Source organism: Vreelandella arcis (genome assembly GCF_900103865.1).
Taxonomy (GTDB): domain Bacteria; phylum Pseudomonadota; class Gammaproteobacteria; order Pseudomonadales; family Halomonadaceae; genus Vreelandella; species Vreelandella arcis.
In genome coordinates this window covers 1-56,820 of record NZ_FNII01000012.1, presented here as the reverse complement: position 1 = coordinate 56,820, position 56,820 = coordinate 1, and the positions used below count along the sequence as shown (strand labels likewise).

Sequence of the window (56,820 nt, the reverse complement as noted above, 5' to 3'; positions counted from 1 at the left end):
ATGGTGTAGCTTAGAATCAGCCCGGCCGGGTTGTTGTAAAGGTTTAGCGTGCGAATGACCTCAAACAGCCCGGAAAGCACCGCAACCTGGGGGAACATCGACACCCCAAGAATCACCAGCAACACCGTCGAGCGGCCACGAAAGCGCACGCGCCCCAGTGCGTAAGACGCGGTAATGCCCAACAGTAGAGCGATGAACACCACGCTAACCGCGACTACAATGGAGTTGAAGATTGCCCGCAAGAAGCTTGCCTGGGTCAAAATCTGCGCGTAGTTGCTCAAATCCCAAGTAGACGGCCATAGCTCCACGCGGAATAGGTCACTGGAGGGCTTGAGCGAGGTGATGACGGCGTAATAAAACGGGAACACCGCATACACCATGATCAAAACGATTAGCGCCCAGAAGCCTACTCGCTTGGCTATTTTGCTCAACTGACGTGCGGTCATGCGTCACCTCCCAATTGAAGCTGCTTGCGCCCGGCGTAAAGGTAGGCAACCGTCGCCAAGGCAATAATCAAAAAGAGTAGGGTGGAGGCTGCGCTGCCATAGCCAACGTCCTGGAATTCAACAAGTTGCTGGCGCGCGTATACCGACATCGACATCGTGCTGGTGGAGTTTGAGGTCAACACGTAGATAACATCGAAGACGCGCAGCGCATCGAGCAGGCGGAAAATGACCGCTACCAAGAGGGCGGGGGTGATCAGCGGCAGGGTTACTTTGAAAAACACCCGCACCGGGTGAATGCCGTCGACCTCGGCGGCTTCATAGCAATCCTTGGGCAGCATTTGCAGGGCGGCGAGTACCAGAAGCGCGACAAAGGGAATGGTCTTCCACACGTCGACCATTATGACCGCCCACATTGAATAGGTGGCGCTGGCGGTCCAGGCAATGGGGTTGTCGATCACCCCGATCCCCATGAGCATGTGGTTAATAATGCCGAACTGGTCGTTGAGCATCCACGCCCACATCTGCGCCGAAACAATAGTGGGTATGGCCCAGGGAATAAGCACCGCAGCGCGGACAATCGTGCGGCCTTTAAATTCCGCGTTAAGAATCAGCGCCACGATCACCCCGAAAATCACCTCAAGCGATACCGATACCACCGAGAAATACACGGTGTTCCAGACCGATTGCCACCAGGTGGGGTCGGCCATGATGCCGAACCAGCGGCCGTTCTCCTGAACAAGGTAATTTTCGAAGCCGATGAAATTCGCCGCTCCAAGATCGGACAGCGAAGCATCGGTAAAACTTAAAAAAAACGTTCGAAATAAAGGCCAACCGGCTACTAACGTCAGTGCCACCAGCATAGGGGCTAAAAACAACCAAGCCGCTTTTACCCGTTGGCGACGCACCTTGGTGCCGCGAGAGCGTCGCGCCGGTAAAGGGTTGGCACGCGCCCCTTCGGGCGCGCTGTGGTGAGAGGAAGTCGTCATGAAACTCTCCAGTGTTACCAGTTACGACGCTTCAAACGAATAAGCTCGTTTTCAAGGTCTTCAACAGCCTGCGCGCCCTCTAGGGTGCCCGACAGCACATCGTGGGTGGCGCTGAAGAAGGCGTTGCTTACCCGGCCATAGGCATCGCCGGTCGGCGCAGAGGGGCGTGCCACCGCGTTGGTGAAGGTGTCATAAAGCGTGCCGAAGAACGGTACGGCGTCTAACACCTCTTCATCCTGGTAGAGCGCGTCGAGGGTGGGATTGTAAGAGGCCTCAATCGCGCGACGCTTTTGCTCTTCTTCGCCGGTGAGGAAGGCCACCAGGTCAGCCGCCAGTTCAGGTTTTTCGCTATAGCGTGATACGGCCAGGTTCCAGCCCCCTAGCCCGGCGGCGCTTTGTCCTTCGTCGCCGCCCGCCGGCAACTGAGTCACGCCGACTTTGTCGCGGACATCGCTATTGTCGCTCTGTGCCAGCGCCCAGGCGTAAGGCCAGTTGCGCATGAAGACCGCGTTACCGCCTTGGAAAACGCCGCGTGCTTCTTCCTCGGTATAGTTCAGCACGCCTTTGGGCGATATATCGCCAATCCACGAGGCGGCTAGGTCAAGCGCTTCGGCGGCCTGTTCGTTGTTAATGGTGATTTCGCCGTTAGCCTCGACGATGTTGCCGCCACCGTGGCTCGCCACCCATTCGAGGGCATTTACCGTCAAGCCTTCGTAGGCACGCCCCTGGAAGACATAACCTTGCATGCGATCGTTACCTGCGTCGCGCTCGGCCTGTTTGATCTTCCGGGCGGTCTCGGTCAGTGCTTGCCAGGTGGTCGGCACGTCAAAGCCGTGTTTTTCGAGCAGGTCTTCGCGGTAATACAGCACGCCCGCGTCGGTAAACCACGGCATGGCCACCAGGCGGTCGTCGATAGTGTTGTTGGTCACGATGGTCTCGAAATGGCCCTCGGCGACGTCTTCCCCCAGCACTTCACGCAGGTCGAGTAGGTGATTGGCGAGAAGCCCCGGCCAGACGACGTCAATTTGCATGACGTCGATATCGCCTGAGTTGGCAGACAAAATTTGCTGGTAGAGCGAGAGCCGCTCGGTAGACGAATTAGGTGTCGATACCACATCGACGTCGTGGCCGGTTTTGTCCTCCCACGCGGCGACACCTTCTTCGCAAAGCGTTAGCTCGGCACCCACGGCACCGCATGAAATGGTTAATTCAGCCGCTTGGGCTTGGCTTATGCCACCGGCAGCGCTGGCGAGGGCGATTGCAGTTGTCAGCAGTGTCTTTTTCATGGTGATTCCTCGGTGTTTGTTGTTGTCGGATGTTGCTTCGTTGCGTAGCAATGCTTGTTAACTTAAACGATTAAGTTGGTGCGCTCAGTTAGCCGCCTCAAGCACTCAAGTTCAATAGAGACTTTTGTCTAATGGTTCATTCAGTTTGTGCGAAAGCATCCCGCCCTATTTAGACATTGGTCGATAATTCGCAATTGGTTGTTGGTTTACATAGGCTTAATCGATTAAGTTTTGGTCGTCCTTTTAAATAATTAAGCAAGGTTGGTTGCTTTACTAATTTTTAAGGATCAACGCATTCAACAACAATCGAGACAAGCTCTACCGCTTCAACGGGCATCCGCAATGGCGCAAATACGCGGACGATGCGGGCGTTTATTCAGGTAACGGCCTATCCATAAGCGGTGATAGCAGGGCGTCGAACAACAACAGGGTATAAAACAATGGATAAGATGACTTTTAAAACGCCGCTGGCAATTGCCATTGCCGCCGTCAGCTTGGGCGTTAGCGGTGCGGCTATGGCCGATGCAACGATGGAAGAACGACTCGCGGAATTGGAAGCGCGGATTATCGCCGCTGAGCAACGGGCCGATGCCGCCGAGCAGCGCGCCGCTCAAGCCGAACAACAGCATCGTGAAGTGGTCGAGGTTGAAAGCGATGCTGAGATTGAAGAACGCTTGGCCCGCGTAGAGCGCCATACAAATGGGGAAGAAGGCTTCTCCTTCAACGTCTATGCGCGTTCGGGGTTGTTGATCGGCGAGGATGGAAAAAGCGAAAACGGAGGCCCTTATCTGACACCGGCAGGTGGCGAAGGTGGAGCCGTCGGCCGTTTGGGTAATGAACCCGATACCTACGCGGAAGCGATCTTCAACTACCGTATGCGCTTTGATAACGGCGCCAAAGCGCTATATCGCACTATGATTGCTGATGGCACGACATCCAGCAACGATTGGACGGGCGGCGAATCCGATATTAACGTCCGTCAGGTGTTTGCTGAATTCAGTGACTTACCGAGCTTTACCGGCGCGTTTGAAAACGCCTCTATCTGGGCCGGTAAGCGCTTTGACCGAGATAACTTCGATATCCACTGGCTGGATAGCGATGTGGTTTTCCTCGCCGGTACCGGTGGTGGTATCTATGACATGCAGTTGGCCGATAACTGGAAGTCGAACCTTTCGGTTTATGGCCGTAGCTTTGCCGACTTTGACGTCGTCAACAGTGAAGACCCTGGTCTTGAGGGCGATACCGACAACCTGATCCTGACCTCCAATAACTACTTCGGTAACTGGCAGTGGATGGTGAACGGCCTGTCCGCCGCCGATAACGACACCCGCGATATCGGTGCTGGGCAAGAAGCTGCCGAAAATGGTTTCCACACCATGGTGGCCTATCACGGCGACAGCTTCTTTGGAATGGGCGAGGGCAACTATAAAGCGGCGGTCATTCACGGCCAAGGCCTGGGTGCCGAGACCAAAAATATCGGGGCTAACGGGGATTTAACCGACGATGCTGCCTCAACACGTTTAGCGCTTTACGGCACCACCTATCTCGCCCCCAAATGGCGTGTGGCGCCTGCTGTATTGGCTGAAACCAGCGAAGATCGTTACGCGCAAGGAGACGCATACGACTGGGCAACGCTTAACGTTCGCTTAGCCAATGAGTTAACGCAAAACTTTGAAATGCAGTACGAAGCTAGCTATCAATGGATGGATCTTGATCCTCAAGGCTACAGCGGGCGCAACGCGGTAGACGGTGGGTTTAGCAAATTCACCGTCGCACCCACCTTTAAGCCCGAGGTGGGTGGCTTCTGGAAGCGTCCGGAAATTCGTCTGTTCACCACCTTTAGCGATTGGGACGAAGAGCTCAACGACTACGGCGCTAGCTCGCTGGGAAGCGACGGCTTTACCGGTGGCCAGTGGAGCTTCGGCTTACAAAGTGAAGTGTGGTTCTAAGCTAGCAGGCCTAGCATGAACGCTAGGCCGCTTATTGTTTCTCCGTTTCTGTTTGCCCGCGATGCCTCGCGGGCTTTTTTGTGGTGCGCCAGGCATGGCGCGCAGCGCCTTGACTGGCGCTGTTCCTGGGGGTGGTGCCCCAGGATGACTTGGGGGTGAAAGTCCCCTGCACGCCCGGCAAGGGGAAGTGCTAGCTGACGGCAAGGGTGTCCCTCGCGAGAGGGAATCCGAAGGCAGCCCGAGGCAAAACGCTGGCCTGACGAACAGGAAGCGGATATGAGGCGTCATGGCGGGGTAAGGTGGCACGAATCACCAAAGCCCAATACTTGCACGGAACGCCATGACGTATATCCGACAGGCATAAGCGGGAAGGTCGCGCGTCTTACCCTGGGAGGTCTGGTGGTCTGCCACAGTGCTACCGGCGTCGAGAGGCGACGGGAGGGATCACCAGACGTCAGCAGAGGCCATAGTAAGTGCCGGTTCACCACGGCACCAAGGGCCGAACACGAAGAACCGCGAGTAGGCGATAACGTCTCGAGGATCGATCATGAAGACAGAAGCTGACGCTAATACCGTCACTCACCCAGAGGGTCAGGGGCAGTACCCTGAGTCCCAGCCGGTGAGCGTCGAGACGACCCCGGCGTCGTTATCGTGGACGAAAGCGGAGTCAGCCTCGCTCATGGAGCGGGTCATTGACCCGGAGAACATGCAGCGGGCTTACCGTAAGGTGGTTGCCAACAAAGGGGTACCGGGTGTCGACGGCATGACGGTGCATCAGTTAGCGGGCCACCTAAAACAGTACTGGCCAACGCTGCGCGAGCGGCTATTGGCCGACGAGTATCACCCCAGCCCGATCCGAGCCGCCACGATCCCCAAGCCTAAAGGCGGCGTGCGGCAGCTCGGAATACCCACGGTCACCGACCGACTGCTCCAGCAGGCGCTGTCACAAGTGCTCATGCCGATCTTCGACCCGACCTTCTCCGAGTCGAGTTACGGTTACCGCCCTAAGCGCAGCGCTAAGCAGGCCGTCTCGGCCATGAAGGCCCACGTCACCGCCGGCCACCGTTGGGTGGTCGACCTTGATCTGGAAGCCTTCTTCGACCGAGTGAACCACGACCTGCTGATGGCCCGGGTCGCGCGGCGCGTTGACGACAAGCGCGTGTTGCGTCTGATCCGCCGCTATCTGGAGGCGGGCATGTTCCAGCACGGCTTGCCCATGGCGAGGCGGCAGGGGACGCCCCAAGGCGGGCCGCTCAGCCCGCTACTGGCGAACATCCTGCTGGACGACATGGACAAGGAGCTGGAACGCCGAGGCCATCGGTTCTGCCGCTACGCCGATGACGTACAGGTGTATGTCAAAAGTCAGCGAGCAGGCGAGCGTGTCATGGAAAGCCTGAGTGAGTATCTCGAGAGCTCACTTCGGCTGACGGTCAACCGCACGAAAAGTGCGGTGGATCGGCCATGGAAACGCGACTATTTAGGCTACCGTCTTACTTGGCACAAGCAACTGAAGCTGACACTGGCCAAGACAAGTCTGAAGCGCATGATGCAGCGTGTTCGTCAGGTGCTAGCGCGTGGCAGAGGACGTCACCTCCAGCAAGTGATCAAAGAGTTAAAGCCCATCCTGCGGGGTTGGGCCAACTACTTCGACCACGTTGACGTGAAGCGTCCGCTGGCAGCCTTGGATCAGTGGATACGTCGTCGCTTACGCGGCCTGGTCTGGCGGCAATGGAAGCGTTCAAAGACTCGGCACCGGAAACTTCGAGGGCTGGGTCTAGACGCATACCGTGCTTGGAAATCGGCGGGTAATGGGCGAGGCCCCTGGTGGAACGCCGGGGCCTCGCACATGAACCAAGCCCTGTCGAGAAAGTGGTTTTACGACCAGGGTCTGATCTCGGTACTTGATACGGTAAGACGGCTTAAACGTTCTTCATGAACCGCCGTGGTACGGAACCGTATGCCCGGTGGTGTGAGAGGACAGGGGAGGCAACTCCCCTTCCTACTCGATGATGAGTCGCTGCCTGCTGAAAGTATACGGTGAGGCTGTTGTGAATTACTGCGTCAACCCACTGTATTGTTGTTGGTAATCGGCTTGGCGTGCCTGCTTGACGTTGGTGTTTGTCCATTCAGATCGTAAATGATCGCCTTGAAAACCAGTACTGGCCTTGTAACCTTCGCGTGGAGGGCAGAAGTTAATTAAGGCGTGAACCCGTGTCGATGTATTGCATCATAGTGGATGCCCCGGTTGTGGTTACCGACGCGACGGCGATACAGGTAACGTCTGGGGAGTTTTTGTAGTAAAATTACACGCAATATTGCGTATAATGGCCTTTTTCAGATAGATTTTAGGTAATCTAACTACTAATGGGAGCTGAGATGAGCCCGTCACCTGCTTCACAAGGTGCCCCGTTGGGCGACCTTCAAAACGCCATCGACCTCGCTCTATTTGGTGCGCTGGGCGACCTGGCCATGCGCAAGCTATTCCCGGCGCTCTACCATCTAGACCGCGAAGGGCTAATGCCGGAAAGCACGCGTATTTTGGGGCTGGCACGCCATGAGCACGACGTAGCGGAATTCCGTCAGTTAGTTAACAGCGCGCTGCAGAAGCGTCTTAAAAAAGATGAGCAAGATAAAGAAAGCTTAACGCGCTTTTTAAACCGACTTGATTATCTAAAGCTTGATTTTACCAGCTTTGAAGGTTTTGATGCTGTTCGCCAATGGCGCGAGGGCTCACCGCGGCCCATGGTGGTTTATTTATCCGTCGGTGCAAAAATTTACGGCGATATTTGCCGCAACCTGCAGGCCAGCGGCAGCTTGGATGACGCCACGCGGGTGGTGGTTGAAAAGCCCATTGGATTTGATCTAGCGTCATCTGAAGAAATTAATGATGCCATAGGTGATGTCTTCCCCGAGTCGCGGATATACCGTATTGACCACTACCTTGGTAAAGAAACCGTTCAGAACCTGATTGCGCTGCGCTTTGCCAATCCGTTGTTCGGCACGCAGTGGAATCAAAATCATATCTCCCACGTGGAAATCACCGTGGCGGAAAAAGTCGGGATAGAAGGGCGCTGGGGCTACTTCGACGAGGCCGGCCAGCTACGCGATATGGTGCAAAACCACCTGCTGCAGTTGCTTTGCCTGATTGCCATGGATCCGCCTTCCAACTTAGATGCCGATGCCATTCGCGATGAAAAGGTAAAAGTGCTGAAAGCCTTGAAGCCTTTTACCGGCGAGGCCTTGGGCAGAGACGTGGTGCGCGGCCAGTATATGGCGGGCACCAGCGATGGCCAGCAAGTGCCCGGATATTTGGAAGAAGAGGGCGCGAACACTGAGAGCCAGACCGAAACCTTCGTGGCCATGAAAACGGAAGTCGCCAATTGGCGCTGGGCAGGGGTGCCGTTCTACCTGCGTACCGGCAAGCGGATGCCGGAGAAACTGTCGCAAATCGTCATTCACTTCCGTCAGCAGCCGCACTATATCTTTGACCCCGACCAGCGCGGCATCGCCGCCAACAAGCTGATTATTCGCTTGCAGCCGGAAGAAGGGATCGCACTTCAGGTATTGACCAAGGATAGCGGCCTAGACAAAGGCATGCGCCTGCGCCCTGGCCCGCTGCATTTGGATTTCAACAATGCGTTTCCTAAATCGCGTATTCCCGATGCTTATGAGCGCCTGTTATTGGAAGTCATGAAAGGCCAGCAGTATTTGTTCGTGCGCCGCGATGAGGTGGAGCACGCCTGGCGCTGGTGCGACCAGTTGATCGACGGCTGGAACGCGCGGGAAACGCCGCCGCGTCGCTATCCGGCGGGTTCCTGGGGGCCGGTTGCCTCAATTGCTATGATTACCCAAGACGGTCGCAGCTGGTACGAGGATTATTAATATGAGTGAAGCACGTAAGCAACTCGCCGAGCAGCTTGCCGAAGCGGTCTTCCAGGCATTGAGCGAAGACCTAAGCCGCCAAGCGCGTGCCTTGCTAGTGGTCTCCGGTGGCTCAACACCCGTGCCGTTTTTTGAAGCGCTGGCGGCCAAGGCGCTACCCTGGGAACGGGTGGATATTACCCTGGCAGACGAACGCTGGGTGGACGAGCAGAGCAGCGACAGCAACGCTAAGCTGGTACGTGAACACTTGCTAATAGACAAGGCGGTAGACGCCAATTTTATACCGTTAACTTGTGAGGCCACTACCCCTGAAGAGGGTGTCGACGAAGTGGCAAAACGAGCGGAATCACTGGCATGGCCAGCAAGTGTGGTGATTTTGGGCATGGGTGGCGATGGCCATACGGCGTCGCTATTTCCCGACAGCCAAGAACTTGGTTTGGCGCTTGCCACCGACGAGCCGCTAGTCGCCGTGCGAACCCCCAGCCAGCCGCAGCCACGTATCACCTTCTCGGCGGATCGCTTGCACCAGGCACACCGCCATATTCTACATATCACCGGCGACGATAAGCGTGCGGTATTGGCCAACGCACTGAATGGGGATGATGTGCGTCAACTGCCCATCCGCGCCTTTTTATCCTGTCCTTTGGCGATTTACTGGGCGCCATAAGCGTTTTTCGCCGATAATAATTAGCTTGGAGACTCACTCATGACCATTGATAAACAGTTGCCGTCAACGCGCACCGCAGAGCTAGACAGTATTTGCCTTAAAGCCGAAGTGATTCCGGTGATCACCATTGACCGCCTGGAAGACGCTGTACCGCTTGGCCGCGCGTTGGTTGAAGGCGGCCTAACAGTGCTGGAAATTACCCTGCGTACAGACTGCGCGCTGGAAGCCATCAAGCGCATGCGTGAAGCACTGCCGGGGGCGAGCATCGGTGTGGGCACCGTGTTAACCCCAGCGCAGTATCGCCAAGCCGAGCAGGTAGGCGCTGATTTCGTGGTGACGCCCGGTGCCACCGAGGCGCTTTACCGCTACGGGGTAGAAAGCCCGGTACCGATGCTGCCTGGCGTATCGACCATTTCGGAACTGATGACCGGTTGGCAGTACGGCTACCGCCGGTTTAAGTTCTTCCCGGCGGAATCCAGCGGCGGGGCGAAGGCACTCAAAGCGTTTGGCGCACCCATTCCAGAAGCGCGTTTCTGCCCTACGGGTGGTATCACCGTCGACAACGCTGAAGACTACCTTTCACTGCCCAACGTGATGTGTGTGGGCGGTTCATGGGTGACCCCGAAGGCAATGGTCGAGGCGGAAGATTGGGATGGCATCCGAGAACTGGCCCGCCAAGCCGCCGAGCGCTTTCATCACTAACGCGTGGAGTAAGCGGTAATGAGCACGCTCGCCACTTACCACTCAGATACCCGATTGTTTGAGTAAGTGAGTTGTCCCGGACATTGTCCGGGGCTTTTTTATATTGCTCGCGCTATTCAAGGCGTAACAGCGGATCGGCCAGACCACGAACGCCGCAGTCGGCGACGAACAAGCCCCCCGCCTGAGGCTGTTCGCGGCGTTGTTCAGCACTAAATCCCTCTTGCGCGGTAGTGATGTAAAGCTGCGCCAAGTTATCGCCGGCAAACACCGGGCAGGAGGGTTGGCTTACTGGCAGCTTTACTTCGTCGGTTACTTGGCCGTCGTGGTTTAGCCGTACCACTTGACCCGCGCCCCAGAGGGCGAGCCACAAGCAGCCTTCACTGTCGACTACCGCGCCGTCCGGGTTGCCGGGCGCTTTCGAAAAATCTGCCCAGGGCTGCGGCTCACCTTGCGGCCATCCTTGGCTATCCAGCGGCCAGCGCATCACAATGCCGGTTGGCGTATCGGTAAAATAAGCCGCGTCGCCTGCGGGTGAGAAGCAAATCGCGTTAGGGATGGTTAGCCCGCTGCGCAGTTGGGTGAGCTCGCCGTTATGCAGGCGGTATAGGCTGCCTGCGCCGGGCTCGGCGCGTTTGCCCATGGTCGAAAGCCATAAACTACCGTGACGATCCACGCGGGCATCGTTACTGCGGGTGATCGGGTTGTCGACCTCGAAATCGGCAAAATGCGCCTGGCTCTGGGTGGTTGGGTCGAAGATGCTCAGGCTGCGTTCGCCCACCAGCAGTAAACGGCCATCCACCAGCGGCGTAGCGAGTGACACCATTTGATCAAGCGTGTACTGGCCTTGCTCGCCGTTAGCAGGGGACAGCCAGTGTAGGCGTTTGCTTAAAATATCGCACCAGTAAAGGCGTTGGCTTTTGGCTTGCCACTGGGGGCCTTCGCCTAGCTCGCAGCGGCAGTCGACGGCGAGCGTCGCGATGTGTCCAGCCTTCATGATTGACCTCCGGCTTTCTGCCAAGCGTCAACCAGCGCTCGGGCCTGGTCACCCACTTGCTCAGGGGTTTGGCCTGGCTGGTAAAGTGCGCTACCCAAGCCCGCACCATCGATCCCAGCGGCTCGCCAAGCGCCAAAGTTATCTATCCCTATGCCGCCTACCGCGTAGAGTAACGTGCCCTTGGGCAGAACGGTGCGAACCGCCTTCATGCCTGCAATGCCCACCTGAACCGCGGGAAATAGCTTAAGTCCCGTGGCGCCCGCGTCCAGGGCGTCAAATGCCTCAGAAGGGGTCACGATGCCGGGCCAGCTTTGCATGGCTAAACGGTGTGTTTCTTCAATCACCGCCGTACGGCAGTTGGGCGAGACAATTAAGCGCCCGCCGGCGGCGTGGACATCGCGCACTTGGTTGATAGTCAACACCGTTCCCGCGCCAATCACAGCCCGCTCGCCAAAGGTCTCCGCCAACCGCTGAATGCTGGTGAGCGGGTCGGGAGAGTTGAGCGGCACCTCAATGTGCGTGATGCCCGCGTCCAGCAAGGTCTCGGCCACGGCCACCACGTCATCGGGGGTGACCCCGCGTAAAATGCCAATTAAAGGTAGCGTCATATCCCTCTCCTTAAAATAGGGGCCTTAAAGCGTCGTATGTTGGTAAGCGAGCGTTAGTCCGGCCAAGACGGCCGTGTCGCCATCAACGCGATGGGAATCAATTCCCAGGGTGTGCAAGGCGAGAGCGTAGCGGGCGCTGAGCAATTCATTGCCAATTAGCGTAACAGCTTCCCCACGCGACAGGTCGCGGCATGCGTCGGCCAGCTCCAGGCCAATCGTCATGCCGGAAAGGTGCGCGGCAAGAACTGCACTGCGCGCACTACCGCTGGGTAAGGTGTTATCCAGCAAGTCCTGGGCGCGCACGCCGAATAGTCGTTGGCTGAAGTGTTCGGGAGCCTGGTAAGTGGTCGTCACCGCATCGGTAAAGGCCTGACGACAAGCGTCGTGTTGCAAATCATCCTGACCCACGGAGTGTTTTAGTACCGACTGCTGGGCGAGTAGTTGATACAGCTCGCCGGTTAAGTAGGTCGAAAACTCAGTGACGGTTCCATCAGTTAACCGGGCCCACTTGGCGTGGGTGCCGGGCAAGCAAACCAGACCGCTAAAGCCTGGCGCATCGGCCAGCAGCCCCGCCAGTTGGGTTTCTTCGCCGCGCATCACATCAAAGTGCGTCGCCGTGCTGCTGGTCTGGCTTAAACCGGGCAACAGATAGACTTTCAGTCGCGCGTCACTAACCGGCGGCAAAACCGCTCCGCGCGAAAGCTGATCGAGACGCGTGGGCGTTGTCAGGTAGGCGGCTTCCTGCCAGCCCTGGCGTGCCCCAGCCATGCCGCATATTAATACGGGAATCTGGCCTGTCGAGGGCAGCCAGTCGTCAATCACCTGCTGCAGTTCGGCCTCGTACTCGGCGGGCGCGAGCGACAGCATGCCGCGCTGGCTCGACGCGCTGGCCAGCACCTTGCCTTGATCATCCATCGCCCAGGCACGCAGGTTGCTGGAGCCCCAGTCCACTGCAATCCAGGCTAGCTTGCTTGTTACTTCACTTACACCCGCACTCATAGGGAGGTCTCCCGGTTGATGGTATGGCTCACCATTCGGCAATCGAACCATCTTCGTGGGTCCAAACGGGGTTGCGCCAGCGGTGGCCGATTTTGGCGCGCTCTTCAACATAGGCTTCGTCGATCTCGACGCCAAGTCCTGGTCCCTGTGGGATGGCGCAGAACCCGTCCTCAATCGAGAGCGCTGATTTATCGACTAAGTAGTCCAGCACATCGTTGCCCTGGTTATAGTGAATGCCCATGCTCTGCTCTTGGATAAACGCATTGTGGCTTACCGCGTCCAACTGGAGGGAGGCGGCTAACGTCAGCGGGCCTAGCGGGCAGTGGGGCGCAAGGGCGACATCATAAGCTGAAGCCAGCGCGGCGATTTTGAGGCCTTCGCTGATGCCGCCGCAGTGGGAAATATCAGGTTGAATAATGTCGATCATGCCGTCGGCCAGCAGGTCGCGGAACTCAAACCGGGTGTGCAAACGCTCGCCGGTGGCTAATGGGTAGCCAAGGCCGCCGGCGATGTCTTTCAGACAGGGCAGGTGTTCGGGGGCGACGGGCTCCTCCACGAACATCGGGTGGAAGGGTTCCAGCTCACGCAGCAGCGCTTTGGCCATAGGCCGGTGAACACGGCCGTGAAAATCGATGCCGATCCCCACGTCTGGGCCAACCGCGTCGCGGGCTTCGGCCACGCGGGCAACCGCTTCGTCAATTTTGCGGTGGGAGTCGACGATTTGCAGCTCCGGGGTGCCGTTCATTTTGAACGCGGTAAAGCCTTCGTCGACCAGGGCTTTAGCGCCTGCGCCCACGTCGCTTGGCCGGTCGCCGCCGGTCCAGGCGTACATGCGCATTTTGTCGCGTACCGCGCCGCCCAATAGCTGGTGCACGGGCACGCCCAAATCGCGTCCTTTTAAATCCCACAGGGCCTGATCAATACCGGCAATGGCGCTCATCAGAATTGGCCCGCCACGATAGAATCCGGCGCGATACAGGGTGTTCCAGAGATGCTCGATACGGTGCGGATCCTGGCCAATCAAATAGTCCGAAAGCTCGTGAACGGCGGCCTCGACGGTCGCTGCGCGGCCTTCGATAACCGGCTCGCCCCAGCCGTAGCAGCCCTCGTCGGTTTCAATTTTGAGAAACAGCCAACGGGGTGGTACCTGCCAGGTTTTTAGTCGGGTAATTTTCATAGGTAGCATCCTTAATAAGACGAAAAAGTTGCGAATCAATTTAACCGACAATGCCCAGGTCAACAGCGGTACGCCGAAGCACTTCTCGCGCCGCATACGCGGCTGCTTCGGAGTCTCGGCGCACAATGGCATCCAGTACAAGGCGGTGTCGCGTCAGGCTGTCATCAAACGTATCGGTGCGGTGCTGTGAGCCGTGGATTAGAGCCATGATCGAAGGGCGTAACAAGTGGCCCATTTGCCGCCAGACCAAATTGTGGCTGGCTTGGTAAGTCGCGTCGTGAAACATCACGTCGTACTCAGCGTGTTGGCCTCGGGCGGTGGGCGGTTTCGCGGTTTTCTGCATACCCCCAAAGGCCGCTTCTAGCCGGGCGATATCGTCCTCGTCGGCGGCCTGGGCTGCCAGGCCTGCGACGACTGGTTCGGCAGAAAATCGAAACGCATAGATGGCGCGAATCAACTGCGGGTCGAGGTTGGTAAGCCCGGTCATCCATTGGCTCATCAGCGGATCCAGCAAGTGCCAGTCGCTCATTTTACGGACGTACGTGCCGCGCCCTGCGGTGCGGTCTAAAAGCCCCGTCGACGTTAAGCTGGTTAATGCGTTGCGCACCTGGTTACGGCTGACGTCGAAATGCTTGCCAATGTCCAGTTCTTTGGGAAAGGCGTCACCCGGCTGCCAGTGGCCCGCGAGTAGCGCTCGTGCAAGCAAGCGGGCTAATTCATCGGCGCCGCCCTTGTGGCGCGGTAGGGTCTCCAGCGTCATACAGGTCACTTATCGAATGTTATGCGCTCTATACTAGTAAATGTCTGACATTTAGACAAGCGAGCCATTCTAGACATAAGTACGATTTAAAAGAGTAGAGATACTACAGAGTAGAGGGCTGCTGCTTAAAACGATGTGCTTTGTGTAAGCAAAATGACGATACCAACCACAGCAAACAGGATCCCGGAAATCCGGCTAATCTTTTCTGCCTGAGGAAGCAGCTTCTCTGCGAGGAAATAAACAGCTAGCCCCGCCATCCAGACCAAGCTCATAACGCCGCCAACGAACATCAGCAGCATCAAGGCCCAGCAACAGCCGGTGCAGTAGGCGCCATGGCGAATACCCATGATCAACGCTCCGCTTTTCCCCTCACGCCACTCGGTCATCAGAAAGCTTAGCGGTGAACGGCATTTGCTCAGGCAGGCCTGTTTAAGACCGCTGAACTGGAAAGCGCCTGCGGTCATTAGCAAGGCGCCTCCCAGCAGTGGCGTTACGTGTCCCATGGATGAACTGAGCAGAGCACCCTGCTGCAAAGCCCACTGTATGACGGCGGCTATCACCGCAAACGTGAGCCAAACGGCAAGGTAACCTGCCACGAAGAGCCAAGTGTTCCGGCTTGCGCTTAGCTTGCGATCGCGCTGCTGATGAATCTTAAGAAAGCTAAGTATCATGGGGCTCGCGCTGGGTAGCATCATGGCCACCATCATCACGCTCCACATCAGGGTGGCCGTGACCAGTAAGCTCAGGCTGCCGTCGCTGGGCTCTGCCATATTGCCATTCATCGACATTGGCTCGTGCATGCCGTGCATAATCAGGTAGCCCCACGCCAGTATCGCCAAGCTCATCAGCGCCAACCAGGTTAGTAAGCGCTCCCGTGCATGCAGGGTGCTCATCGTCAGTTCCATAGCCGATACCCTCTCAAGACCCGCTATAAGCAAAGGGTGAGTAATAAGCGGTGCGTTCGCTGAGATCAAAGTCGATGCCGTAAGAACGGTATAGCAACGACTGCGACTTTGCCACCACCAAGGTCTCGCCCGGCGCCACCGCGAACGGATGATTGCGGATAGTCACCTCCGTTCCGTTCTGGCCTTCCAAGGCGTTGATTTCCGTTTCGGCGGATTGGCCAAGTTTCAGGTGTCGACGCCCCTGTTCCATTTCAAACTGGATGGGCAGGTACTCTACCGCGAGCACCTCACCAATGAATGATGCCAACAGCGCCGGGTGACCGCCGGCCTGGCCGCCGAATATGCTGCTGAGTGCTTCCTGTTGGGGCTCGTCTGCCCGCTGGTCGATATAAAGCACGACTTTCCAGTTGCCCTCGGCCATGGGGCCGGGGGAGTGAAGGGCGACAGCCACATTTCTATCGCTGAGATCCACGTCTTCGAACTGGCCCTTTGTGATGTGCCAGCCTACCAGGGCGGTGCATTCGCCCTCGGTAGGATTGCCGAGGTAGATGCAGGGGCAAGCACCTTTGCAATTGCAGCTTTCGAGATATTCACCCTGCATGCTCCATTGATGACTCATGTCGAGTTCCTCCTTACGTCATTGGATGTCTGTTGTCGTATCCCTCGTCGGGTCGCTTTTGTTATAGCTCTGAATCGCCTGCCAAGTGTGAGGAACTGATGAGAATTACATGAGAATTGCGCCTGAATGTCTTTGCCTAGAGTGCGGGCACTGTCTCGGGTGGTGTTTGAAGCTATGCTGAACACAGGTATCAGCTAGGCCTGAACACTTAGAGAGACCAGCGATGTGGCAATGGATGTCGGATTTGTCGACCAGCCGGGCCTATCAGACTTTTGTTGGTCGCAATAGTGAGCTTGATATCCTTCGTGGCTTGCTTGCGAGAGCAGGGCCCCAAGTGGCGCATGTCTACGGTATTGCCGGCATCGGTAAAACGGCATTGATGGACATGTTGGCGGTCGAGGCAAGGGACGCAGGAGCTAGCGTCATCCGGCTGGATTGCCGCCACATAGAACCCACGGAGACAGGGTTTCTTCATGCGCTGGGAGGCGCCGTAGGAGGTGGTGGTTCGGGTGTGGATACGCTCGTGGAGCGATTGAGCCAGCTTGGCCCCACGGTTCTGCTCGCTCTTGACACCTACGAAGTGTTCAGGCTACTCGATACCTGGCTGCGGCAGGTATTTGTCCCGTTGTTGCCGGACAATGTGCGCATCGTTTTTTTCAGTCGTCAGCGGCCTCTGGATGTTTGGTTTTCGGCGCCTGGTTGGGGCCGCTTAGTCCAGTGCGTGCCGGTACAGCCTTTAAGCCCGACGGAGTCACAATCGCTGCTCAGCTTGCATGGCATACCAGAAGAGGAGTCGGAATCCCTTGCCAGGGCCGCCCATGGCCATCCGTTGGCGCTGAAGCTGGCGGCCACGGCCAGTCGGGAAAATCACGCCCGTTGCTGGCCGCAAGAAACGGTGCTTCAGCATGCGGTTGATGAACTCAGCCGTATGTTTCTTGCCGATGTGGACGACCCGGTGAGCCGACATGTGCTGCAGGGAGCCGTGGTGCTGCGCCGGGTGACGGTTTCACTGTTGCAATCACTGTTTCCAGAACTTGCTCCTCAAGATGCCTACGAGCGACTGCGCAGATTGCCATTTGTGGATGGCGTTCATGACGGGCTGATTATCCACGAGGCCGTTCGTGATCCGCTCGCCCGCTCCTTGCATGCAAGCGACCCTAGCCGCTATCTGGACTACCGCCGGTCGGCCTGGCGACAGTTGGTCAGCGAGTCGCAATCCGCCGCCAGCGACGATCTATGGCGCTACACAGCGGACATGCTCTACCTGATTGAGAACCCGGTGGTTCGTGAGGCGTTTTTTCCAACCGTTACAGCGCTTCATACGGTGGAAGCAGCACAGCCTCAAGACGGTGAAGCACTTACCGGGATTGTGCGCGCCCATGATGGACGTCAGGCCGGCGATTTGTTGTTGCAATGGTGGCGGTGCTTGCCGCAGGCCTTTTCCATCGTGCGAGGGCGGACGGGGCAGGTGGAAGGACTGTACTGCAAACTGCGTTCCGATCAGGTTGAGTCCAGTTGGTTGCGCAGTGACCCCGTGACCGCTCAGTGGTGTGCACACCTTGAGCAGGCGCCTATGCGGTCAGGCGAGGTAGCGCTATTTTGTCGTCGTTGGCTGAGCCTTGAGGAAGGCGATTCACCCAGTGAAATACAGGCGGCTATTTGGCTGGATCTCAAGCGTAGCTACATGGAGCTGCGCCCTGGGCTTCGGCGGGTCTATCTAACAGCGACCGATCTTGGGGCTTACCGACAAGTGGCGCAGCGCCTGGGGTTTGAAGTGCTTGCTGGGTGGGAAGTAGAGCTGGATGGCTTCAGCTATCCGAGTGCGGTGCTCGATTTTGGGCCAGCATCCGTAGATGGCTGGCTGTCGGATCTCGCAGCGGCAGAGCTGGGAATCAAGCGGGATCCCAGCTTGCTAGATGTCGAAGCCCGGCAACTGACGTTGGCAGGAGGCCGCGTTGCGCTGACGCCCTTAGAATTCGGCGTCATGCGGTACCTGGTTGAGCACCAAGGCAAGGCGGTGTCCCGTCGTGAGCTTTTACAGCATGTTTGGGGCACTCATTATCAGGGAGGCAGCAATGTGGTTGACGCCGTGGTGCGCACCTTGCGCCGCAAGCTTGGCAGCCAGTCTGCACGGGTCGAAACGTTGACAGGTGTGGGTTATCGCCTGCGGTGACGAGCTACCCCACACGCATTGCAGATAAGGGCATGTGTTGCGTTGTTATCGGTTAGACAATATCAGCGGGTGTTGGCAGCGCAGCATAGGCACCTGGGCGAGTCACTGCGTGAGCACCGCAGCGACAGGCGATCTCCACCGCGTGGGTGAGAAAGTCAGGGTCTTGATGCCAGCCTTCATCGATACCGTGGCGTGAAAGTTCGGCCAGCAGGCCGCCGATAAACGCATCGCCCCCGGCGGTGGTATCGACTGCTGCTACTTGTGGTGGCGCAATGCGCTGGTCGATGCCGACACCTTTGAGCAAAACATCGTTAGGGCCGTCAGTAATCAAAATAACCTTAACTCCTGCTGCCAGCCGTTCTGAAAGCCAGGATTCTGCAGGATGATCGGCGCGTAAGTAGTCGAGCTCTTCCTGGGAGAGCTTGAGTAGCTCAGCGCCGTCCAGCAACTGCGTGACCAAGCTGGCATCCGCTTCATCGCCTGGCCAAAGGTTATGGCGCAGATTGGCATCCACACTGACCAGGCAGCCTGCGCGCTTAGCCATGTTAGCCATGGCCAGGGTAACCTCGGCGATCTCTGGGTCGGTCAAGCTGTTACTGCACAGGTGCAGAATAGCAGGGTTCTCAAAGACCCCTTGGGGCAGGTGTTCCAACCGATAGAGCAAATCAGCGGCGGGTGGGCGATAAAAGTCAAAGGTACGCTCGCCGGCGCTGTCTCTGGATACAAAGGCCAGCGCCGTGCGCGCTTCTTGGGTAAGCACCACGCCGCTAGTGTCCACGCCGTGGTGTTGCAGTTCGCGGATTATAAAATGCCCAAAGGTGTCGTCACCCACCATGCCTAAGAACTGGCTAGGCACGTTCAGTCGTGCACAGGCAACGGCGACGTTAGCGGGCGCGCCGCCTGCGTAAGGCGTGAAGGTTTCGGGGCCTGAATCGTCACCCAGTCGGCTCGATAGCATATCGACCAGGGCTTCACCAAAGGCAATCATCGGGGTCATCATCGATTCCTTGTCATTATTGAATTGATGTTTAGAAGCGAGCTTACGCGACGCAGTGGCCGCGGGTTGCTTCCAGCAACTCGTACCAGGCTTCTCTGGGTAGCGTGTCAGGGCCGTCGAGCATATCCGCAATGCGCTCGGGTTTCACACTGCCGACCACTGGCACTGGCCGATGAGGTAGGCTGCGTAGCCAGGCCAGCGCCACAGCGCCTGGAGTGCTGGCGTGCTCGTTGGCCAGCCGTTTGAGCACGTTATTGACCTCGCCCTGTAGCAGCCTGCCGCCCGCGAGCGGAGACCACGCCATCGGCGCATGGTTGTCTAAGCATAGATCGTCGAAGCTGCCATCGAACAGCGGCGTGCTGTGGGCGATGGATAGCTCGATCTGGTTGGCGCGCAGCGGCTGATGCATGGCGCTTTGCAGGCGGCGCCACTGGCTGGGCAGGTGGTTGGAAACCCCGGCCGCGCCAATCTTGCCCGCCGCAATGGCGTCATCCAGGGCGCGGCCGGTGGCCTCGGCGTCCATGAGAAGGTCAGGGCGGTGAATCAGGAAGTGATCGATGCGCTCAACGCTTAAACGACTTAGCGCGTCGTCAATGGCACGACCTAGATAATCCGGGCTGGCGTTATAGTGCTTCACCTTGCCCGAACCCGGAGCTGGGTTATCGTTGGCAATGCTGGCCTTGGTGACCACGTTAAGCCGTTTGGCAAGCGCGGGGCGAGCACGCAGCGCCTGTCCAAACAGTGTCTCGCCGTCACCGTTGCCGTAAATATCGGCGTGGTCAAACCAGTGCAGACCTTGCTCGATGCGCGCTTCGATCCAGTCGGCCAGGTGATCGGGTTGGTGCATCTGTGGGGTTTCGTGCAGGCGCATCATACCCAGTACAAACGGCACGTCGAACGTTAACGTGGGCATAAGGAGAATCCTGTCGGTTGGCTTAAAAAACTTCTTCGTTATGCAGCGCTTCGGCGGCGCCCAGCAGTCCCGTCCACGGGTGGGTAACCACCCAAACGGGAATATCGGCGTTGTAGGCGCCCATGCGGCCCTTGTTGACGAAGCTGTCGCGCATCTGGCTTTTCGGCAGCCAATCCAGCAGGCGCGGTAAAATACCGCCGCACAGGTAAACCCCGCCGCGAGCACCCATAGTTAACGTGGCGTCGCCACACACATCGCCGAGGATTTTCAAGAACCGCAGCAGCGTGGTGGCGGCGGTTGAGTCGCCATCGTTAGCAGCCTGGGTGACCTCTGCTGGCGTGGTATAGCGGGGCGCTTGGTCGTTCAGTGTGCAGTGCGCCTGATACAACTCCAGCAGCCCCTGGCCGCATAGAATGCGTTCGACACTTACCCGCTTGTGTCGCTGTAAAAACACATCCAGCAGCGCGCGCTCGGTGTCGTCGGTGGGCGCGAATGTCACATGGCCACCCTCGGTGGACAAGGGAATCCAGGCGTGTTGACCAGGGAACACCCCGGCCACGCCAAGCCCCGTGCCGGGGCCAATCACTAGCCGCGTGGAGTGGGCCTGGCCCTCTCCGGGCTGTACTTCTACCAGATCATCCGCGGTGACGTGGGGCACGCCCAACGCCTGGGCGGTGAAGTCGTTGACGATCTTGAACAGCGAAAGGTTGAGCGTTTCCCGAACCTCGCTTTTCAAGAAGTCCCAGTGGTTGTTGGTCATCTTGACCCGCTCGGCGTGAACCGGGCAGGCAAATGCCAGGCAGGCCTCGCGAGGGGCGTTGTCGCCCGTTGCGCCCACCCGGCTCAGGTAGTCCTGGATCGCCTCAATAACGCCTGGGTAGTTCGCGCAGGGCAGGTTGATAATATCGTGCGGCGTGATGTTGCCCGGCGTCACCAGCGCCAGGCGTGCATTGGTCCCGCCGATATCGCCGATTAAGGCCGGTCGCATCAAGCATCCTCTTCGAAGATCTGTCCTTCCTGGCGGGCCAGGTCGTCGGCCTCAAAACCACCGAACACCCCGGCGCCTTCTTCGCCGCGCATGGCCAGGTGGCGGAAGCCAGAGAACAGCTCGCGACCCAGGCCAACGTGATAGTGGTCAAGATTGCCGATGGCCAGTTCACGCTGGCCCCAGGTGACAGGGTCTACCTTGGCGTTGAGGGTGCCGGCGTTGGCGTCCAGGCGGACGATATCGCCATCGCGCAGTTTGGCCAGCGGGCCGCCGTCCAGGGCTTCTGGGCTCATGTGGATAGAAGCCGGTACCTTGCCCGAGGCGCCCGACATGCGGCCATCGGTGACCAGCGCTACTTTATAGCCACGATCCTGCAAAACGCCCAGGTACGGCGTCAGCTTGTGCAGCTCCGGCATGCCGTTGGCCTTGGGGCCCTGGAAGCGCACGACTACGATTACGTCGCGATCCAGGTCGCCGGATTCGAAAGCGGCCTTCATTTCGTTCTGGTCTTCGAAAATCTTCACCGGCGCTTCGACGATGCGGTGTTCTTCGGTGACCGCCGAGACCTTGATCACGCCGCGGCCCAGGTTGCCTTTCATGACCGTAAGGCCGCCTGTGGGAGCAAAGGGGTTGGCGACGGTGCTTAGCACGGCTTCGTCGAGGCTTTTCTCGGGGCCTTCGTGCCATACCACTTTGCCGTCTTCCAGGAAGGGCTCCTGGGTGTAGGCGGTCAGGTCGGTGCCGAACACGGTGGGAATATCGCCGTGCAGCAGGCCAGCGCCCAGCAGCTCGCGGAACAGGAAGCTCATGCCGCCTGCTGCCTGGAAATGGTTAATATCCGCCTGGCCGTTGGGGTAAACGCGCATCAGGCTAGGCGTGACCGCCGACAGGTCGGTGAAGTCATCCCAGTTGAGGGTGATGCCCGCCGCCGCCGCCATGGCGATCAAGTGCATGGTATGGTTGGTGGAGCCGCCGGAGGCCAGCAGCCCGACGACCGCGTTGACGATCGCACGCTCATCGATCTGCTTGTAAAACGGGCGGTAATCGCCGCCGGGCTCGGTATTGCGAATAGCCTGCTCGGTGGCGTAGCGGGTCAGGGCTTCGCGCATTTCGGTGCCGGGATTGACGAACGAGGTGCCTGGCAAGTGCAGGCCCATCACTTCCATCATCAACTGGTTGGAGTTGGCGGTGCCGTAGAAGGTGCAGGTGCCAGGGCTGTGATAAGACTCGGACTCCGCTTCCAGCAGCGCATCGCGGCCGACCTTGCCTTCGGCATACAGCTGGCGGATGCGGGCCTTTTCCTTGTTGGGCAGGCCGCTGGGCATGGGGCCAGCCGGCACAAACATCGCGGGCAGGTGGCCAAAGCGTGCGGCGCTGATAAACAGCCCGGGGATAATCTTATCGCACACGCCCAAGTACAGCGCAGCGTCAAACATGTTGTGGGAAAGGCCCACGGCGGCGGCCATGGCAATCACATCGCGGGAAAACAGCGACAGCTCCATCCCCGGCTGGCCTTGGGTCACGCCATCGCACATCGCCGGTACGCCACCGGCAAACTGGGCCGTTGACCCCATCGCGCTGGCAGCGGCTTTGATAGTGGCCGGGAAAGTTTCGAACGGCTGGTGGGCCGACAGCATGTCGTTGTAGGCCGAAATGATCCCCAGATTGGCGCTGTTCATCAGCTTGAGGGAATCTTTGTCTTGCGGGTTGCAGGCCGCAAAGCCGTGGGCCAGGTTACCGCAGGAGAGCTCGCCGCGATGCACACCGCGTTTGTGCTGGTCGGCCATGCGGCGCTCGTAAAGCGCGCGCCGCTCGGCAGAGCGCTCACGAATTCGTTGGGTAACTTCGGCAACGGTCGTATTTAAAGTGGCGGATGTTGAGCTCGGCATAGAGACCTCTGCATGATAGCGACGGTGAGTCAAACTTGTAGTTATTTTACATTTTTTGGGGTCGATATAGGAAACTTTACGGCAATAAAAACTGCATTTGTAGTTTTATTACCCTAATGGATAACGACTATCGACGTAGACGATGGCCCTTTGATGACATCTGGCGCTTTGGAACCGATTGGCGCCATCAAGAACGCAAATCGCAAGTATAGCAGGCCTGCTTTTGCTACCATTTGCCCACTGTTGATGTTGAAGACTTTGGAGCTTAGATGCCCAACGATGTTGCTCTATCCATTCTCTGGCATATAGCGCCGGTAGACACTCTCGCAGGTGAACACACCCGCGCCTATCTTGATACCCTTACCAAGCCACCGGGCAGCCTTGGGCAGTTAGAAACCCTGGCGATTCAGCTAAGCGAAATCTCCGGCAATCCCAAACTAACGGTAACACCGCCCAGCGTGATGGTGTTTGCCGCCGATCATGGGGTGGCGGAAGAGGGCGTATCGGCGTTTCCCCAGTCAGTGACCGCGCAGATGGTGGCCAATTTTGCCAACGGCGGCGCGGCGATCAACGTCTTTGCCCGGCAAATTGGCGCGCGGATCGAAGTCATCGACGTTGGTGTTGCCACTCCCCTGGATCTGCCGAGCGTCACCCGCGCCAAGGTGCGTGCTGGAACAGCCAATATCAAGATCTCAGGCGCCATGAGCCGTAACGAGGCGCTGGCGGCCATTGAAGTGGGCGTCGCCGCTGTTGAGCGTGCTCAGCAGGCTGGAGCGAAAAGCATCATCGTGGGTGAAATGGGTATCGCCAATACCACCGCCAGCAGCGCTATGCTGGCGGTGCTGACTGATGTGCCGGTCGCCCAGGTTGTCGGTGCGGGCACGGGCATTACCAGTGCCCAGCAGGCTCACAAAGTCGCAGTAATTGAACACGCCATTGATGCTCGCCGGGCAAACCCGCAAGATCCGTTAGATGTGCTTACCAAGCTGGGCGGGCTGGAAATCGCCGCCATGACGGGGGCCTATCTAGCCTCGGCGGCCCATCGGCTGCCTGCCATCGTCGATGGGTTTATCGCCACGGTAGCCGCGCTCACCGCCTGTCGGCTATGTCCTGACGTACGCGGTTATCTGGTGTTTGGCCATCAGTCAGAAGAGCCTGGCCACGCAACGGCGCTGGAAGCGCTGGATGCCAAGCCGCTGCTGAACCTGGGCATGCGCTTGGGCGAGGGCAGCGGGGCGGCGCTGGCGTACCCGCTGCTTCAGTCAGCCGCCGCCATGCTCAACGAAATGGCGACCTTTGCCGATGCGGGCATTAGCGATAAAACTGGCCCATGACAGCATTCAGTGATTATCTGCCCGTCAGCCTGATAATGGTCGCTGTGGCCATCGTGGTTGATCTCATTATCGGCGATCCGCGTTCACTGCCGCATCCGGTGGTGATTATCGGTCGTGGGATAAGCGTGCTGGACGCCCGCTGGAATCAAGGCAGCGACAAGTCTCGTCGGCGGTCGGGCTTTTTACTCACCGCGACGATCGTATCAGGGACTTTCTTGACCGCCTGGTTGGCGCTTGCGCTGTTAACTGCCTTGCACCCCTGGCTGGGTATCGTCGCCGAGGTAGGGCTTCTCGCCACCACGCTTGCCATCAAGGGCCTGGCTGACGCAGGGCGAGCGATTGCCAAGCCGCTTGCCGAAGGCGATCTGCCAGCAGCGCGACAGGCGTTGGCCATAGTGGTCGGCCGCGATACCGAGCAGCTTGATGAGGCGGAGATTACCCGTGGCGGCGTTGAAACCATCGCCGAAAACACCGTGGATGGTATTACTGCGCCGCTGCTGTTTGCGCTGATCGGCGGGGCACCGCTGGCATTGGCCTACAAGGCCATTAACACGCTGGACTCCATGGTCGGCTATCGCAATCAGCGCTACGCCGACTTCGGTTACGCCTCCGCCAAGCTGGACGATGTGGCTAACTGGGTACCCGCCCGCTTAACAACGCTATGTATGTGGCTAGCGGGCCTGTTGCTGAGTGTTTCAGGGTCGCGTCCCTTGCACTGGCAGGGCGCCCTGCGCGGCACGTTGAACGATGCGCCGCGCCACCCAAGCCCCAACGCCGGCTGGCCGGAGGCCATGATGGCAAGACTGCTGGGCGTGCAGCTCGGCGGCACCAACTTCTATCAAGGTATCGCATCACAACGCGCGACGCTGGGCGAGTCGCTCGAGACGCTACAGGTAGCACATATCAACGCCTCTATCCGGCTAATGCACGCCACCTGGCTGCTGTTCGCCGTGATCGCGGTGCTTGGTTTCATCGTCTGGGAGCTTTTATGACCTCGCCCGAATGGCCAAACCACGGTGGCCAGGCAGATGCCTTGCTGGAACGCTTCGGGCTGCCCGGCGATCATGTGGTTGATGATGTCAGCGCCAATTTGAACCCGCTGGGGCCGCCTGAGTGGGTCTCCGGCTGGCTGGCGGATCGCCTGGGCGGGCTGGGGCACTACCCGGAGCCAAGCTACGCGACTGCAAGGCACGCCATTGCCGCGCACCAAGGTCTACACCCGGATCAGGTGCTGCTGACCAACGGCGGCGCCGAGGCGATTTTTCTCGCCGCCGCGCACCATGCCGGCAAACGCGCGGCGGTGTTGGCTCCAAGCTTTGGCGAATACGCCCGCGCCTGCGCGGCGCATCGGCTTCAACTGACGGAGATCCCACTATGCGCGCCGTCTTTTGCGCTTGACCAGGCAACGCTGCTCGGCCGCGCCGCCGACGCTGAGGTAGTGTTCTTATGCCGCCCGAACAATCCGACCGGCACGTTAATAGAAAGCCGCGTTATACAAGCCTTGCTGGCCGCAACGCTGGCGCGGGGTACACAGGTAGTGGTCGATGAGGCGTTTATCGACATGACGCTGGGGGCCGAGGCGCTAACGCCCCTGCTGTCGCGTTACCCCAGCTTGATTCTGCTGCGCTCGATGACCAAGTTTTATACCCTGCCGGGCCTGCGTCTGGGCTACGTGTTGGCCTCAAGCGCGGTGATTGAGGCGCTGGCCAGGCACCAGCCGCCCTGGAGCGTCAATCACCTGGCCGCCGAGCTGGTCAAACCGCTGCTTGAAGATCACGCGTTTGCAGACCACACCCACGCCTGGCTCGCCACCGAGCAGCCGAGAATGTACCAAGCGTTATTAGCGCTGGGGCTGGACGTGGTGCCCAGCACCACCTGCTTTTTTCTTGTCCGCCCGGGTGAGGCACAGCGGCGTCGGGGGTTGGATAGCGCGCGGCTGTTCGAGAGACTGCTGCGCGTCGGTATCCTGGCCCGCCACACCCACGGCTTTGTCGGGCTCGAAGGCGAGTGGCTGAGGCTTGCGCTGCGCGATGAGGCGGGTAACACGCGACTGCTGGAAGGGCTACATGATTGTCTTCGTTAGCGGCGGGGCGCGCAGCGGCAAGAGCGACGTGGCGGAGCAGTGCGTTAAGCGGCTGTCGGCGGACAAGCCGCGCTACTATATCGCCACGGCGAGCGTCTACGATGGCGAGATGGCCGAGCGGGTTGCCCGCCACCAGGCATCCCGGGGTGCGCAGTGGCAGACGCTGGAAGCGCCGTTAGCCATTGATCAGGCTGTGGCCCAGGTGCCCGATGGCCACGGGACGCTGCTGGATTGCCTGACGCTATGGGCCAGCCAGGTGCTTTACGCAAGCGAGCTAAGCGAAGAGGCAGGCACGGCGCTGTTGGCCAGCACGCTGCACGATGCCCGCGTGCGGGGACTCAGCCTGGTAGTGGTCTCCAATGACATCAATGAAGACCTGCTGCCCGACAACGCCGAAACATGGCGCTATGTGGCGTTTTTACAGCGCCTCCATTATCTACTGGCTGCTGAAGCGGACTCGGTGCTGGAAGTGGTGGCGGGCTGCGCCATCGAATGGAAATTGGTCAAGGAGCCGCAATGAAAGACGCACTGTTTGGCGGCTTGTTGGCGCTACAGTTTTTGACCCGCCTGCCGGTGCCTGTGGCCTGCCCGTGGACGCCGACAACGCGCCGCTGGGCTGTGCGAGCCTATCCGCTGGTGGGTCTGGCGATGGGCGTCGTGCTCGCGCTAGCCGCGCACGGGCTCGTCGCGCTTGCCACGCCGACGCCGATTATTGCGCTGGTGCTGTTGAGCCTCTGGGTGGGTGTATCCGGCGGTCTACATCTGGATGGGGTGATGGACCTGGCCGATGCGCTGGGCAGCAATCAACCCCTGGCGCGGCGTTGGGAAATTCTCAAGGATTCAAAGATTGGCAGCTTTGCCATGCTGGCACTTATCTTCCTGCTGGCGTGGAAAGGCGTGCTGCTGTGGGCGCTACTGCATTACCAGGCACCGCTCTGGTGGTTGGTCGTGCTGCCCGCGCTGGGCCGCTGGGCAGGCGTGGCGTTGCTGACGCTGTCGCCCTGCGCGCATCAACAGGGCCTGGCGTGGAGCTGGCAGCAGTCGCTACGCCCGCGTGAGGTGGCGCTTGCCCTGGTGCCCCTCGTCCCACTGGCCCTGATTTATCCAGCGCTGGTTGGCTGGCTGGCAGTCGTCGCGTTATTCGTGGCGGCGGCGCGGTGGGCACTGGTACGTTCATTTAACGGCATTAACGGCGATATGGTCGGTGCCACCATTGAAGGAGGGGAGCTTTGGCTACTGGTCATGATGTGGAACTGGTGGCAGTTCGCCACGGTATCACCGCCTGGAATCTAGAGCGCCGCTACCAGGGGCAGCGCGATATTCCGCTGCTACTTCCTGAAGCGGAAGAAGGGCTGATGGCGCTTCGCAAGGCGCTGGTGGACGAGCGTTTCGATGCCATCTACGCAAGCGACCTGGACCGCTGCCAGCAAACGCTCGAGTGGTCCCTGGCTGCCAGGCCGGGCATTCCCGTTCACCTGGAGCCGCGCCTGCGCGAGCTGGACTTCGGCGACTACGAAGGCAAGGTCTACGACGAGCTGAAAGACTTGCCGCACTACCGCGCCTGGGTGGATAGCGTCGGCGAGCTGCAAATCCCCGGCGGTGAGTCGGCGGCGCAGCTGCGTGAACGGCTGGAAGTCTGGCTTCAGACGCTGGCCGAGAAGGCCCAACAGGACGGCTATAAAAAAGTGCTGGTGGTCACCCACGGTGGGGTGATTCGTGAATTACGCCGCCGCTTTGAAACCATCGATTTCTGGCAGGGCACGGTGCACCAGGCGCAAGGCAGACGCTGGCAGCTTACTTATCAGCAAGACGACCATGGACAAGGGGAATGGCAATGCAGCTCTTCATCGGCGGTGCCCGCGCCGGCAAGCACGACGCCGTAGCCGCACGTTTTCCCCAGGCGACCTGGTGGCGACTGACGCCCGGCCAGCGGCTTATATCAGCCGCCGATGGGCTGGTGGGTGGCACGCCGCTGGTCGTTGACGGCGTTTTCGACTGGCTGGCGGCGTCTATCGATCAGTTGCAAGACGATGACGAGGCGCGACGCCAATGGCAAGACGATCTGCAGCGCCTGACGCACGCGGCGCAAACGAACGACGCCGCACTTGTGATTATCGTCAACGAGATTGGCCGGGGCATCGTGCCCATGGAGCGCAACGAACGCCGACTGCGCGATCTCAATGGCTGGTTCAGCCAGGACGCCGCCGCCCAAGCTGAGCAAGTCTGGTATGTGCGCCATGGGTTGGTGATGGCCCTTGACGGTCAAAATTGACCTCCCCACACCAACTTGCTAGCTTACGCGCACTCTCAGGTGCCCTCAGCGAACCGCGCTGAGGGTGAAACGGGAAGCTGGTGAACGCCTAGCGTAAGCCCAGCGCTGCCCCCGCAACGGTGATCGAGACAAGAACGGCCATTTGCCACTGTGCCCAGCACGGGAAGGCGGTCGTTCGGAAAAGGGCCATCCGCCATTTTCGCTCGTCAGCCCGGAGACCGGCCGAGAGCATGGTTGTATCCAACCAACACATGCCAAGCGCGGTGGGCGCTCCCGGGGCAGTTATCGGCGTATTTCCTTCGCGCGCGACTTCCTTGCAAGGCCGCCCCTTGGCTCTAAAAACACGCTCTGCGGGTGAGCACAGCGAGCAAGGGAAATCCTCATGTCATACTGTTTTCATACCTGTGCCGCCATGGCAACGTTCAGTTTGGCTGCGCTGCCTTTCGTCGTGCATGCACAGTCCTCCGAGTCGACCCGCGATTTGTCCTCGCTTGACCCCGTCGTCGTCACGGCCGCCCTCGCGCCACAAACCGCCAATGAAAGCCTGTCGTCGGTGACCGTGATAGACGAAGCCACGCTACGCCGCCAGAACCCGACCAGTCTGACCGATTTATTCCGTGGCCAGCCGGGGGTGGATGTTTCAACCAATGGCTCCTTCGGTAAGGTCAGTAGCGTTTATTTACGGGGCACAGGCAGCGATTCCGCCGTTTTGCTTATTGATGGTATTCGTTTACGTTCGGCTACCGCTGGTGGCGCTACCTGGCAGTACCTTGATCCGCGAATGTTTGACCGTGCTGAAATTGTGCGCGGCCCGCGCGGCAGCCTTTACGGCGCCGACGCTGTGGGTGGAGTAATCCAGCTATTTACCCCTGAAGGCGAAGAAGAAGGCCCGCAGCCGCGCTTTTCGGTGGGCGGTGGGTCGTTCAATACCCAGCGCTTAAGCGCCGGTATTAGCGGTCGCGAAGGCGGCACGCGTTACAGTTTTGCGGGTAGCCACTTTAATACTAACGGGCAGCCAGTTCGGCGTGATGGTGAAGATAAAGGCTACGACAGCACCTCAGCCTTAGCACGGGTGTCGCACACCTTTGAGGATGGCAGTGAGGTAGGCGTTTTGGCGCTTCGTGCCCGCGGAAATAATGAGTACGATGGCGCTGAAAACGACTTCGTTCAGCAAGTGGCCGGGGTTTACGGTGAACTGGCAGTTACTGACACGTTGCAAACCCGGTTGACGTTGAGTGAGGCGCGGGATGAGCTGGATACTATCGATGGGGTCAACAGCTCGGTGATTGAGACGCGCACTCAGACGGTAAGCTGGCAAAATAATTTGCAGTGGGGAGCCCACGAGCTGATCGTTGGTAGTGAATTTAGCGAAGATCGTGTAGATAACACCGCGCTAAATTATACTGTGGACACGCGTGACAATGTGGCTGTCTTTACCCAAGGGCTGCTTGATTTTTCACCTCTGAGCTTGCAGGCCAGCCTGCGGGTAGATGACAACGAAGCCTACGGTAGCGAGACGACTGGAAGTTTAGCCTTGGGATATGAGCTCAATCAGCAGCATTCGGTTCGAATAAGTTATGGAACAGCATTTAAAGCTCCCAATTTTAATGAGCTTTATTACCCTGATGTTGGCTTTTTTGCAGGTAATCCAGAGCTAGTGCCTGAAAGCTCTGAAACAGTAGAAGCTGGCATGCGTGGCCAGTATGCTCGTTGGTTTTGGGATTTTGCCTTTTATCAAACTGATATCGATAATTTGATTGCTGGCCAAGGCATGCAATTTAATGTGCCTACCTCGCGTATCCGAGGAGTAGAGTTATCGAGCGGTGTTGAAGTCAATGACTGGACGCTCGCGGCGGCGCTGACCTATACCGATCCCGAGAACCGCTTAACCGGCAAACGTCTACAGAACCGCGCCTCACAAAGCGTTCGTTTGGATGTGGATCGAGAACTTGGTGATTGGTCGTTTGGGGGTTCTTGGGTTGCGCAGAACCACCGTTATCGCGATGCTGAAAACGAAGATCGCCTTGGTGGCTATGGCATCGTGAACCTGCGCGGCGGCTGGCAATTCGCTCCGCTATGGAGTGCCCGTGTAACGCTGGAAAACGCTTTAGATCAAGACTATGTCACGACACGCTCCTTTGATGGTGATGACTATATCAACGCCGGTCGGGCGGCTTTCCTCAGTGTTCATTTTGGCCAGTAACCTCACCAGGCTGTTACGCGGGGCTTTATGCCCCGTGCTGCTCTCTGTCGTCAGTTGTGCAGCGGCTGAAGCCGAACCGGACTCGCTTGCCCGTTGTGTGATTGATGACCGCGAACGTGAAGTATGCCTGCATAACGCTGCCCAGCGGATCGCCACGCTCTCCCCCGGCGCCACGGAGCTAACCTATGCGGCGGGAGCCGGCGACCAGGTTGTCGCGGTGGTCGACTACAGCGATTACCCGGAGGAGGCACAGGAGGTGCCCTCGGTTGGCAGCCATACGCGTGTGGATCTGGAAGCACTGGTCGCGCTATCGCCCGATTTAGTCATTGGCTGGACTACTGGTAACCCACCCAAGCAGCTTGAAACGCTCGCTTCGCTCGGTATGCCCGTGTTTTATATTGAACCACGCGGCGTTGACGGAGTCGCCAGCGTGATTGAACGCTTGGCCCGGTTAGCAGGCACGGAATCGGCGGGGCAAAAAGTCGCCGATGGGTTTCGCGAGGGGATGGCGCAGTTAGAGGATCGCTATGCCCATCGTGATCCTGTGCCAACGTTCTATCAGGTGTGGGATGAGCCCTTGATGAGCATTAACGATGAACACCTTATTGGCCAGGTAGTACGGCTCTGTGGGGGTGCCAACGTATTTGGCGACTAGCAGCGGCTGGTACCGCGCCTGGACGACGAGGCGGTGCTGGCTGCTAATCCCGAGGCGATTATTGCCGGAGGCATGGGCGAGGAAAACCGCCAATGGTTAACTCACTGGGAACAGTATGATGAGCTGGACGCAGTGACCCAGGATAACCTGTTTTTTGTGCCGCCTTCGTTGATTCAACGCCCCACGCCACGCTTGTTGGAAGGGACAAAGCTGCTTTGCGAAAAACTCGAGACCGCCCGTGAACGTCGCTAACCCAGGGGGCTTATGTACCGCCAATTGAGCCTACCGTTATTGCTGTTGGTTGTGCTGGCGCTGTCCGCCTTCAGCACGGCCTTAATGGTAGGCAGCGCGTCGCTTTCGATCAGCGATGTGTGGGCGGTTGTGCGAGGGGATGGTGATGGGCTGGCACGCACCATGGTGATGGAGTTGCGTCTGCCTCGAGCGCTTTCCGCGTTTGCCGTGGGTGGGCTGCTGGCAGTGGCGGGTGCCCTGATGCAGGTATTGCTGCGTAACCCCTTGGCCGACCCTTATGTGCTGGGGCTTTCCGGCGGCGCTTCCATTGGCGCGTTGGGGGCGATGCTGGCAGGCTTCGGCGGTGTGTTGATGTCCGGGTCGGCGTTTGCCGGAGCACTTTTTTCGACCTTTCTGGTATTTGGCCTCGCCCACGGTCGCGGCGGCTGGACGCCCTCGCGGCTGCTATTAACCGGTGTGGTCGTCGCGGCGGGGTGGGGCGCTGTCATTACCTTGATGTTGGCAATGAGCCCGGCCGAGCGCCTGCCGGGCATGCTCTACTGGCTGATGGGGGATTTGTCTTACGCCCGCACGCCCTGGCCGCCGCTCATCCTGTTGATCACGATTTGCCTTGTGCTGGTGCCGCTTGGCCGCAGCCTGAACGTGCTCGCCCGCGGCCCTCAACAGGCAGCCGCGCTGGGGGTCGACGTGCGACCGCTGGAATGGGGTATTTATGTCGTGGCGAGCATTCTGACCGCCGCCGCCGTCACCACCGCCGGTAGCATCGGGTTTGTTGGCCTGGTGATACCCCACATGCTGCGATTGTTATTGGGCAACGACCAGCGGTTGATCTTACCTGCTTGCGCGCTGGCGGGTGGCACGCTGCTGGTGCTGGCCGATACTCTGGCACGCACCATCATCGCCCCCGAGCAATTGCCGGTGGGGGTGATTACCGCGCTGCTCGGCGTGCCGACGTTCCTGTTTCTGCTGTATCGGAGCCGCTGATGAGTCGCCTGGTAACTCAAGACCTCATCATCGACGTGCCCGGCCGCCAAGGTGGAACCCCGCTTAATCTTACCATTGAGCCGGGCCAAAGCTGGGGCGTATTAGGCCCCAACGGGACCGGCAAGACCACGCTGCTGCACACCCTGGCCGGACTTAAGCCACCGCGTTCGGGCCACGTTAAGCTTGCCGACAAGCCGCTAGCACAGCAGCGCAGACGGCAAATTGCCCGCCAGCTTGGCATGGTGTTTCAAGACCGCCAGGACGGTTTTCCCGCCACGGTGTTGGAAACCGCCTTGATTGGTCGCCACCCGTATCTATCGCCCTGGCAGATGGAAGGCGCCGACGACTATGCCCGCGCCGAACAGGCCTTGGAACGGCTTGATGTCGCGCATCTGCGCGACCGCCTGGTGAATACACTCTCCGGCGGCGAACGTCAGCGGGTGGCGATTGCCACGGTGCTGACCCAAGCCCCGGCCATTTGGCTGGCCGACGAGCCGACCAATCATCTGGACCTGCATCACCAAAGCGCCGTCATGGCGCTAATGGCCGAGCAGGCCAGGGAAGGCCAGGCGGTGATGATGTGCCTGCATGACCTCAACCTGGCCGCCCGCTGGTGCGACCATATTTTGCTGCTCTACCCCAACGGCGATGCCTGCTGGGGGCCGAAGGAGCACATGCTCGTACCCAGCGCGCTTGAAAGCCTCTATCGCCAGCGGCTGGCGGTCGTTGAGGTCGATGGCGCGCCGGTGTTTGTGCCGATAAAAGGGTGATACAAACTCTACTGGTTTACCCTCACTGCTCGAGTTCATCCCGCCAGGAATGGCGCGGCGCAAAACCCACCAGACGCCGAGCTTTGTCGATGCTGTAGAAGGTCTCGAATTCACCCATCTCGTACTTGACCGGCACCCCGGAGTAGAAGCGTTCAATGACCTGGGCGTTGGTCAGGCCTACTGACAGTTCGTCATTGGCGACGTTAAACACCTGGTAGCCCAGGCCATCCGTCTTCAGGCAGCAATCGACCATCTGGCCCAGGTCGCGGGCATCGATATAGGCGAAGATATTACGGCGGCGCAGAGCAGGGTCGTCCATATAGGCGGGAAAATTCTGGCGATACTCGTGAGGTTCGATAACGTTATTGATGCGCAGCCCGTAAATATCGATGCCCGAGCGCGCTTGAAAGGAGCGCGCTGTCACTTCGTTAACCACCTTACTCATGGCGTAGCTATCCTGAGGCACCGTGGGGTGCTCTTCGTCGACGGGTAGGTAGTCGGGTTTTTGTTCGCCATCAGCGAAACAGACGCCATAGGTGGTCTCGCTGGAGGCGAAGATGACTTTGGGAATGCCCAGCTTAGTGGCGGCATCCAGCACATTGTAGGTACTCAGCGTATTAATGCGGTAAGTCTCGTTGTCCGGCCGATGCAGGATGGCCGGTATGGCGGCGAAGTGGACAATCGCATCGTAACGCGGCACGCCGGTGCCCGGCTCCAGCTCGTCGATTCCAGCGTAGGCCTGGCACGCATTGAATACCTGCCCAGCATCGGTCAGGTCGGTTTTCAGCGTGGTAATACCGGGCACGTCAGACGCCACCCAATCCAGATTGGTGACGCGGTATCCTTGATCGCGAAGATAAGCAGTTGCATGGCGACCAGCTTTGCCGCTGCCGCCGGTGAACAGTAGACGCATAGGGTTCCCCAATTAATAGAACGAACCCATACACCCTAGCAAAGAAAGGTTCGATCCGCCGAAGCGCCGTCCATGTACTGTGCAGGTGTATGGCTTAAGGGCGGTTTTAGCTAATCAGAAGTTGCCTAAACCTCACTGCGAAAACGCATGATCTGCTTACCATCAATAGGATCATCGACCACATGGGCATACACCCCAAAGGTTTGCCGGAGCCTGGCGGCGGTGAGCGCCTCCTGGGGCAGGCCGCTGTCGATCAGGCGGCCGCCGTCCATGACGCCGATGCGGTCACACTCCATGGCGTGATTGAGGTCATGCAGCGAGATCATCACCGTGATGGGCAGTTGCCGAACCAGTTCAAGAATCGACAGCTGGTGGCGAATGTCCAGGTGGTTGGTGGGTTCATCCAGTAGCAGAATTTTAGGCTGCTGGGCCAGCGCTCGGGCAATGTGCACGCGCTGGCGCTCACCGCCCGACAGGGTATGCCAAAGACGATCCGTCATATGCGCCATATCGACGTCGTGCAGTGCCTGGGCCACAATGGCGTCGTCTTCCTTCGACCAGGGGCGCAACGCGGAAAGGAAGGGGGTGCGGCCCAGTGAGGCCACCTGATGCACGGTAATGCGGTCGGTGGTGTCGGCCTGCTGTTCCACCAGGGCGATGGACTGGGCGATCGCCCGTTGCTTGAGCGTGTGCATCGGCTGGTGGTCGATCAATACCCGGCCTGCCTTGGGTTTGTTCAAACCTGCCAGCAGGCGCAGAAGGGACGTTTTGCCCGAGCCGTTCGGCCCCACCAGGCCAAAGGTCTGGCCGGGTTCGACGGTAAGGTTGACGTCAGTCAGCAGTGGCGTGCCGTGCACCGACCAGGCAAGCTTTTCAGCCGATAAGCGCATCAGGACCTCTTGCCGCGTACCAGGATCAGCGCAAATGCGGGCGCGCCGATCAGTGAGGTAATCACCCCGATGGGGAGCACCTGGCCGGAGACCAGCACCCGGGAAAGAATATCCGAGCCGATCAAAAACACCGCGCCGGCCAGCGCCGTAGCCGGCACCAGCCGGGTATGGCGGCTTCCCACGATAAAGCGCATCGCGTGGGGGATCACCAGGCCGACAAAGCCGATGGCCCCAACAATAGACACCATGACCGCCGTGACCAGCGCCATGGCGATAATCAGCATGCCCCGCACCGGGCGCACCGCGATGCCCATGGAGGCGGCGCTGTCGGCGCCGAAGGTAAACGCATCCAGGGAGCGCCGGTGCCACAGGCAAACCAGCAGCCCGAATAGCGCCGCAGGCACCGCCAAGGTCACATCGGCCCAGCGCACTCCTGAAAGATTGCCCATCAGCCAGAACATGATGCCCCGGGCCTGCTCGGCGCTCGCTGACTTGGTAATGATAAAAGCGGTCAGCGCATTGAACAGCTGCGAGCCTGCAATACCCGCCAGAATAATTGCCCCCGCGGCCTGAACGCCGCGGCCGCCACCTACACCGCTGTTGGCCGCATGGGCGAGCATCACCACAATGCCAAAGGAGAGCAGGGCGCCCACAAAGGCACCCAGGGAGAGCGAAAGCGCACCGGCGCCTAAGCCTGCAACTGCCACCGCAACGGCACCCGTAGAGGCCCCGGCGGAAATACCCATTAAGTAGGGGTCAGCCAAAGGATTGCGCAGCAGCGCCTGTAGTACGACCCCCGCCAGGGCCAAGCTGGTGCCGCAACAGGCGGCGACCACGGCACGGCTAAGTCGGTAGTTCCAGATAATCCCCGCGTCGATTCGGTCAACCGCGTAATCGGCGCCTAACAGCTGATTGGCGAGCACTTTGACAATGGTATCCACGGGGATCGGCGTCTCGCCGATAGCGGTACCCGCGATCAGCGCTGTCACCAGCACCAGCGGCGTTACCCATAGCCAGCGCAATCCCAGTCGACTGGCGGTTGGTCGTGTCAGTGCGATGCTCATTCGTTAAACGACATGGTTGATAGCGCTTCGGCCAGTGACTCGAGGCCATAGATAGTGCGCATGGTGGCGCTCATGGCGTGGGCATCCATCTCCACGATGCGGTTGTTCTTGACCGCGCTCATCTCCTGGGTGACCGGGTCGCTGCGTAAAAACTCGCGTTTCGCGTCGATGTCGTCGGCAGGAAAACGGCGGCGATCCATCCGGGCGATCACAAGCACGTCCGGGTCGGCCCGGGCGATGCTCTCCCAGCCGATGGTGGGCCACTCCTCGTCTGACGCGATGACATTGCGAATGCCGAGTTTCTCCATCATATAGCCCGGTGCGCCCAGTCGTCCGGCAACGAAGGGGCTGACGCCCAGATCCGTGGACGAAAACCAGAAGGCCGCAGATAGATCCTCCGGCAACTCAAGGCTGCTCGCCAGGTCGATGGCGCGCTCTTCGCGGGCGGCAAGGTCGGCGACCAGTGCCTCGCCAGCTTCTTGAACATCGTAAATTTGGGCTAACTCGGTGATCCCTTTATAGATGGAATCCGTCGAGAAGGCGGCGGTACGGGTACCATCGCCGCCGGTCGAGTTATCCTTGGTGTCGCAATCGGCGGGCATGATGTAAGTGTTGATACCCAGTTCATGAAACTGATCCCGGCTGGCCACGCTGCCGGTGGGGCCCACGTGCCACTCGTACTGAACCGCCACCAGGTCCGGCCGTTTATTGACCACGGCCTCGAAGCTCGGGTCGTCGTTGGCAATCCGCTCGATCTCATCATTGGCCTCAGCAAACGCCGGCAAGACCGGGTTGAACCAGACCGAGGTGCCGGTGACTCGATCAGCGAGCCCCAGCGAATAGAGGATTTCCGTGGCCGATTGACCCACCGTCACCGTTCGCTCGGGTGCCGACGTGATGCTTATCTCCATGCCGCAGTTGGTTAAGCTCAAGGGGTAGTCGGTGGCATCGGCCATTGCATGAGCGGCGGGCAGTAGCGTTGCCGCGGTCAGCAGGTAAGGTGCGGTCTTCATGTCTGGCTTCCGTCAACGGATCGAATGACGCCTGTGAGCGTCTCTCTAATGTGTAATGTTATAACATATTATATTTAATGCTTGTCAAAGAATAGCCGTATCTTACCTTATGCTCATCCAGCCTGTCTCTTGGGTGCAGGCTGGGTAGCAAGCTGGCTTCGCCGCCCTGCCTTCCTCTATACTGCCCCTTCGTATTTACCCACGTCTCCATGAATGGTTTTATCATCTATCAGCCAGCTATCATGAATCAGACTCAAGCGCGGTGGTCTTTGCATCGGTTCACCAAAGTTGGCCGGTGGGCAGGCTTGCCTAGCACGGGAGGTGCAGGTGAGTGAGTTTCCGTTTGCGGCGGTGGTCGGTCAGGAACCACTGAAAACCGCCTTGCTGCTGAACGCTATTAACCCCCGCATTGGTGGTGTGTTGATCAGCGGCCCCCGGGGTAGCGCGAAATCCACCCTGGCGCGGGCGCTGGCCGCCGTTTTGCCCAAGGATAGCAACGGCAGAAAGCCGCCGTTTGTCACCTTGCCCCTCGGCGCCAGCGAAGATCGCCTGGTGGGAAGCCTCGATCTGAACAAGGTGCTGGCCGAGCGCGAAGCCACTTTTCACGACGGCTTGCTCGCCAAGGCCCACGGCGGGGTGCTGTACGTAGATGAGGTCAATCTGCTGCCGGATATGCTGGTTGACCTGCTGCTGGACGTGGCCGCCAGCGGGAACAATGTGGTCGAGCGAGATGGCATCAGCCACTCCCACCCGGCGCGCTTCAGCCTGATCGGTACCATGAACCCGGACGAAGGCGAGCTGCGCCCGCAGCTACTCGATCGTTTCGGCCTTTGCCTTGAGCAGGCGGGTGCCATGAGCATCGACGAGCGCATTGCCATCGTCCAACAGCGCGACGCCTTTGACCGCGACCCCGAGGCCTGTACAGCGCAGTTTGCGGCCGAGCAGGCCGCGCTGATGCAGCAGCTGGAAGACGCTCAGCAGGCGCTGGCAACGGTGACGACCGAAAGCTGGGTCTACGCGACGATTGCCCAGCGCTGTGAAGACGCGGGCGTTGAAGGCCTACGGGCGGACGTTACCTGGCACCGGGCGGCCCAGGCCCATGCGGCCTGGCGCGGCGCGGCGAGCGTTAGCCAGGCAGATATCGATACGGTTGAACCCTGGGTGCTGGCTCATCGGCGGACGCGTTCATCAGACAATGGTTCAGACGCCCAGCCACCTGAGCAAAGCGGGGGGGCCTCAAGACCGCCACCTTCCACACCCCCTGAACGGTCGTCGGGTGGCGGCGTGGATCATCGCAACAGCGTTGGCTCGTCAGACCCTCAAAACGGCGGTGCAGGCCAGTGGGGTGCCATGCCGCCCCAGGCTCAGCATGTGATAAGCGCCCCCGCGTCGCCCTGGCCGGACGCGCCTTCGAGCAAGACTTCAAACCGGGCGGCCAGCAGCGCCGAATCACCGGCGACGTCGGGCAGCGGCCAAACGAAAGGTCGTGGCCGCTCCCAGGTAGCGACCTCGCGGCTGGACGGGTTCGCGACGCTTATCGCCAATCGCGGCCAGTGGCCCTGGCAGCAGCTAAAGATGCGCAAGACCCGCTCTGGGCAGGCGACAGCGCACCTGGTGCTGCTGGACACCTCCGGTTCCACCCTGGGTCAGCGCCTGCTGGGCCAGGCAAAGGGGCTGGTCGAATCGCTGGTTAGCCAAGCCTACGCCGCGCGGGAGCAGGTTGCGGTGCTGGGGTTTGGCAATGGCGGTGTCGTGCCGATACTCTCCCGCCGCCGGGCGCCGAAAAATGCGCGGGGTACGCTTGAGGAGGCCAAAGGCGGTGGCGGCACCCCGCTGCGGGAAGCAATTATTGAAGCCAAGCGGCTGATCCGCCAGTGGCAGCGCCGGGAGCCCGGCCTGAAGGTGCGCACCTATCTGATTACCGATGGTCGTACCCGGGAAACCGTTGACGATCTCGCCCCGCTGGAGGACTGCATGCTGATCGATACCGAACAGTCGAAAGTCAAACGCGGGCAGGGCGCGCGAATCGCCCATCAGCTTGGCGCGCGTTACTGGCCAGCCTCGTTTGGCAAACCCTCTATGGCGCCTACAGTCTCTGCACATCAACCTGGGAACCTCTCATGAGCGACGCAAGCCATTTAGATCGCATGCAGCGCAAAAAAGACGTGGTCGATGAGCGCATCAGCAAGGCGACGGAAGAGCGCGGCGTGCTGATTCTGCTCAAAGGCAACGGCAAGGGCAAAAGCAGCTCCGCCTTTGGCACCATGGCGCGCTCACTGGGGCACGGCCAGCAGTGCGCGGTGATCCAGTTCATCAAAGGCCGCCGCGAAACCGGCGAGTACCTGTTCTTTCGCGATCATCCCAAGCTTGACTGGCACATCATGGGCCACGGTTTTACCTGGGAAACCCAGAATCGCGAGCGGGATATAGAAGCCGCAGAGGCTGCCTGGGCCGTCGCCAAAGGGCTGCTGGAGAACCCCGCCTATCATATGATCGTGCTGGACGAGATGAGCTATATGTTCAAGTACGGCTATCTCGACCCCGAGCCGGTGGTGGAAGCGCTTAAGCGCCGCCCGGCGCACCAGAACGTGATTATTACCGGGCGCACCATGGCCACGCCGCTGCAGGAAATCGCCGATACCATCAGCGTCGTCCAGGACGAGCGCCACGCTTTTCGCGGCGGCGTCAAAGCCCAGGCGGGGATCGAATACTGATGACGACGCCAACCGTTCGCTGTCCCGCGCTGTTTATCGCCGCCCCGGCCTCAGGCCAGGGCAAAACCACCGTCACGGCAGGCCTGGCGCGCCTGCTGCGCAATCAGGGCAAGGTGGTGCGGGTGTTCAAGACCGGCCCGGACTACCTGGATCCGCAGATACTCTCCCAGGCTTCCGGTCAGCCGGTGGATCAACTGGATCTATGGATGGCAGGCGAGGCCTACTGCCGCCAGCGCTTTTATGACGCCGCCTGTGAAGCGGACTTGATTTTAGTCGAAGGCGCCATGGGGCTGTTCGACGGCGAGCCCTCCAGCGCCGATCTGGCGGCCTTGTTTAATATTCCCATGGCGATCGTCATGGACGTAAAAGGCATGGCCCAGACCGCCGCCGCGCTGGTCTCGGGATTGGTCGGCTTTCGCGACGACATCCATATCGCCGGGCTGATCGCTAACGCCTGCGGCTCGCAGCGCCACCGCGAGCTGATCGAAGGCGCGCTGCCAGCGACGATCCCTCTGCTGGCCGCTATGCCCCGCGACCCCGCGCTGTCTCTCCCCGAGCGGCACCTGGGTCTCGTGCAGGCGGCGGAGATTCGCGAGGATCTTGAAGCCCGCTTCGAAGCGGGTGCTAAAGCGCTGGAAGCCGCCGGGCTGCTTGACGCGCTCTCAGCACTGCCACCAGTGACTTTTACTGCCCCCCAGGAACAACTTGCGGCCGTTAAGCCGTTGCTCAAAGGCCATACCATTGGCGTGGCCCGCGATGCCGCCTTCAGCTTCGTCTATCAGGCCAACCTTGACCTGCTGGAGCAGATGGGCGCGACGCTGCGCTTCTTTTCGCCGCTGACGGATAGCCACCTGCCGGAATGCGACGCCCTGTGGCTACCGGGGGGCTACCCGGAGCTTCACGCTCAAACGCTGGCGGATAACGGCGCCATGCGTTCGGCCATTGAGGCTTTTTACCGCGCCGACAAGCCCATTCTGGCCGAGTGTGGTGGCCTGCTGTACTGCCTGGAAACCCTGACCGACTACGACGACATTACCCACACCATGCTGGGCCTGCTGCCTGGGCATGGGGCCATGCGCGGGCGACGCGGCTGCCAGGGGATGCAAACCGCCGAGCTGCCGGAAGGCCCGGTTCGCGGCCATGCGCACCACCGCTCCATGGCGGAAGGCACCCCCGAGCCGATTGGCCACGGCCGCCGTCAGCGCCACCCCGCGCCGGGGGAGGCGATTTACCGTCAAAAGCGCCTGACGGCGACCTATTTACATCTGTTTTTCCCTAATAATCCTGACGCTGTGGCAAGGCTCTTTTCTGCCAGCCCGGCGTACTGCGAACCGCAACACAGCGAGGCATTTACCCATGCAATTGAATAAGATTCCCGCCACGGTCGTGACCGGTTTTCTCGGCAGCGGCAAAACCACGCTGCTGGCCAATATTCTGCGTCAGGTGACCGGCAAGCGGATCGCCGTGATCGTCAATGAGTTCGGCGAGCAGGATATCGACTCCAGCCTGCTGCGCAGCTGTGCGCTGGGGTGTGAAGAGGGCAGCGAAGGCGGGCAGCTAGACGGTGAAGACGGCAGCATCTATGAACTGGCCAACGGCTGTATCTGCTGCACTGTGGAAGAAGAGTTTCTGCCGGTCATGAAAAAGCTGGTCGCCCGCCGCGACGATATCGACCACATCCTGATCGAAACCAGCGGACTGGCGTTGCCCAAGCCGCTGGTACAGGCGTTCAACTGGCCCGACGTCCGCCAGCACTGCACCGTGGATGCGATTATAACCGTGATCGACGGCCCTGCTGTGGCCGCCGGCCGCTATGCCAGCGACGTGGATAAGGTGGCAGCCCAGCGCCTCGCCGACGAGAGCCTGGATCACGACCCCAGCCTGCGCGAGCTGCTCGATGACCAGCTCAGCGCGGCGGATCTGGTGCTGGTCAGCAAGGCCGACCTGCTTAGCCCGGAAGAGCGCTCGCAGGTGGAAGCGGTGATTCAGGCGCGGGTGACGGCGTCGGTGAAAACCCTGTTTATCGATCAGACCTTGACCACCGACACCACCCAGCTGGAAGCGCTGATGGGCATTGGCGCGGCCAGCGAAAAAAATATCGATAGCATCACCAATCACCACGACAAGCACCACGCCGAAGGCGCGCACCACGACCACGCCCACGATAACTTTGATTCTTGCGTGATCACCCTGGGTGAAGTCGATGGCGACATCCTGGCCGACAAGCTCCAGCAATTGCTGAAAAGCCACGAAATCTACCGCGCCAAGGGCTTTGCGGCGATTCCTGGCAAACCCATGCGCCGGGTCATCCAGGCGGTTGGCGAGCGCCTGGAAGGCTACTTCGATCGGCTATGGAGCCAGGACGAGACGCGCCAGACCCAGCTGGTGATCATCGGCAAATCGCTGGATAGCCAACTGCTGAAAAACGAGCTTACCGCGGCTGAAATGAACCCTGAACAGGCGCATACGGCTAGCTAATGCACTTATTTGCCGCCAAGCCCGGAGGCTTTGTCGATGATGAAGGCATCATCGATCTGCAACAAAGCCCCGCCGAGGTCGTGATACTCTCCGCCGCCGATAGCAATCTCTCGGCGCTGGCCCAGGCGGTTGATCGCCTGGGCGAGGCATACCCCTCGGTGCGGCTGGCCAACTGGATGAACCTGGTAAAACCGGCCGCCTATGATCTCTACGAAGATCGGGTGCTGGAAAAGGCTCAGTTGGTCATCGTCTCGCTGCTGGGCGGCAAGGCCTACTGGCAGTATGGCCACGAACGCCTGCTGGCCTGGGCGGCGGCAAAACCCGAGCGCCAGCTGATACTGGTGCCGGGCTGCGATGCCCCCGATGACGCCCTGCTGGAAGATTCCACCATCCCCTTCGATGACGCGTATCGCGTGTGGCGCTACCTGCGAGAGGGTGGCGTCGATAACGCCGAGCAGCTGCTGCGCTTTGTCGCCAATGAGTATATGGACAGCCAGTGTATAGATAGCCAACTGGGCGACTGGCAGGAGCCCAAGGTCATTCCGCCCGCGGTGATTTATGCGTCCCAGGAGCAGCAGGCGTCCAGCCTCAGCGAGTGGCGTGATCGCCAGGTGCCGGGGACGGGGAGACCGGTGTGCCTGCTGCTGTTTTATCGCAGCCATTTGCAGGGGGCAAACACCGCCGTACCCGACGGCTTGCTGGCGGCGCTTAAAGACCAGGGGCTTGAGCCGTTGGCGGTGGCCGTGGCCTCCCTGAAAGAAGGGCCGTGCATTGATTTTATCAATCACCTGATTGAGCAGACCGGCGCCATGCTGGTGATCAATACCACCAGTTTTGCGGTCAATCGCAACGCCGATGGGCTGGATGCTCTGAGGGAGGAATTACCCGACAACCTCTTTGTGGGGCGTCCGGTAGTCCTCCAGGCAATACTTGCCAGCAGCACCAGTGAAGACTGGCAGGGCATGGCTGCCGGGCTGCATAGTCGCGATGTGGCGATGCAGGTGGTGCTCCCCGAGATGGATGGCCGCATCATCACTCGGGCGGTGGGCTTTAAAGCCGAAGCCCACTACAACCCGCGCTGCCAGCTGGCGGTGACCCACCACGTGATCCACCCGGAGCGGGCCGCCTTTGTGGCCGAGCTGGCGCGGCGCATTTGTTCGTTGCGGCTGACCCCCAACGGGCAGAAACGTGTCGCGCTGATTATGGCCAACTACCCCAATCGCGATGGCCGGATCGGTAACGGGGTCGGGCTGGATACGCCTGCGTCGACGCTGCAGATTCTCATAGCCCTGAAAGAGGCGGGCTACCCGCTCAGCGAGTTGCCGGAAAATGGCGATGCGTTGATCCGCCAGCTTCAGGGTGCGGTGACCAACGATCACGGCAGCCTCGACCAGCGCGCCTGCTGGCAGAGCATCAGCGTTGACGATTATCTGGCCTGGTTTCAAACCCTGCCCACTGAGCTTCAGGAAACCGTATGGACGCGCTGGGGCGCACCTCACGAAGACCCCAAGTGCCGCCAGGGTCGGTTGATGATCGCCGGTATTCGTCTGGGTGAGACCTTCGTGGGTATCCAGCCGGAACGCGACTTTATCGATGATCTCACCCAGTCCTACCACGATATGGAGCTGGTGCCGCCGCACAGCTACCTGGCGTTTTACTTCTGGCTGCGCGAGCACTACCAGGTCGATGCGATCATCCACGTCGGCAAACACGGCAATTTAGAATGGCTGCCGGGTAAAAGCATCGCCTTGAGCGCCGACTGCTGGCCGGATATTGCTTTGGGGCCGCTGCCGCACTTTTATCCGTTCATCGTCAACGACCCCGGCGAGGGTGCCCAGGCCAAGCGCCGCAGTCAGGCGGTGATTATCGACCATTTGATGCCGCCGCTGGCGCGGGCCGAGCTCTACGGCGCCATGGCCGAGCTTGAAGCGCTCACCGACGAATATTATCAAGCGCTGGATATGGATCCCCGCCGGGAAGCGCTGATACGCAGCCAGATTCTCGCCCACCTGCGTGATACCGGTATCGATCATGAGCTGGCCCACGTGGCGAGCGGTGAATGTGAGGCTGAGATTCTCAACGAGCTGGATACCTTCCTGTGCGACATCAAGGAATCGCAGATTCGTCACGGCCTGCATATTCTTGGCACGCTGCCGCCGGAAGAGAAGCGGGCGGGCACCTTGGTGGCGCTGTTGCGGCTACCCCGGGGCGAAACGGTGGCAAGCCGCGGCTTGCTGCACAACCTGGCCAGCGATTTAGGCTTGGATTTTGACCCGTTAGCCGCGGGCAACGAGCCCTGGCAGGGCCCCGAACCGGCTATTTTAAGCCAGCAGCTTAATACCCCTTGGCGCACCGGGGCGGATGCCCGGGAACGCCTGGAGCTACTGGCCGAGCGCTGGGTGGCCGACTACGTCTTGGCAGACGGCTGCCTGGATGACCTCGCCCAGGATTATCCCGATACGGTAGCGCAGCTGCGCTACGCCCGCGACCAGTTGTGGGTCACCATGCAGCGCGGCGTGAAGATGGAGATTCAGTCGCTGCTCGACGGCCTGGAGGGCATTTTCGTACCTGCCGGCCCCAGCGGCGCCCCAAGCCGGGGGCGGCTGGATACGCTGCCCACCGGGCGCAACTTTTTCAGCGTCGATAATCGCTCGATTCCGTCGCCCGCCGCCTGGACGCTGGGCGAAAAGTCCGCCCAGGCGTTTGTCGAACGCTACCTGCAGGATCACGGCGACTATCCGCGCCGGTTGGGGCTTTCCATCTGGGGCACCGCGACCATGCGCACCGGCGGCGATGACATCGCCCAGGCCTTCGCGCTGATGGGCGTGCGGCCCATCTGGTCGCTGGGTTCCCAGCGGGTGAGCGACTTTGAAGTGATCCCCTCAATGCTGCTCAATCGCCCACGGGTCGACGTCACCCTGCGGGTGTCCGGGTTCTTCCGCGACGCTTTCCCCAATGTGATTCGCCTGTTTGACGCCGCCGTGCAGGCGGTGGCGCGCTATGCAGAGCCGGGCAACAGCAACACCATCCGCGAGGCGGTGCTTTCCCGCCAGCAGGAACTGGAAAACCAGGGGCTAAGCCCGGAGATGGCCGCCCAGGAGGCGAGCTACCGAATATTTGGCAGCAAGCCCGGCGAATACGGTGCAGGCCTTAACCGGCTGATTGAAAACCGCGCCTGGGACAGCGCCGACGATTTGGCCGAGGCCTATATGGAGACAGGCGCCTACGCCTACGGCCAGTTCAAGGCCTCCGGCACCGCCGCGCGGGCGGCGTTCGAGCAGCAGCTCCAGGGGCTGGATGCGGTGATGCAAAACCAGGATAACCGCGAGCACGATATCCTCGATTCCAACACCTACTACGCCTTCCAGGGCGGCATGGCCAACGCTAGCCGCTCGCTGAGTGGAAAGGCCCCGGAGATTTACCACGCCGACCACGCCAACCCCGCGATGCCCAAGATTCGCACCCTGAAAGAAGAACTGGCGAAGGTGATTCGCTCGCGCGTGTTGAACCCCAAATGGATCCACGCCATGCGCGAGCACGGCTACAAAGGCGCCTTTGAGATGGCCGCCACGGTGGATTACCTGTTCGCCTACGACGCCACCACCGACCTGATTGCCGACTATCAGTACGCCCAGGTGAGCGATGCCCTGGTGCTCGACGCCGCCAATCAGCAGTTCCTGCGCGAGCACAACCCGGCCGCCCTGGAAGAGATGGCCGAGCGCTTACTTGAAGCGGCCCAGCGGGGGATGTGGCAAGCCCCCGGCGAGCACGGTGAGGCGCTGCAAGACTTGCTGCTGGAAATGGACGAAGCCAAAGAGACCAACGGTCATGCCGCTCAGCCCGCGCATTAAAGGCTGGTGCCCCGGCGCGTGGCGACCCATGGCCACCGGCGATGGCCTGCTGGTGCGCGTGCGCCCGCCGCTGGGTCAGCTTTCACGGCAACAGGTAGTGGCACTGTGCGAGGCCGCCGAGACCTTCGGCAGCGGTTTGATCGAGCTGACCAGCCGGGCCAACTTGCAACTACGTGGCGTAACCAACGAAAGCTGGCCGCCGCTGATGGCGTTTCTGGTCGAGCATCAGTTGGTGAGTGACGACCCGGACGCAGAACGCCAGCCACAGCTGATGCTGGCGCCCGCCTGGCAAAACGGCGATGACACCCATACCATTGCCCGCTTGTTGCAGGCGCGGGGCAGCGAATTAGCCACCATGCCCGGCAAGGTCGGTATCGCCATTGACGCGGGAGAAGCGCCGGTGCTTGGTGACAGCGCTGCCGATTTTCGCATTGAGCGCTCAGTGGAAGGCGGCCTGCTGGTACGCGCCGATGGCTACGCGCTAGGCACGGCGGTGCGCGATATCGAGGCCGCCGTCGAGCAGCTGATTCGCTTAACTCACTGGTTCGTGGACAGCGGCGGCTGGGCGTCAGGCCGTATGCGGCGGCATGCAGCACCGCTGCCCGATTGGGCGCCCGCTGATACCGCCCCTGCACCCCCCGGTGAAAAGTTGGCGCTGGGCGAACATCGCGAAGGCATGGTGGTGGGACTTCCCTTTGGCCGGGTGGCGGCTGAAACGCTGCGCGAGGCTTTCTTTCCGGCAAGTGGCTCGCAAACAAGTATCAGTGCTGTGCAGGTCACCCCCTGGCGGCGCCTGTTGTTGCAGGATTGCGATACACTACCCGCGGTGGATGGCTTGATCCGTCATAATAGCGACCCGCGGCTAGCGATGGACGCCTGCCCCGGCGCGCCCTTTTGCGAACAGGCGAGTGTCGCCACCCAGCCGCTTGCCGAGAAGCTAAGCGGCTGGGGGGAAACAAGTGTACATATATCAGGCTGTACGAAAGGCTGCGCCCGTCGCGACCCAGCCGATGTGTGCTTGGTCGGGCAAGCAGGTCGTTTTAATGTTGTTGTTAACGGCAGTGCCGATAGCACGCCAGTTAAGACAGGCCTATCGGAGAGTGAGGTGGTGGATTTTATGAGAAACTTCAGCGAAAACAGTTAGGTTGATCCTCGGTAGCTGAGTGCCAGGGCAGGTTGTAGCGAGGGTTTTTCGACAGGACGTCGAAAGTAGCGCCCAAGGATGGGTTCACAGCGCCCTCGCGGAAACCTGCCCTGGCACGGGCGTCTGCAGGCCAGTAACTGTGAAGCAGACCAGCAACTGCGAATTAGTTTATTTGGAGAGTTTGGGTGCCCTATAAGTACGAAACCAGTGGCCCGGCGATTTACCGGGAGTCGTTTGCGATTATTCGCAGTGAAGCCGAGCTTGGCCGCTTTTCAGTGGAAGAAGAGACCGTGGCGGTGCGTATGATTCACGCCGCTGGGCTGGTGGAATTGGCCGCGCATATTCATTTTCAAAACGACGTGGTCAATCGTGCGCGCACCGCGTTAGAGCAGGGCGCACCGATCCTCTGTGATGCTCGAATGGTCTCGGAAGGCATCACCCGCAAGCGGCTGCCCGCTGACAATGAGGTCATCTGCACCCTCAACGATGAGCGCACGCCCGGCCTCGCTCAGGAAATGGCCAACACCCGCTCGGCGGCGGCGCTGGAGCTGTGGCGGCCGCACCTGGAAGGCGCCGTGGTCGCCATTGGCAATGCGCCCACCGCGCTGTTTCATCTGCTCAATATGCTCGAAGACCCGGCGTGCCCACGCCCGGCGGCGATTATCGGCTGTCCGGTAGGCTTTGTCGGCGCGGCGGAATCCAAGGAAGCGCTGTTGGCGAATCCCGCACTGCCCAGCTGTATCGTCCGCGGTCGTCTGGGCGGCAGCGCCGTGACGGTAGCGGCCATCAACGCCATGGCGGATCGCATCGAATGACCCAGGGAACAGTATATGGCGTTGGCCTAGGCCCAGGCAGCCAAGACTTGATGAGCGTGCGCGCCGACCGCCTGATACGCGGGGCGACCCACGTGGCGTATTTCCGTAAAAAGGGTCGCTGCGGCCATGCGCGAACCATCGTGGAGGGCATGATCCCGCCCGGCGCGATCGAGCTGCCCATGGAGTACCCGGTCACCACGGAAATTCCCTTCGACGACCCGCGCTACAATGAGCTGCTGGCGGCCTTTTACGAACGCAGCGTGGCCCAACTCATCGAGATGGCGGAGGCCGGGTGCGATGTGGTGGTGCTGTGTGAAGGTGATCCGTTCTTCTACGGCTCCTTTATGCACCTCTACACGCGGCTGCTAAACCGCGTGCCGGTCTCGGTGGTGCCGGGGATTACCGGCATGTCGGCGGCGTGGACGGCTACCGACCAACCGATTACCTGGGGCGATGACATCCTGACCGTGCTGATGGCCACGCTACCCGAAGAGGCGTTGGCCGAGCGCATCGCCCAGACCGATGCGCTGGTGGTGATGAAGATTGGCCGCAACCTGGCCAAACTTCGCCGGGCCCTGGTTCACGCTGGCCGGGAAGGTGAAGCCTGGCTGATCGAGTACGCCGCCATGTCGCAACAAAGAGTGCTGCCATTAAGTGAGGTTGGCGAGAGCGTGCCGTACTTCTCGATTGTGCTGATCCATGGCCACGGGAGGCGGCCATGAGCGGCTGGCTGAAAATCGTCGGCCTGGGGCCGGGCTCAGAGGCCATGGTCACTCCCGAGGTAACGGCCGTACTGCAGGAAGCCACCGACGTGGTGGGCTATGTGCCCTACGTTAACCGGGTGGCACCACGTGCTGGATTAGTCCGCCACGGCTCGGATAACCGCGAAGAGATTCGCCGGGCGGAGCAGGCACTCCAGCTGGCGCTTGAGGGCCACCGGGTAGTGGTGGTGTCTTCCGGCGACCCTGGCGTCTTTGCCATGGCCGCCGCGGTGTTCGAGGCGCTGGAAGCAGGCGATGCCCAGTGGCGAGCGTTGGATATTCAGGTACTGCCGGGCATTTCCGCCATGCTGGCCGCCAGCGCAAGCGTTGGCGCGCCGCTGGGGCACGACTTCTGCTGCATCAATCTATCCGACAACCTCAAGCCCTGGGCGCTGATTGAAAAACGCCTGCGTTTGGCCGCCGAGGCTGACTTCGCCATGGCGTTCTACAACCCGCGCTCCAAGGCGCGCCCGGTAGGTTTCGAACGCACGCTGGAGGTACTGCGGGAAGCCTGTGGGCCGGATAGGCTGATCATCTTCGCCCGGGCGGTTTCCACGCCGGAAGAGTCGGTTCTCGTCACCACGCTAGGCGAGGCAACGCCGGACATGGCCGATATGCGCACGCTGGTCATCGTCGGCTCCCAGCAGACGCGACTAATAGAGCGCAGTGGATCGCCGCTGGTTTATACGCCGCGTTCAGCTGATTAAGCGTGGTCGCTGAGCCAGCTAAAGACGTCATCGATGCAATGAACTTCGTGGCGGGGTGGCAGTGCTGGCCGTTCGATCATCACAATGGGCAGGTTGAGGGTTCTTGCCGCGGTGAGTTTGGACGCGGCCCCTTCGCCGCCGGCGTTTTTACACACGATGCGCTGGATTCGCTGGGTTTCCAGCAGGGCGAGATCGCCTTCCAGCGTAAAAGGGCCTCTATCGATCGCAGTGCTGACATCCGGCAGCGGCGGCGGGCTGGCAGGCCGGTCAACCAAACGCAGCAGGTAATGGTGCTGGGGTTGGGCGGCAAAGGCCGCAAGGTGCATGCGGCCAATGGCGAGCAGTATACGCTGGGGTGGGCCAGCCAGGGCGCTGACGGCTTCATCGATATTTGCCACGCTTTGCCACTGGTCACCGTTAACAGGTCGCCAGGCAGGCCGGGTAAGGGCAATCGCCTTTACGCCGCACTGGGCCGCGGCGGCTAACACGTTCGTGCTCATTTGCGCGGCAAAGGGATGGGTGGCATCGACGATATGGGTGATGCGCTCCCGGGCCACAAAGGCGGCAAGTCCGCTAACGCCGCCAAAACCGCCAATGCGGGTCGGCAGCGGCTGGGGTTTCGGCGTGGCAACACGACCCGCATAGCTGAAAATGGCGGGAAGCCCGCGCTTGGCAACCGCACTGGCCAGGGCGCTGGCCTCCGAGGTTCCCCCGAGAATTAGGATCTTGATCATGGTTGAAATTTCTCACGCTCCAGTGGATCAGGCTCCCTGGCTGACCCTTTTAGGCTGGGGGGAGGGTGGCACACAGGGACTAACGGCGGCAAGCCACGCCGCACTGGAAAGTGCCGAGGTGGTGTTCGGCGCGCGCCGCCACCTGCGCCTTTTGCCGCCCCTAAATGCCGAAGTGATTGAGTGGCCGGTGCCCTTTGCCGACGGCATTCCTGGGCTGCTCAATCAGCGCGGCCGCCGGGTGGTGATGCTGGTCTCGAACGACCCGTTCTGGTTTGGGGCGGGCACCAGTTTGGCGCAGCATCTCAGCGCAGATGAGTGGCAGGCACTGCCAGCGCCTTCTACCTTCAGCCTGGCGGCTTCCCGCCTGGGCTGGCCGCTGGAGCGCTGCACCTGCCTGGGCCTGCACGCCAAACCACTGGCGCGTATTCGGCCTTACCTGCATGCCGGTAGGCGTTTGCTGGTGCTGGTAAGAGACGGCGATGCGGTGGCTGAACTCGCCTCGTTGGTCAGCCGATTCGGCTTTGCGGATTCCCAGCTAACGGTGCTTGAAGCCCTGGGCGGCGATAACCAGCGCATTCGCCATTGCCTTGTTGACGCCAGCTTACCCCAAAATATCGCCCATCCGGTGGCGGTAGGGCTGGAAGTAGCCGGTCACGGCCCCGCCTTGCCGCTGACGCCCGGCTTGCCGGATCATTTTTTTGAACACGACGGCCAGATTACCAAACAGACCATTCGCGCCATCACCCTGGCGGCTCTGGCCCCCATGCCCGGCGAGCGGTTGTGGGATATTGGCACCGGTTCAGGCTCTATCCCCATTGAGTGGCTACTCGCTCACCCGGATAATCAGGCGGTAGGCGTCGAGCAAAACGCAGAACGGGCAGCGCGAGCGCGCAGCAATGCAGAGAACCTGGGCGTTGACTGGCTAGAAGTAAAACAGGGCCGCGCGCCGGACGTACTGAACGATACGCCGGTCCCCGATGCGGTATTTATCGGCGGTGGTTTATCCCAAGCGCTGTTAGACGACTTATGGCAGCGCTTGCCCGAAGGCGTGCGCATCGTCGCCAATGCCGTCACCCTGGAATCCGAAGCGCTGCTGACCCACTGGCAGCACAAGGCAGGCGGCGAACTGCTGCGCCTGGAACTGGCCAACGCCACTCCCATCGGCACCCGGCGGGGCTGGAAAGCCAGCTACCCCATTGTTCAGTGGCGGGGCGTTCGATGACAGCACAGGGATTAAGGATAGCGGGATTTGGTTTTCGCAGTGAAGCCACGCTTGAATCCCTCGCCCAGGCACAGGATCAACTGATCGACCGGTACGGGGCTATCGATAAGCTGGCGGCGGCTCGCTCCATGTTGCCACTAGTCGAAGAGCTAGGACGACTGCGCAACATTGAAGTCATCGCCGTAGCGGACGCCGAGCTGCCGACGGTGACAACGCTGACTCATTCAGCACAAAGCTTGCAGGCGCGAGGCACGGGCAGCGTAGCTGAGGCTGTGGCGCTGTTAGCGGCGGGCCCTGGGGCAACGCTGCTTGGCCCACGGCTAATGTCCGCGGATCGTCAGGCGACTATTGCGGTGGCAGAAGGAAATAATCAATGACAGTACACTTTATCGGCGCAGGCCCCGGCGCACCGGATCTTTTGACGTTACGCGGGCGGGACTTAATCGCCGCCTGTCCGGTGTGTCTGTACGCGGGTTCATTAGTGCCGGAGCAGATTCTGGAACACTGCCCGCCAGGGGCCAGGGTGATCAATACCGCGCCGCTATCGCTGGATGACATCATGCAGGAAATCGGCCGCGCCCACGCCGAAGGTCAGGATGTCGCCCGGCTGCATTCGGGGGATCTATCGGTATGGTCGGCCATGGGCGAGCAGCTGCGCCGCCTGCGCGAGCTGGATATCCCCTACAGCATTACCCCCGGTGTGCCAGCTTTCGCGGCAGCGTCGGCAACCTTGGGTCAGGAGCTGACGCTACCCGGTGTGGCCCAGTCGGTAGTACTCACCCGCACGCCCGGTCGGGCCAGCGCCATGCCGAGCGATGAGACGCTGGCCAATTTCGCCTGCACCGGCGCCACGCTGGCCATCCATCTCTCTATCCATAATCTTTCCCAGGTGGTCGAGCGCCTGACGCCTTACTACGGCGAGCAGTGCCCGGTGGCGATCGTGTGGCGGGCAAGCTGGCCCGATGAGCGGGTGGTTCGAGGGCGGCTAGCCACTATAGAAGCGTTGGTGGATGACGCCATGCAGCGCACCGCGCTAATTATGGTGGGGCCGGTGCTCGAAAGCGACGACTTTCAGGAGAGCAGCCTCTACGCCGTTGGCTACGACCGCCGCTTTCGCCCCCAGTCGGCGGATTCGCCTTTTGCCACGGCAGGCCAAGACCAAGAGAGCGAATCATGATCACGCTGTCGCTCATAGGCATCGGCACCGGCAACCTCGATCACGTCACCCTGGCCGCCGTGCGCGCCCTCAATAACGCCGACCTGATTCTGCTGCCCCGCAAAGGCGAGGCCAAGTCGGATCTTATCGATCTACGCCGCTTGCTCTGCGAAAGGCTGCTGGAAGTGCCGGTGACCACCAGGATCGTCGAGTTCGATCTGCCCAGCCGTGATGGCCGCAATGACTACCTGGGCGCGGTAGACGACTGGCATGCAGCCATCGCCAACGTCTGGGCGCAGCTAATCGATGAACACTTACCCAACGGCGGGCGAGTAGGGATGCTGGTGTGGGGCGACCCCTCGCTTTACGACAGCAGCCTGCGCATTACCCAGCGGCTAAGCGCTGCGGGTAAGCAGGTTGATGTAGAGGTAGTGCCTGGCATCACCAGCCTGCAAGTACTCACCGCTGAACATAAAATCCCCCTCAATGCCCTCGCCGAACCGGTGCAAATCACCACCGGCCGCCGCCTGCGCGAGCGGGGCTGGCCAAGCGATGCCGCCACCGTCGCGGTAATGCTGGATAGCGGCGGGGCCTTTACCTCGCTGCCGCAAGATGACATCTACATCTGGTGGGGCGCCTATCTGGGCATGGATAAACAGTGCCTGATCAAAGGCTGGCTAAGCGACGTCGGCGACCAGATCATCCAACGCCGCGCAGAGCTACGCGACACCCACGGCTGGATAATGGATATTTATCTGCTGGCCAAACAGCCCCTGCTATAGTGCCGGTATTAATATGGAATGATTTTCCATAAAATAGCGCTACTGACCAACTAGTATTTGAGGAATAGCCATGAGCTTTTACGTTTACCTATCCGGCGAGATCCATACCGACTGGCGCGCAGAAATCCAACGCGGCGCCGAGGCCGCGGGCCTGGATATCGTGTTTACCGCACCGGTCACCGACCACGCCGCCTCTGACGCCGCCGGCGACCACCTGGGCAAGCCGGAAAATGGCTTCTGGCGCGACCACCAGTCCTCCAAGGTCAACGCCATCCGCACTCGTACCATGATCGAGCAGGCGGATCTGGTTGTTGTACGCTTCGGTGACCAGTACAAACAGTGGAACGCCGCCTTCGACGCAGGCTACTGCGCGGCCCTCGCCAAGCCCTACATCACCCTGCACAGCGAAGACATCGTCCACCCGCTGAAAGAAGTGGATGCCGGTGCGAACGCCTGGTGCACCACGACGGATCAGGTGGTCGAGACACTGCGCTACGTTCTGAAAGCGTAACGAATCCAAAACGTGCGTGATCCATCTCAGACCATGACCGCCATGCTTGGGAGTGGATAGGGCAGCGTGCGGCACGATCAGCGCTTATCTAGGCCCGTTGCAATGAGGTTGCAACGGGCCTATTTATTGGGCGATTACAAACCATAGTGCCACCATGGCCGATGTATGGGGTTTGTAGGAGCACAACTTGTTGCGCGATCAGCAGTTATCCCACCACCGAAAACTATCGCCCGACGAAGTCGGGCCCTTACAGAGCTAGCTGCATTGGGGCGATCAGTGTCTAAGCTGCCACCGCAAATCACCTCCCACCAAAGTCGGTTACCGGCATATGCCCGGTGCTTAGGGCGAACAGAAATTTTCCTGCCAGGGCGTGACCTAAGCCAAATTTATGAATAGAGTATGATTGAACAGAGCAAAATGATCGGGCATGCGAATTTTGGATATACTGCCAGACATTCAGGCTGATAGCATATAAATCAGTGGTTTATGGGAAATGAATTGTCGAATTAATATTAATAAATGCGCAGGCACGTTTATCAGTGTTATGTAGCGGGCTACATAATCGCTGTTATGCATCAGTAGGAGGTTGTTTCAGTGGAAGATAAAAAGCCATACTTATATTTGAACGCATTCTTGGCAAAGGATGAACATGCTTCGCTGCAAACAGCCGACTACCTAAGAGGATCATCTCAAGTTAACGCTTACGAGCTTGATAGCAAGCATGAACTTGAAGGAAAATTGTTCGTAAAAATTCCTACAGAGAAAAAGCCAAAGTGGAGTAAATTTACGGAGGATATTGCAGGCGCTTCACTAGATGAACTTGCTAATCGTTCTAGCTCAGCAGTTCTTATTATAAAAAAAGCCACAGCTACAATGGCTTTCACCTTTGGCTATGGTCGATTCTTAATAGACACAAAATATTTTGTACATGACTTTGGGATAAAAACTGCGCTTAACACACTTAATCATGACAGTTTGCGAAGCGTTGATCTTTTTACACTAGAAGATCAGGCAGTACAGAAAAAATCGCAAGCCTCTAGAGAGTCTTCTGTTGGAGTGTTTGGTATTGATATTTCTAGAGATGTTCTTAGAGCTGTCACAGGTTCGCCTAAAAATAGTGTGGATTTGAAAAACATCTCCGGTGGTGATGCAGTTTATTCATTTGGCATAGAAATGAATGTGAATGAAATATCTCAATTGGTTGATTTGCTTTCTGGTTACTATAAAAATGATTCATACAAAAGTAACTTTTCGTGGGTTGATAATATCAGAAAAGTTAAAGAGAAATCTGAAATTGATCACTTAGATGGAAAGTTAGTCGATAAGATTAAATTAAAGAGTTCTGAAATTACCATAACTATTCCTGAGATTGTTCAATGGGATAGCATCTATGGGTTCAGCTACACTCGTACTAAAAACTCTATAAAACCAACGATTGAGGCTAAGGAATACCTTGATAACATAGATGTCTCTAAGGTGTCGATTGACTCAATCAAGCGAGACAGGCTATTTGTGTACGACGTTAATGAAAATGAGTCCGAGCATCAAATATATAAGTGCATCTATTTTGAGCATAAAGAAATAGATAAAACTTACTTACTATTCGCAGGGTTATGGTATGAAATCGACAATAGCTTTATGGCTAGAGTTGACGCTACGTTGGGGAGGATAAATGTATCATCTCTTGCTTTTCCTAAAGTTTATATTTGGGATGAAATAAAAGACGGAAAAACAAAATCCAAGATTGAATCAGAAGGTGATTACAATAAACGAGCTTCGACAAGCTATAGCTATCATCTGCTCGATAAGGAGTTGATAAAAAGCAATAGAACCACTACATCTATAGAGCTGTGTGACTTGATGACAGATAACAAGCAGTTTGTTCATGTTAAACATAGAAAAGGCGGGTCAGCTGGTTTAAGTCATCTTTTTGCACAAGGTAGTGTCTCTGCTGAGATTTTGCTTGGTGACAGAGAATTTAGGAAAAAAACGAGAACTGTTTTAAGACGAGTAAATAGTGGTTTGCAGGATAGTGTTCCACTTGATAGCTTTAAAAGCGATGGCGTTGAAGTTGTTTTTTTGATCTTAGGTGAAGATTCGGCAAGCTTAAAGAGCAATTTGCCGTTCTTTAGTAAAGTTAACCTTTCAAAGGCATTCGAAAACCTATCGCAAAGAGGGTTTGAAGTAAGTATTGCTGGTGTAGGAACAGAGTCCAAACCTAATCCTGGGATATTCATGAGGGAGTGCTGAAAACGAAGATAGCGAATGGTAAACTCCAATAGAATCATACAGTTCCTGCAAGAACACGATTCCAAGAGGCCATTCGCTATGGGTGAAATCTTATCTCCCTGGACTCCCTCCTGCAACGGGTCTATCCGCGTCGAAATGAGCGGTGAGCGCACCACCAGTGATAGCGGTGCTCTGCTGCTCCGCGAAGCGCTCGACAACAGCGGTGTCATTGACGCACTGGAGGATAATCTGGTCGATCAGCGCGACCCGCAGCGTATCCGTCACTCTCTGGCCAGCCAAGTTCGTACCGTGGTGCTGCAACGGGCCATGGGCTGGATCGATC

General features: G+C 59.4%; 51 protein-coding genes, 1 pseudogene and 1 riboswitch (1 of these 53 only partly in view). Of the genes and pseudogenes, 33 read left to right on the top strand and 19 right to left on the bottom strand.

Translation table 11 applies throughout. The features are described from left to right. The 3 genes in view from BLR97_RS14465 to BLR97_RS14455 are tightly spaced (at most 14 nt apart) and all read right to left on the bottom strand, a layout consistent with a single transcriptional unit that may run on beyond the window. Positions 1–446, bottom strand: partial view of a carbohydrate ABC transporter permease gene (locus BLR97_RS14465; protein ID WP_089707238.1) — the 5' portion only. Its footprint begins 397 nt before the window's first position; the window shows 446 of its 843 coding nt (coding positions 1–446); it begins with the start codon at positions 444–446; the stop codon falls past the left edge of the window. Continuing rightward, the gene (locus tag BLR97_RS14460) at positions 443–1,432 is read right to left on the bottom strand and encodes a carbohydrate ABC transporter permease (RefSeq protein WP_089707237.1); all 990 of its coding nucleotides are present in this window, start codon (positions 1,430–1,432) and stop codon (positions 443–445) included. The genes BLR97_RS14465 and BLR97_RS14460 overlap by 4 nt, the downstream gene beginning before the upstream one ends. A 14-nt stretch (positions 1,433–1,446) precedes the next feature. After that, a complete protein-coding gene (locus BLR97_RS14455; protein ID WP_089707236.1) occupies positions 1,447–2,718 on the bottom strand; it encodes an ABC transporter substrate-binding protein in 1,272 nt (423 codons plus the stop codon). Between the two features lie 440 nt (positions 2,719–3,158). Here BLR97_RS14455 and BLR97_RS14450 point away from each other — a divergent pair, with 440 nt between their 5' ends. The 5 genes from BLR97_RS14450 (at position 3,159) to BLR97_RS14430 (ending at position 9,918) form a co-directional block, all read left to right on the top strand. Beyond that, on the top strand, positions 3,159–4,667 hold the full coding sequence (locus BLR97_RS14450) for a carbohydrate porin (RefSeq protein ID WP_089707235.1): 1,509 nt from the start codon (positions 3,159–3,161) through the stop codon (positions 4,665–4,667). 547 nt (positions 4,668–5,214) lie between these two features. After that, positions 5,215–6,603: a group II intron reverse transcriptase/maturase gene (ltrA, locus tag BLR97_RS14445; RefSeq protein WP_089707234.1), complete on the top strand. Its 1,389-nt coding sequence runs from the start codon at positions 5,215–5,217 to the stop codon at positions 6,601–6,603. A 440-nt stretch (positions 6,604–7,043) separates the two neighbouring features. Next, entirely contained in the window at positions 7,044–8,549 is a 1,506-nt protein-coding gene (zwf, locus tag BLR97_RS14440) for a glucose-6-phosphate dehydrogenase (protein WP_089707233.1), read from the top strand. Between the two features lies 1 nt (position 8,550). Beyond that, positions 8,551–9,216, top strand: coding sequence for a 6-phosphogluconolactonase (gene pgl / locus BLR97_RS14435; RefSeq protein WP_089707232.1), 666 nt, complete (start codon positions 8,551–8,553; stop codon positions 9,214–9,216). Between the two features lie 39 nt (positions 9,217–9,255). Continuing rightward, the gene (locus BLR97_RS14430; RefSeq protein ID WP_089707231.1) at positions 9,256–9,918 is read left to right on the top strand and encodes a bifunctional 4-hydroxy-2-oxoglutarate aldolase/2-dehydro-3-deoxy-phosphogluconate aldolase; all 663 of its coding nucleotides are present in this window, start codon (positions 9,256–9,258) and stop codon (positions 9,916–9,918) included. 112 nt (positions 9,919–10,030) lie between these two features. Here BLR97_RS14430 and BLR97_RS14425 read toward each other — a convergent pair whose 3' ends face one another. The 7 genes from BLR97_RS14425 to BLR97_RS14395 form a co-directional block, all read right to left on the bottom strand. Then, entirely contained in the window at positions 10,031–10,912 is an 882-nt protein-coding gene (locus BLR97_RS14425; RefSeq protein WP_089707230.1) for an SMP-30/gluconolactonase/LRE family protein, read from the bottom strand. Then, complete coding sequence (locus BLR97_RS14420) at positions 10,909–11,520, bottom strand: 2-dehydro-3-deoxy-6-phosphogalactonate aldolase (RefSeq protein ID WP_089707229.1); 612 nt, start codon at positions 11,518–11,520, stop codon at positions 10,909–10,911. Before BLR97_RS14420 ends, BLR97_RS14425 begins: the two co-directional genes overlap by 4 nt. A gap of 24 nt (positions 11,521–11,544) precedes the next feature. Next, a complete protein-coding gene (locus BLR97_RS14415) occupies positions 11,545–12,519 on the bottom strand; it encodes a 2-dehydro-3-deoxygalactonokinase (protein ID WP_089707228.1) in 975 nt (324 codons plus the stop codon). 28 nt (positions 12,520–12,547) lie between these two features. Beyond that, positions 12,548–13,696, bottom strand: a complete 1,149-nt coding sequence (gene dgoD / locus BLR97_RS14410) for a galactonate dehydratase (protein ID WP_089707227.1) — start codon at positions 13,694–13,696, stop codon at positions 12,548–12,550. Between the two features lie 40 nt (positions 13,697–13,736). Continuing rightward, positions 13,737–14,456 carry a FadR/GntR family transcriptional regulator gene (locus tag BLR97_RS14405; protein ID WP_089707226.1) on the bottom strand — a complete coding sequence of 240 codons (720 nt, stop codon included), beginning with the start codon at positions 14,454–14,456 and terminating at the stop codon, positions 13,737–13,739. Positions 14,457–14,581: 125 nt separating this feature from the next. Further along, entirely contained in the window at positions 14,582–15,349 is a 768-nt protein-coding gene (locus BLR97_RS14400; RefSeq protein WP_170833038.1) for a DUF2182 domain-containing protein, read from the bottom strand. A 25-nt stretch (positions 15,350–15,374) separates the two neighbouring features. After that, on the bottom strand, positions 15,375–15,980 hold the full coding sequence (locus BLR97_RS14395) for a DUF1326 domain-containing protein (protein WP_089707224.1): 606 nt from the start codon (positions 15,978–15,980) through the stop codon (positions 15,375–15,377). A 223-nt stretch (positions 15,981–16,203) separates the two neighbouring features. Between BLR97_RS14395 and BLR97_RS14390 the strand changes: the two genes are divergently transcribed. After that, complete coding sequence (locus tag BLR97_RS14390; protein WP_089707223.1) at positions 16,204–18,153, top strand: winged helix-turn-helix domain-containing protein; 1,950 nt, start codon at positions 16,204–16,206, stop codon at positions 18,151–18,153. Positions 18,154–18,205: 52 nt separating this feature from the next. On the opposite strand, the gene BLR97_RS14385 is transcribed toward BLR97_RS14390, so the two are convergent. The 4 genes from BLR97_RS14385 to edd are packed head-to-tail and all read right to left on the bottom strand — an operon-like array spanning position 18,206 to position 22,940. After that, the gene (locus BLR97_RS14385) at positions 18,206–19,150 is read right to left on the bottom strand and encodes a carbohydrate kinase family protein (protein ID WP_089707222.1); all 945 of its coding nucleotides are present in this window, start codon (positions 19,148–19,150) and stop codon (positions 18,206–18,208) included. 43 nt (positions 19,151–19,193) lie between these two features. After that, on the bottom strand, positions 19,194–20,063 hold the full coding sequence (locus BLR97_RS14380) for an aldo/keto reductase (RefSeq protein WP_089707221.1): 870 nt from the start codon (positions 20,061–20,063) through the stop codon (positions 19,194–19,196). Positions 20,064–20,085: 22 nt separating this feature from the next. Continuing rightward, entirely contained in the window at positions 20,086–21,051 is a 966-nt protein-coding gene (gene glk / locus BLR97_RS14375; RefSeq protein ID WP_089707220.1) for a glucokinase, read from the bottom strand. Beyond that, the gene (gene edd, locus BLR97_RS14370) at positions 21,051–22,940 is read right to left on the bottom strand and encodes a phosphogluconate dehydratase (RefSeq protein WP_089707219.1); all 1,890 of its coding nucleotides are present in this window, start codon (positions 22,938–22,940) and stop codon (positions 21,051–21,053) included. The genes glk and edd overlap by 1 nt, the downstream gene beginning before the upstream one ends. Positions 22,941–23,209: 269 nt before the next feature. Between edd and cobT the strand changes: the two genes are divergently transcribed. The 11 genes and pseudogenes from cobT to BLR97_RS14315 all read left to right on the top strand — a co-directional run bounded on the left by cobT (position 23,210) and on the right by BLR97_RS14315 (position 33,493). Continuing rightward, the gene (gene cobT / locus BLR97_RS14365; protein WP_089707218.1) at positions 23,210–24,274 is read left to right on the top strand and encodes a nicotinate-nucleotide--dimethylbenzimidazole phosphoribosyltransferase; all 1,065 of its coding nucleotides are present in this window, start codon (positions 23,210–23,212) and stop codon (positions 24,272–24,274) included. Next, positions 24,271–25,266, top strand: a complete 996-nt coding sequence (cbiB, locus tag BLR97_RS14360; protein WP_089707217.1) for an adenosylcobinamide-phosphate synthase CbiB — start codon at positions 24,271–24,273, stop codon at positions 25,264–25,266. The genes cobT and cbiB overlap by 4 nt, the downstream gene beginning before the upstream one ends. Further along, positions 25,263–26,357 (top strand): threonine-phosphate decarboxylase CobD, encoded by a 1,095-nt coding sequence (gene cobD, locus BLR97_RS14355; protein ID WP_089707216.1) that lies wholly within the window; start codon positions 25,263–25,265, stop codon positions 26,355–26,357. The genes cbiB and cobD overlap by 4 nt, the downstream gene beginning before the upstream one ends. Further along, positions 26,341–26,877 carry a bifunctional adenosylcobinamide kinase/adenosylcobinamide-phosphate guanylyltransferase gene (locus tag BLR97_RS14350; RefSeq protein WP_089707215.1) on the top strand — a complete coding sequence of 179 codons (537 nt, stop codon included), beginning with the start codon at positions 26,341–26,343 and terminating at the stop codon, positions 26,875–26,877. Before cobD ends, BLR97_RS14350 begins: the two co-directional genes overlap by 17 nt. Then, a complete protein-coding gene (locus BLR97_RS14345) occupies positions 26,874–27,650 on the top strand; it encodes an adenosylcobinamide-GDP ribazoletransferase (protein WP_089707214.1) in 777 nt (258 codons plus the stop codon). The genes BLR97_RS14350 and BLR97_RS14345 overlap by 4 nt, the downstream gene beginning before the upstream one ends. Then, a complete protein-coding gene (locus tag BLR97_RS14340; protein ID WP_089707213.1) occupies positions 27,587–28,240 on the top strand; it encodes a histidine phosphatase family protein in 654 nt (217 codons plus the stop codon). Before BLR97_RS14345 ends, BLR97_RS14340 begins: the two co-directional genes overlap by 64 nt. Next, positions 28,192–28,629, top strand: a complete 438-nt coding sequence (locus BLR97_RS14335; protein ID WP_089707212.1) for a bifunctional adenosylcobinamide kinase/adenosylcobinamide-phosphate guanylyltransferase — start codon at positions 28,192–28,194, stop codon at positions 28,627–28,629. The genes BLR97_RS14340 and BLR97_RS14335 overlap by 49 nt, the downstream gene beginning before the upstream one ends. 19 nt (positions 28,630–28,648) lie before the next feature. Beyond that, positions 28,649–28,870, top strand: a riboswitch (cobalamin riboswitch). A 141-nt stretch (positions 28,871–29,011) separates the two neighbouring features. Next, a complete protein-coding gene (locus tag BLR97_RS14330) occupies positions 29,012–30,832 on the top strand; it encodes a TonB-dependent receptor domain-containing protein (RefSeq protein WP_089707211.1) in 1,821 nt (606 codons plus the stop codon). Beyond that, positions 30,813–31,739, top strand: a pseudogene (locus BLR97_RS14325) (cobalamin-binding protein). The gene BLR97_RS14330 and the pseudogene BLR97_RS14325 overlap by 20 nt, the downstream one beginning before the upstream one ends. Positions 31,740–31,751: 12 nt before the next feature. Then, positions 31,752–32,723, top strand: coding sequence for a FecCD family ABC transporter permease (locus BLR97_RS14320; RefSeq protein ID WP_089707210.1), 972 nt, complete (start codon positions 31,752–31,754; stop codon positions 32,721–32,723). Further along, positions 32,723–33,493 carry an ABC transporter ATP-binding protein gene (locus BLR97_RS14315; protein WP_089707209.1) on the top strand — a complete coding sequence of 257 codons (771 nt, stop codon included), beginning with the start codon at positions 32,723–32,725 and terminating at the stop codon, positions 33,491–33,493. Before BLR97_RS14320 ends, BLR97_RS14315 begins: the two co-directional genes overlap by 1 nt. Positions 33,494–33,515: 22 nt before the next feature. Here BLR97_RS14315 and BLR97_RS14310 read toward each other — a convergent pair whose 3' ends face one another. From BLR97_RS14310 to BLR97_RS14295, 4 genes are all read right to left on the bottom strand, one after another. Continuing rightward, complete coding sequence (locus BLR97_RS14310) at positions 33,516–34,406, bottom strand: NAD-dependent epimerase/dehydratase family protein (protein WP_089707208.1); 891 nt, start codon at positions 34,404–34,406, stop codon at positions 33,516–33,518. Between the two features lie 125 nt (positions 34,407–34,531). Beyond that, positions 34,532–35,296, bottom strand: a complete 765-nt coding sequence (locus BLR97_RS14305; RefSeq protein WP_089707207.1) for an ABC transporter ATP-binding protein — start codon at positions 35,294–35,296, stop codon at positions 34,532–34,534. Next, positions 35,296–36,360: a FecCD family ABC transporter permease gene (locus tag BLR97_RS14300; protein ID WP_089707206.1), complete on the bottom strand. Its 1,065-nt coding sequence runs from the start codon at positions 36,358–36,360 to the stop codon at positions 35,296–35,298. The genes BLR97_RS14305 and BLR97_RS14300 overlap by 1 nt, the downstream gene beginning before the upstream one ends. After that, on the bottom strand, positions 36,357–37,373 hold the full coding sequence (locus BLR97_RS14295) for an ABC transporter substrate-binding protein (RefSeq protein ID WP_089707205.1): 1,017 nt from the start codon (positions 37,371–37,373) through the stop codon (positions 36,357–36,359). The genes BLR97_RS14300 and BLR97_RS14295 overlap by 4 nt, the downstream gene beginning before the upstream one ends. Positions 37,374–37,700: 327 nt before the next feature. On the opposite strand from BLR97_RS14295, the gene BLR97_RS14290 reads away from it, so the two are divergent. The 9 genes from BLR97_RS14290 (at position 37,701) to cobJ (ending at position 49,843) form a co-directional block, all read left to right on the top strand. Then, positions 37,701–39,497: an AAA family ATPase gene (locus BLR97_RS14290; protein WP_089707204.1), complete on the top strand. Its 1,797-nt coding sequence runs from the start codon at positions 37,701–37,703 to the stop codon at positions 39,495–39,497. Next, complete coding sequence (cobO, locus tag BLR97_RS14285; RefSeq protein WP_039859160.1) at positions 39,494–40,087, top strand: cob(I)yrinic acid a,c-diamide adenosyltransferase; 594 nt, start codon at positions 39,494–39,496, stop codon at positions 40,085–40,087. The genes BLR97_RS14290 and cobO overlap by 4 nt, the downstream gene beginning before the upstream one ends. Then, positions 40,087–41,457 (top strand): cobyrinic acid a,c-diamide synthase CobB, encoded by a 1,371-nt coding sequence (locus BLR97_RS14280; protein WP_089707203.1) that lies wholly within the window; start codon positions 40,087–40,089, stop codon positions 41,455–41,457. Before cobO ends, BLR97_RS14280 begins: the two co-directional genes overlap by 1 nt. Continuing rightward, positions 41,444–42,565, top strand: a complete 1,122-nt coding sequence (cobW, locus tag BLR97_RS14275; protein WP_089707202.1) for a cobalamin biosynthesis protein CobW — start codon at positions 41,444–41,446, stop codon at positions 42,563–42,565. Before BLR97_RS14280 ends, cobW begins: the two co-directional genes overlap by 14 nt. After that, positions 42,565–46,416 (top strand): cobaltochelatase subunit CobN, encoded by a 3,852-nt coding sequence (gene cobN, locus BLR97_RS14270; protein WP_089707201.1) that lies wholly within the window; start codon positions 42,565–42,567, stop codon positions 46,414–46,416. Before cobW ends, cobN begins: the two co-directional genes overlap by 1 nt. After that, complete coding sequence (locus BLR97_RS14265; protein WP_089707200.1) at positions 46,394–47,560, top strand: cobalamin biosynthesis protein CobG; 1,167 nt, start codon at positions 46,394–46,396, stop codon at positions 47,558–47,560. Before cobN ends, BLR97_RS14265 begins: the two co-directional genes overlap by 23 nt. Before the next feature lie 185 nt (positions 47,561–47,745). Beyond that, positions 47,746–48,375, top strand: a complete 630-nt coding sequence (locus BLR97_RS14260) for a precorrin-8X methylmutase (RefSeq protein ID WP_089707199.1) — start codon at positions 47,746–47,748, stop codon at positions 48,373–48,375. Further along, positions 48,372–49,097: a precorrin-2 C(20)-methyltransferase gene (gene cobI, locus BLR97_RS14255; protein ID WP_089707198.1), complete on the top strand. Its 726-nt coding sequence runs from the start codon at positions 48,372–48,374 to the stop codon at positions 49,095–49,097. Before BLR97_RS14260 ends, cobI begins: the two co-directional genes overlap by 4 nt. Beyond that, positions 49,094–49,843 (top strand): precorrin-3B C(17)-methyltransferase, encoded by a 750-nt coding sequence (gene cobJ, locus BLR97_RS14250; protein ID WP_089707197.1) that lies wholly within the window; start codon positions 49,094–49,096, stop codon positions 49,841–49,843. The genes cobI and cobJ overlap by 4 nt, the downstream gene beginning before the upstream one ends. Here the strand turns inward: cobJ and BLR97_RS14245 are convergent. After that, positions 49,840–50,577: a cobalt-precorrin-6A reductase gene (locus BLR97_RS14245; RefSeq protein WP_089707196.1), complete on the bottom strand. Its 738-nt coding sequence runs from the start codon at positions 50,575–50,577 to the stop codon at positions 49,840–49,842. The two genes, cobJ and BLR97_RS14245, sit on opposite strands and share 4 nt — an antisense overlap. Between BLR97_RS14245 and cbiE the strand changes: the two genes are divergently transcribed. From cbiE to BLR97_RS14210, 7 genes are all read left to right on the top strand, one after another. Further along, positions 50,576–51,799 carry a precorrin-6y C5,15-methyltransferase (decarboxylating) subunit CbiE gene (cbiE, locus tag BLR97_RS14240; RefSeq protein WP_089707195.1) on the top strand — a complete coding sequence of 408 codons (1,224 nt, stop codon included), beginning with the start codon at positions 50,576–50,578 and terminating at the stop codon, positions 51,797–51,799. The two genes, BLR97_RS14245 and cbiE, sit on opposite strands and share 2 nt — an antisense overlap. Then, on the top strand, positions 51,796–52,176 hold the full coding sequence (locus BLR97_RS14235) for a cobalamin biosynthesis protein (protein ID WP_089707194.1): 381 nt from the start codon (positions 51,796–51,798) through the stop codon (positions 52,174–52,176). Before cbiE ends, BLR97_RS14235 begins: the two co-directional genes overlap by 4 nt. Further along, on the top strand, positions 52,173–52,976 hold the full coding sequence (cobM, locus tag BLR97_RS14230; RefSeq protein WP_089707193.1) for a precorrin-4 C(11)-methyltransferase: 804 nt from the start codon (positions 52,173–52,175) through the stop codon (positions 52,974–52,976). Before BLR97_RS14235 ends, cobM begins: the two co-directional genes overlap by 4 nt. Further along, positions 52,973–53,737, top strand: a complete 765-nt coding sequence (cobF, locus tag BLR97_RS14225; RefSeq protein ID WP_089707192.1) for a precorrin-6A synthase (deacetylating) — start codon at positions 52,973–52,975, stop codon at positions 53,735–53,737. The genes cobM and cobF overlap by 4 nt, the downstream gene beginning before the upstream one ends. 70 nt (positions 53,738–53,807) lie before the next feature. Continuing rightward, positions 53,808–54,248 carry a YtoQ family protein gene (locus tag BLR97_RS14220; RefSeq protein WP_089707191.1) on the top strand — a complete coding sequence of 147 codons (441 nt, stop codon included), beginning with the start codon at positions 53,808–53,810 and terminating at the stop codon, positions 54,246–54,248. Positions 54,249–54,842: 594 nt separating this feature from the next. Further along, a complete protein-coding gene (locus BLR97_RS14215; RefSeq protein WP_089707190.1) occupies positions 54,843–56,498 on the top strand; it encodes a TIGR04141 family sporadically distributed protein in 1,656 nt (551 codons plus the stop codon). A gap of 78 nt (positions 56,499–56,576) precedes the next feature. Further along, the coding region (locus BLR97_RS14210; RefSeq protein WP_422821926.1) for a transposase at positions 56,577–56,820 on the top strand (244 nt) is incomplete at its 3' end.

What these genes read in the sequence shown, in the direction of transcription:
- cobD (WP_089707216.1), top strand. Translation starts at nt 25,263, where the DNA reads ATGACCTCGCCCGAATGGCCAAACCACGGTGGCCAGGCAGATGCCTTG.
- BLR97_RS14220 (WP_089707191.1), top strand. Translation starts at nt 53,808, where the DNA reads ATGAGCTTTTACGTTTACCTATCCGGCGAGATCCATACCGACTGGCGC.
- cobT (WP_089707218.1), top strand. Translation starts at nt 23,210, where the DNA reads ATGCCCAACGATGTTGCTCTATCCATTCTCTGGCATATAGCGCCGGTA.
- BLR97_RS14235 (WP_089707194.1), top strand. Translation starts at nt 51,796, where the DNA reads ATGACAGCACAGGGATTAAGGATAGCGGGATTTGGTTTTCGCAGTGAA.
- glk (WP_089707220.1), bottom strand. Translation starts at nt 21,051, where the DNA reads ATGCGACCGGCCTTAATCGGCGATATCGGCGGGACCAATGCACGCCTG.
- BLR97_RS14245 (WP_089707196.1), bottom strand. Translation starts at nt 50,577, where the DNA reads ATGATCAAGATCCTAATTCTCGGGGGAACCTCGGAGGCCAGCGCCCTG.
- cobI (WP_089707198.1), top strand. Translation starts at nt 48,372, where the DNA reads ATGACCCAGGGAACAGTATATGGCGTTGGCCTAGGCCCAGGCAGCCAA.
- cobW (WP_089707202.1), top strand. Translation starts at nt 41,444, where the DNA reads ATGCAATTGAATAAGATTCCCGCCACGGTCGTGACCGGTTTTCTCGGC.
- BLR97_RS14315 (WP_089707209.1), top strand. Translation starts at nt 32,723, where the DNA reads ATGAGTCGCCTGGTAACTCAAGACCTCATCATCGACGTGCCCGGCCGC.
- BLR97_RS14345 (WP_089707214.1), top strand. Translation starts at nt 26,874, where the DNA reads ATGAAAGACGCACTGTTTGGCGGCTTGTTGGCGCTACAGTTTTTGACC.
- BLR97_RS14450 (WP_089707235.1), top strand. Translation starts at nt 3,159, where the DNA reads ATGGATAAGATGACTTTTAAAACGCCGCTGGCAATTGCCATTGCCGCC.
- BLR97_RS14460 (WP_089707237.1), bottom strand. Translation starts at nt 1,432, where the DNA reads ATGACGACTTCCTCTCACCACAGCGCGCCCGAAGGGGCGCGTGCCAAC.
- edd (WP_089707219.1), bottom strand. Translation starts at nt 22,940, where the DNA reads ATGCCGAGCTCAACATCCGCCACTTTAAATACGACCGTTGCCGAAGTT.
- BLR97_RS14415 (WP_089707228.1), bottom strand. Translation starts at nt 12,519, where the DNA reads ATGAGTGCGGGTGTAAGTGAAGTAACAAGCAAGCTAGCCTGGATTGCA.
- BLR97_RS14385 (WP_089707222.1), bottom strand. Translation starts at nt 19,150, where the DNA reads ATGACCCCGATGATTGCCTTTGGTGAAGCCCTGGTCGATATGCTATCG.
- BLR97_RS14400 (WP_170833038.1), bottom strand. Translation starts at nt 15,349, where the DNA reads ATGAGCACCCTGCATGCACGGGAGCGCTTACTAACCTGGTTGGCGCTG.
- BLR97_RS14350 (WP_089707215.1), top strand. Translation starts at nt 26,341, where the DNA reads ATGATTGTCTTCGTTAGCGGCGGGGCGCGCAGCGGCAAGAGCGACGTG.
- dgoD (WP_089707227.1), bottom strand. Translation starts at nt 13,696, where the DNA reads ATGAAAATTACCCGACTAAAAACCTGGCAGGTACCACCCCGTTGGCTG.
- BLR97_RS14320 (WP_089707210.1), top strand. Translation starts at nt 31,752, where the DNA reads ATGTACCGCCAATTGAGCCTACCGTTATTGCTGTTGGTTGTGCTGGCG.
- BLR97_RS14310 (WP_089707208.1), bottom strand. Translation starts at nt 34,406, where the DNA reads ATGCGTCTACTGTTCACCGGCGGCAGCGGCAAAGCTGGTCGCCATGCA.
- cobM (WP_089707193.1), top strand. Translation starts at nt 52,173, where the DNA reads ATGACAGTACACTTTATCGGCGCAGGCCCCGGCGCACCGGATCTTTTG.
- BLR97_RS14300 (WP_089707206.1), bottom strand. Translation starts at nt 36,360, where the DNA reads ATGAGCATCGCACTGACACGACCAACCGCCAGTCGACTGGGATTGCGC.
- BLR97_RS14455 (WP_089707236.1), bottom strand. Translation starts at nt 2,718, where the DNA reads ATGAAAAAGACACTGCTGACAACTGCAATCGCCCTCGCCAGCGCTGCC.
- BLR97_RS14390 (WP_089707223.1), top strand. Translation starts at nt 16,204, where the DNA reads ATGTGGCAATGGATGTCGGATTTGTCGACCAGCCGGGCCTATCAGACT.
- cbiB (WP_089707217.1), top strand. Translation starts at nt 24,271, where the DNA reads ATGACAGCATTCAGTGATTATCTGCCCGTCAGCCTGATAATGGTCGCT.
- BLR97_RS14265 (WP_089707200.1), top strand. Translation starts at nt 46,394, where the DNA reads ATGCCGCTCAGCCCGCGCATTAAAGGCTGGTGCCCCGGCGCGTGGCGA.
- pgl (WP_089707232.1), top strand. Translation starts at nt 8,551, where the DNA reads ATGAGTGAAGCACGTAAGCAACTCGCCGAGCAGCTTGCCGAAGCGGTC.
- BLR97_RS14405 (WP_089707226.1), bottom strand. Translation starts at nt 14,456, where the DNA reads ATGACGCTGGAGACCCTACCGCGCCACAAGGGCGGCGCCGATGAATTA.
- BLR97_RS14395 (WP_089707224.1), bottom strand. Translation starts at nt 15,980, where the DNA reads ATGAGTCATCAATGGAGCATGCAGGGTGAATATCTCGAAAGCTGCAAT.
- BLR97_RS14305 (WP_089707207.1), bottom strand. Translation starts at nt 35,296, where the DNA reads ATGCGCTTATCGGCTGAAAAGCTTGCCTGGTCGGTGCACGGCACGCCA.
- zwf (WP_089707233.1), top strand. Translation starts at nt 7,044, where the DNA reads ATGAGCCCGTCACCTGCTTCACAAGGTGCCCCGTTGGGCGACCTTCAA.
- BLR97_RS14295 (WP_089707205.1), bottom strand. Translation starts at nt 37,373, where the DNA reads ATGAAGACCGCACCTTACCTGCTGACCGCGGCAACGCTACTGCCCGCC.
- BLR97_RS14430 (WP_089707231.1), top strand. Translation starts at nt 9,256, where the DNA reads ATGACCATTGATAAACAGTTGCCGTCAACGCGCACCGCAGAGCTAGAC.
- cobF (WP_089707192.1), top strand. Translation starts at nt 52,973, where the DNA reads ATGATCACGCTGTCGCTCATAGGCATCGGCACCGGCAACCTCGATCAC.
- BLR97_RS14380 (WP_089707221.1), bottom strand. Translation starts at nt 20,063, where the DNA reads ATGCCCACGTTAACGTTCGACGTGCCGTTTGTACTGGGTATGATGCGC.
- ltrA (WP_089707234.1), top strand. Translation starts at nt 5,215, where the DNA reads ATGAAGACAGAAGCTGACGCTAATACCGTCACTCACCCAGAGGGTCAG.
- BLR97_RS14335 (WP_089707212.1), top strand. Translation starts at nt 28,192, where the DNA reads ATGCAGCTCTTCATCGGCGGTGCCCGCGCCGGCAAGCACGACGCCGTA.
- BLR97_RS14425 (WP_089707230.1), bottom strand. Translation starts at nt 10,912, where the DNA reads ATGAAGGCTGGACACATCGCGACGCTCGCCGTCGACTGCCGCTGCGAG.
- cobJ (WP_089707197.1), top strand. Translation starts at nt 49,094, where the DNA reads ATGAGCGGCTGGCTGAAAATCGTCGGCCTGGGGCCGGGCTCAGAGGCC.
- BLR97_RS14420 (WP_089707229.1), bottom strand. Translation starts at nt 11,520, where the DNA reads ATGACGCTACCTTTAATTGGCATTTTACGCGGGGTCACCCCCGATGAC.
- cobN (WP_089707201.1), top strand. Translation starts at nt 42,565, where the DNA reads ATGCACTTATTTGCCGCCAAGCCCGGAGGCTTTGTCGATGATGAAGGC.
- BLR97_RS14330 (WP_089707211.1), top strand. Translation starts at nt 29,012, where the DNA reads ATGTCATACTGTTTTCATACCTGTGCCGCCATGGCAACGTTCAGTTTG.
- cobO (WP_039859160.1), top strand. Translation starts at nt 39,494, where the DNA reads ATGAGCGACGCAAGCCATTTAGATCGCATGCAGCGCAAAAAAGACGTG.
- cbiE (WP_089707195.1), top strand. Translation starts at nt 50,576, where the DNA reads ATGGTTGAAATTTCTCACGCTCCAGTGGATCAGGCTCCCTGGCTGACC.
- BLR97_RS14280 (WP_089707203.1), top strand. Translation starts at nt 40,087, where the DNA reads ATGACGACGCCAACCGTTCGCTGTCCCGCGCTGTTTATCGCCGCCCCG.